The 57671-nt window shown below is 52.7% G+C and carries 49 protein-coding genes and 1 pseudogene (1 of these 50 running past the window's edge); 46 read left to right on the top strand and 4 right to left on the bottom strand.

Annotated features, from left to right (window positions below; translation table 11 throughout):
• The 29 genes and pseudogenes from DNH61_RS16630 to DNH61_RS16495 form a co-directional block, all read left to right on the top strand.
• Positions 1 to 1178, top strand: partial view of a glycoside hydrolase family 3 N-terminal domain-containing protein gene (locus DNH61_RS16630; protein WP_111147815.1) — the 3' portion only. 1090 nt of this gene lie to the left of the window's left edge; 1178 of the gene's 2268 nt are visible here — the last part of the coding sequence; its start codon lies off the left edge, out of view; it ends in the stop codon at positions 1176 to 1178.
• 189 nt (positions 1179 to 1367) lie between these two features.
• Entirely contained in the window at positions 1368 to 1748 is a 381-nt protein-coding gene (locus DNH61_RS16625) for an IDEAL domain-containing protein (RefSeq protein ID WP_181438749.1), read from the top strand.
• Between the two features lie 182 nt (positions 1749 to 1930).
• Positions 1931 to 2863, top strand: coding sequence for a phosphate/phosphite/phosphonate ABC transporter substrate-binding protein (gene phnD / locus DNH61_RS16620; protein ID WP_111147813.1), 933 nt, complete (start codon positions 1931 to 1933; stop codon positions 2861 to 2863).
• Between the two features lie 4 nt (positions 2864 to 2867).
• Positions 2868 to 3614 carry a phosphonate ABC transporter, permease protein PhnE gene (gene phnE / locus DNH61_RS16615; RefSeq protein ID WP_111147812.1) on the top strand — a complete coding sequence of 249 codons (747 nt, stop codon included), beginning with the start codon at positions 2868 to 2870 and terminating at the stop codon, positions 3612 to 3614.
• Positions 3615 to 4355: a phosphonate ABC transporter ATP-binding protein gene (gene phnC / locus DNH61_RS16610; RefSeq protein ID WP_111147811.1), complete on the top strand. Its 741-nt coding sequence runs from the start codon at positions 3615 to 3617 to the stop codon at positions 4353 to 4355. It abuts the gene before it with no gap.
• Between the two features lie 45 nt (positions 4356 to 4400).
• A complete protein-coding gene (gene selD, locus DNH61_RS16605; RefSeq protein ID WP_111147810.1) occupies positions 4401 to 5453 on the top strand; it encodes a selenide, water dikinase SelD in 1053 nt (350 codons plus the stop codon).
• Positions 5454 to 5483: 30 nt separating this feature from the next.
• Positions 5484 to 6539 (top strand): tRNA 2-selenouridine(34) synthase MnmH, encoded by a 1056-nt coding sequence (gene mnmH / locus DNH61_RS16600; protein WP_111147809.1) that lies wholly within the window; start codon positions 5484 to 5486, stop codon positions 6537 to 6539.
• A 296-nt stretch (positions 6540 to 6835) separates the two neighbouring features.
• Entirely contained in the window at positions 6836 to 8818 is a 1983-nt protein-coding gene (locus tag DNH61_RS16595) for a methyl-accepting chemotaxis protein (RefSeq protein WP_111147808.1), read from the top strand.
• Between the two features lie 126 nt (positions 8819 to 8944).
• Positions 8945 to 11035, top strand: coding sequence for a molybdopterin-containing oxidoreductase family protein (locus DNH61_RS16590; RefSeq protein WP_425452265.1), 2091 nt, complete (start codon positions 8945 to 8947; stop codon positions 11033 to 11035).
• Positions 11036 to 11466: 431 nt separating this feature from the next.
• Entirely contained in the window at positions 11467 to 13377 is a 1911-nt protein-coding gene (locus tag DNH61_RS16585) for a serine/threonine-protein kinase (protein WP_111147807.1), read from the top strand.
• A 30-nt stretch (positions 13378 to 13407) separates the two neighbouring features.
• Positions 13408 to 14157 (top strand): NPCBM/NEW2 domain-containing protein, encoded by a 750-nt coding sequence (locus DNH61_RS16580; protein ID WP_111147806.1) that lies wholly within the window; start codon positions 13408 to 13410, stop codon positions 14155 to 14157.
• 54 nt (positions 14158 to 14211) lie between these two features.
• A complete protein-coding gene (gene essC, locus DNH61_RS16575; RefSeq protein WP_111147805.1) occupies positions 14212 to 18834 on the top strand; it encodes a type VII secretion protein EssC in 4623 nt (1540 codons plus the stop codon).
• Positions 18827 to 19078 (top strand): ubiquitin family protein, encoded by a 252-nt coding sequence (locus DNH61_RS16570; protein WP_111147804.1) that lies wholly within the window; start codon positions 18827 to 18829, stop codon positions 19076 to 19078. Before essC ends, DNH61_RS16570 begins: the two co-directional genes overlap by 8 nt.
• Positions 19079 to 19116: 38 nt before the next feature.
• Positions 19117 to 19419 carry a WXG100 family type VII secretion target gene (locus DNH61_RS16565; RefSeq protein WP_111147803.1) on the top strand — a complete coding sequence of 101 codons (303 nt, stop codon included), beginning with the start codon at positions 19117 to 19119 and terminating at the stop codon, positions 19417 to 19419.
• A 40-nt stretch (positions 19420 to 19459) separates the two neighbouring features.
• The gene (locus tag DNH61_RS16560; RefSeq protein ID WP_111147802.1) at positions 19460 to 19759 is read left to right on the top strand and encodes a pore-forming ESAT-6 family protein; all 300 of its coding nucleotides are present in this window, start codon (positions 19460 to 19462) and stop codon (positions 19757 to 19759) included.
• Between the two features lie 286 nt (positions 19760 to 20045).
• Complete coding sequence (locus DNH61_RS16555; protein WP_111147801.1) at positions 20046 to 20732, top strand: hypothetical protein; 687 nt, start codon at positions 20046 to 20048, stop codon at positions 20730 to 20732.
• Positions 20732 to 22204: a DUF6792 domain-containing protein gene (locus DNH61_RS16550; RefSeq protein ID WP_111147800.1), complete on the top strand. Its 1473-nt coding sequence runs from the start codon at positions 20732 to 20734 to the stop codon at positions 22202 to 22204. The genes DNH61_RS16555 and DNH61_RS16550 overlap by 1 nt, the downstream gene beginning before the upstream one ends.
• A gap of 13 nt (positions 22205 to 22217) precedes the next feature.
• On the top strand, positions 22218 to 22457 hold the full coding sequence (locus tag DNH61_RS16545) for a hypothetical protein (protein WP_111147799.1): 240 nt from the start codon (positions 22218 to 22220) through the stop codon (positions 22455 to 22457).
• Between the two features lie 46 nt (positions 22458 to 22503).
• Positions 22504 to 22833, top strand: coding sequence for a WXG100 family type VII secretion target (locus tag DNH61_RS16540; protein ID WP_111147798.1), 330 nt, complete (start codon positions 22504 to 22506; stop codon positions 22831 to 22833).
• 47 nt (positions 22834 to 22880) lie between these two features.
• Complete coding sequence (locus DNH61_RS16535; protein WP_111147797.1) at positions 22881 to 24089, top strand: hypothetical protein; 1209 nt, start codon at positions 22881 to 22883, stop codon at positions 24087 to 24089.
• Positions 24090 to 24097: 8 nt separating this feature from the next.
• The gene (locus DNH61_RS16530; protein WP_111147796.1) at positions 24098 to 24856 is read left to right on the top strand and encodes a hypothetical protein; all 759 of its coding nucleotides are present in this window, start codon (positions 24098 to 24100) and stop codon (positions 24854 to 24856) included.
• Positions 24857 to 24954: 98 nt separating this feature from the next.
• Complete coding sequence (locus DNH61_RS16525) at positions 24955 to 25404, top strand: DUF5085 family protein (RefSeq protein ID WP_111147795.1); 450 nt, start codon at positions 24955 to 24957, stop codon at positions 25402 to 25404.
• A 5-nt stretch (positions 25405 to 25409) separates the two neighbouring features.
• Positions 25410 to 25871: a DUF5085 family protein gene (locus DNH61_RS16520; RefSeq protein ID WP_111147794.1), complete on the top strand. Its 462-nt coding sequence runs from the start codon at positions 25410 to 25412 to the stop codon at positions 25869 to 25871.
• 7 nt (positions 25872 to 25878) lie between these two features.
• A pseudogene (locus DNH61_RS26810) lies at positions 25879 to 26604 on the top strand (serine/threonine protein kinase); the annotation flags it as partial.
• A gap of 222 nt (positions 26605 to 26826) precedes the next feature.
• Positions 26827 to 27519 carry a vWA domain-containing protein gene (locus DNH61_RS26805; RefSeq protein ID WP_425452269.1) on the top strand — a complete coding sequence of 231 codons (693 nt, stop codon included), beginning with the start codon at positions 26827 to 26829 and terminating at the stop codon, positions 27517 to 27519.
• Between the two features lie 17 nt (positions 27520 to 27536).
• Complete coding sequence (locus tag DNH61_RS16510; protein ID WP_111147792.1) at positions 27537 to 28346, top strand: hypothetical protein; 810 nt, start codon at positions 27537 to 27539, stop codon at positions 28344 to 28346.
• A gap of 154 nt (positions 28347 to 28500) precedes the next feature.
• Positions 28501 to 29100: a hypothetical protein gene (locus DNH61_RS16505; protein ID WP_111147791.1), complete on the top strand. Its 600-nt coding sequence runs from the start codon at positions 28501 to 28503 to the stop codon at positions 29098 to 29100.
• Between the two features lie 215 nt (positions 29101 to 29315).
• Complete coding sequence (locus DNH61_RS16500) at positions 29316 to 29750, top strand: MarR family winged helix-turn-helix transcriptional regulator (RefSeq protein WP_181438748.1); 435 nt, start codon at positions 29316 to 29318, stop codon at positions 29748 to 29750.
• 9 nt (positions 29751 to 29759) lie between these two features.
• Entirely contained in the window at positions 29760 to 31397 is a 1638-nt protein-coding gene (locus DNH61_RS16495) for an MDR family MFS transporter (protein ID WP_111147789.1), read from the top strand.
• A gap of 155 nt (positions 31398 to 31552) precedes the next feature.
• On the opposite strand, the gene DNH61_RS16490 is transcribed toward DNH61_RS16495, so the two are convergent.
• On the bottom strand, positions 31553 to 32005 hold the full coding sequence (locus DNH61_RS16490) for a MarR family winged helix-turn-helix transcriptional regulator (RefSeq protein WP_111147788.1): 453 nt from the start codon (positions 32003 to 32005) through the stop codon (positions 31553 to 31555).
• Positions 32006 to 32247: 242 nt separating this feature from the next.
• Between DNH61_RS16490 and DNH61_RS16485 the strand changes: the two genes are divergently transcribed.
• The 13 genes from DNH61_RS16485 (at position 32248) to DNH61_RS16425 (ending at position 48954) form a co-directional block, all read left to right on the top strand.
• Positions 32248 to 33684: an MDR family MFS transporter gene (locus DNH61_RS16485; RefSeq protein WP_111147971.1), complete on the top strand. Its 1437-nt coding sequence runs from the start codon at positions 32248 to 32250 to the stop codon at positions 33682 to 33684.
• A gap of 259 nt (positions 33685 to 33943) precedes the next feature.
• Positions 33944 to 34942: an ABC transporter permease gene (locus tag DNH61_RS16480; protein WP_111147787.1), complete on the top strand. Its 999-nt coding sequence runs from the start codon at positions 33944 to 33946 to the stop codon at positions 34940 to 34942.
• A gap of 37 nt (positions 34943 to 34979) precedes the next feature.
• Positions 34980 to 35876 (top strand): carbohydrate ABC transporter permease, encoded by an 897-nt coding sequence (locus DNH61_RS16475; protein ID WP_111147786.1) that lies wholly within the window; start codon positions 34980 to 34982, stop codon positions 35874 to 35876.
• 91 nt (positions 35877 to 35967) lie between these two features.
• Positions 35968 to 37623, top strand: a complete 1656-nt coding sequence (locus tag DNH61_RS16470) for an extracellular solute-binding protein (RefSeq protein WP_111147785.1) — start codon at positions 35968 to 35970, stop codon at positions 37621 to 37623.
• A gap of 150 nt (positions 37624 to 37773) precedes the next feature.
• Complete coding sequence (locus DNH61_RS16465; RefSeq protein WP_111147784.1) at positions 37774 to 39327, top strand: response regulator; 1554 nt, start codon at positions 37774 to 37776, stop codon at positions 39325 to 39327.
• Between the two features lie 28 nt (positions 39328 to 39355).
• The gene (locus tag DNH61_RS16460) at positions 39356 to 41119 is read left to right on the top strand and encodes a sensor histidine kinase (RefSeq protein ID WP_111147783.1); all 1764 of its coding nucleotides are present in this window, start codon (positions 39356 to 39358) and stop codon (positions 41117 to 41119) included.
• Between the two features lie 72 nt (positions 41120 to 41191).
• Entirely contained in the window at positions 41192 to 41944 is a 753-nt protein-coding gene (locus DNH61_RS16455; protein ID WP_111147782.1) for an ABC transporter ATP-binding protein, read from the top strand.
• Complete coding sequence (locus DNH61_RS16450; protein WP_111147781.1) at positions 41937 to 42683, top strand: ABC transporter permease; 747 nt, start codon at positions 41937 to 41939, stop codon at positions 42681 to 42683. Before DNH61_RS16455 ends, DNH61_RS16450 begins: the two co-directional genes overlap by 8 nt.
• Before the next feature lie 138 nt (positions 42684 to 42821).
• A complete protein-coding gene (locus tag DNH61_RS16445) occupies positions 42822 to 44486 on the top strand; it encodes an ATP-binding SpoIIE family protein phosphatase (RefSeq protein WP_111147780.1) in 1665 nt (554 codons plus the stop codon).
• A gap of 45 nt (positions 44487 to 44531) precedes the next feature.
• Entirely contained in the window at positions 44532 to 46244 is a 1713-nt protein-coding gene (locus DNH61_RS16440; protein WP_425452260.1) for a methyl-accepting chemotaxis protein, read from the top strand.
• Positions 46245 to 46346: 102 nt separating this feature from the next.
• Entirely contained in the window at positions 46347 to 46604 is a 258-nt protein-coding gene (locus tag DNH61_RS16435; RefSeq protein ID WP_111147778.1) for a YqkE family protein, read from the top strand.
• Between the two features lie 14 nt (positions 46605 to 46618).
• Positions 46619 to 47161: a hypothetical protein gene (locus DNH61_RS16430; protein WP_111147777.1), complete on the top strand. Its 543-nt coding sequence runs from the start codon at positions 46619 to 46621 to the stop codon at positions 47159 to 47161.
• Between the two features lie 251 nt (positions 47162 to 47412).
• Complete coding sequence (locus DNH61_RS16425; protein ID WP_245948226.1) at positions 47413 to 48954, top strand: catalase; 1542 nt, start codon at positions 47413 to 47415, stop codon at positions 48952 to 48954.
• Between the two features lie 153 nt (positions 48955 to 49107).
• Here the strand turns inward: DNH61_RS16425 and DNH61_RS16420 are convergent, their stop codons facing one another.
• On the bottom strand, positions 49108 to 49584 hold the full coding sequence (locus DNH61_RS16420) for a glutathione peroxidase (protein WP_111147775.1): 477 nt from the start codon (positions 49582 to 49584) through the stop codon (positions 49108 to 49110).
• A 149-nt stretch (positions 49585 to 49733) separates the two neighbouring features.
• Here DNH61_RS16420 and DNH61_RS16415 point away from each other — a divergent pair, with 149 nt between their 5' ends.
• Positions 49734 to 50180 (top strand): MarR family winged helix-turn-helix transcriptional regulator, encoded by a 447-nt coding sequence (locus DNH61_RS16415; RefSeq protein WP_111147774.1) that lies wholly within the window; start codon positions 49734 to 49736, stop codon positions 50178 to 50180.
• Between the two features lie 32 nt (positions 50181 to 50212).
• Here DNH61_RS16415 and DNH61_RS16410 read toward each other — a convergent pair whose 3' ends face one another.
• On the bottom strand, positions 50213 to 52252 hold the full coding sequence (locus DNH61_RS16410) for a methyl-accepting chemotaxis protein (RefSeq protein ID WP_181438747.1): 2040 nt from the start codon (positions 52250 to 52252) through the stop codon (positions 50213 to 50215).
• Positions 52253 to 52647: 395 nt separating this feature from the next.
• Between DNH61_RS16410 and DNH61_RS16405 the strand changes: the two genes are divergently transcribed.
• From DNH61_RS16405 to DNH61_RS16395, 3 genes are all read left to right on the top strand, one after another.
• Complete coding sequence (locus tag DNH61_RS16405; protein ID WP_111147772.1) at positions 52648 to 53754, top strand: GIY-YIG nuclease family protein; 1107 nt, start codon at positions 52648 to 52650, stop codon at positions 53752 to 53754.
• A gap of 127 nt (positions 53755 to 53881) precedes the next feature.
• Positions 53882 to 54871: a hypothetical protein gene (locus tag DNH61_RS16400; RefSeq protein WP_146241062.1), complete on the top strand. Its 990-nt coding sequence runs from the start codon at positions 53882 to 53884 to the stop codon at positions 54869 to 54871.
• A 130-nt stretch (positions 54872 to 55001) separates the two neighbouring features.
• Entirely contained in the window at positions 55002 to 55973 is a 972-nt protein-coding gene (locus DNH61_RS16395) for an aldolase catalytic domain-containing protein (RefSeq protein WP_111147770.1), read from the top strand.
• A 74-nt stretch (positions 55974 to 56047) separates the two neighbouring features.
• On the opposite strand, the gene DNH61_RS16390 is transcribed toward DNH61_RS16395, so the two are convergent.
• A protein-coding gene (locus tag DNH61_RS16390; RefSeq protein ID WP_111145361.1) for an IS3 family transposase occupies positions 56048 to 57603 on the bottom strand; the annotation gives its coding sequence in 2 pieces (ribosomal slippage) (positions 56048 to 56973 and positions 56973 to 57603; 1557 coding nt in all).
• Between the last annotated feature and the right edge of the window lie 68 nt (positions 57604 to 57671).

The raw sequence follows: 57671 nt of genomic DNA, 5'->3' as shown, positions 1-57671 counted from the left end.
TCGGAATACGCTCGTTCGGCTCGGAGCCCGAGCTGGTCTCGACGCACGGGATTGCATTCATGAATGGCTTGAAGCAGTCGGGGATCATAGCTGCGGTCAAGCATTTTCCCGGACATGGGGATACGTCGGTGGATTCCCATCTTGGCCTGCCTGTTCTGGACCATGACAGAGATCGGCTTGATGCTGTGGAACTTAAGCCATTCAAGGAAGCCATAGCCGCTGGCGCGGATATGATTATGACGGCCCATGTCGCGTTTCCTGCGGTTGAACCATCCTCGGTCCGGTCCAAGAAGGATGGCACCATGGTGCCACTGCCGGCCACGCTTTCCCGCAAGGTATTAACGGACCTGCTGCGCACAGAGCTTGGCTATGAAGGCGTTATTATCTCGGACGCTTTTACAATGAACGCCATCTCCGGACATTTCGGCGAGAAAGAGGCAGTGAGCATGGCTGTGGCTGCTGGAGTTGATATTATTCTGATGCCAAGCAGCAGCAAAGCGGCTCATGAAGCAATCATGGAAGCGGTCCGCAGCGGGGAGATCGGGCTTGAGCGGATTGATGAATCTGTAAGCCGGATCATGCGGCTGAAGGACACCTATGGATTGTTCGCTGAGGGGCCTGCCCTCGAGCTCAAGCAGCAGAGAACTTCGGCCGTGGTAGGATCCCTGGCCCACCGGAAGGTGGAGAAGCGGATTGCCGAAGCAGCGGTGACCAAGCTGGCTGATACAGCGGCCAAGCTGCCTTTTAACCTTAAGCATGGAGACCGGATTGCCGTCATCGCCGGCTCGAGGGAGCATGCGGCCATGGTCAAGGAGCAACTGGAGCTTGCGGGATTGAAACAACGTTTTGCGGTCGAAACCGCCGCCGCCGGGGAGCTGGAGGGACGTGAAGCTGAAGAGCTGATCGCCAGATCCGACTATTTTATACTTGCGTCCTATCAATTCCGCAGTCCCATTGCCGATAATAATTGGAGAGACTATCAGCGGCTTATCGATGAGGCCAATCAGCAGTCCAAGACTTATGTGCTTCTGTCGCTCGGCAATCCTTATGAGCTGCAATACCTGAAGCACGTAAAGTCAGCTGTAGCGGTATATGGTGCGCAGGCACCGAATGTGCTCGCCGGTATCCGCGGCATCTTTGGGCTTATCCCGATGGAGGGCAAGCTTCCGGTCGAGTAAACCGGGCTGCATGATACTTGACATTACAAACTGTATCCTTTAATATTACAGTATAAATGTAATGTCATTGGTTACAGTTAACAATACAGCATAGATGTGGCAGGCTGCTGTGACGCTTTTATTCGATAACTGTTGCGGTTTTCGTAAGAATGCCGGTCTTCGGCAAATTTTATGAGGTGGTGGATAACCATGAACAACGTTCAAACAGCCGATTGGGTACAGGGGTATACACGTAATGGCGAACTGGTCCATGGATTTGTGGAAGCCATTGATATAGAGAATGGAACAATCCAGATTCACGTTGTTGCGTCCGATAATGAGGAAGCGGTAGGAACGGGAGTAGAGCTGAAGCTTCGCCGTGTGAAGGGGCTGCCGGAATCAGAGATTGAGGGACAGGACTCGCTGGCAAGCTTAATCGATTTGGCGCTGGCTACCCGTGATAAGGAATGGTTTGATCAATTAACGGCAAGACTGAATGTAATACGATCCAGAAATTCACAGCGGGGCCAGGCACTGGGCCAGGAGAACGCTGCCGGTCCGAACAAGCCGGGTTTATACGGGCTGAGATAATTAAGCCGGGAAACGGATGATAAGGGTACTGTACCCAAGGAAAAGACTGCTGCAGATTTGGCTCTGCGGCGGTCTTTCTTCATGTTTAAATGCGGCTGTAGGATTGCTCCTTTCGTTTATTCGCAAGATGTGCTAATGTCAATATTTGCAGAAGAAATTTATAGCTTACAGGAGGGGACAAGATGTTCCGGAAACAGAAGACATTTCTGGTATTAACATGCTTGCTCCTTGTTAGTCTTATTGCTGCAGCCTGCGGCAGTGAAAGCGGACAACAAGGCGCTCAAGGGGAGGCCGCTGGCGAACAGCCGAAGGAAGAATTCCTGATCGGTATCATACCGGCGCAGGGAAGCAGCCAGATGAAAGAAGGAGCAGACAAGCTGGCTGAGCTGCTGGAGAAGAAGCTGCAAAGACCAGTACGGGCGGAAATATATCCTGATTACAATGGCGTAGTGGAGGCCATGGGCGCCGGCAAGGCTCATATGGCTTATCTTGGGCCTTTGACCTATGTGGAAGCGCATGAGCGTTATGATGTAGAGGCGATTGTCACCCAACTAATCGATGGCAAGCCTTTCTATTATTCTTATTTAATTGCGCCTGCGGACTCACCTTATCATTCGTTCGAGGATGTAGAAGAGCATGCGGTGGATATCCGGTTTGCATTCGGAGACATCAGCTCGACCTCAGGCAGCCTGATCCCGGGAATCGCCCTGAAGGAGAAGGGGCTCTTTCAATCCCAGCAGGATCATCAATTCAAGAGTGTCGTTTATACAGGAGACCATACGGCGACAGCGCTGGCTATCCAGAATGGGTTGCAGGATGTTGGGGCCATTGACAGTGCCTTCTATAATAACCTTGTGAAGCAGGGCACGGTGGATGGGGACAAGATCAAGACCATATGGCAGTCAGAGGAGCTGTTTCAGTATCCATGGGCTGTCACCAAGGATGTGACGGATGAAGAGATCAAGCTTATCCGGGAAGCAATGCTGGGTACGGAGGATCCGGATATCTTAAGTGCCTTCGGAGGAGCGAGCGGCTTCACAGAAGCAAGCAATGAAGACTACGCAGCTATCCGTCAGGCGGCTATCAAGGATAACCGCCTGAAGCCGAAGCAGTAATACGATGCGGAACCTGCCGGCACTATTTATTGTGATCATTCTGCTGGTGTGGTCCGGATATGGAATCGGTATAGACTGGTCTCTCTTTCATGACCTTGGCAATTCCGTTCGATTTGTCAGCGAGCATTGGTTTCCGCCCGACTTCTCTAACAGCGGAGCTGCATGGAAAGCAATGATCGATACCCTCCAGATGGCAATGTTCAGCACGCTTGCGGCGCTAATCATTGCCTTCCCGCTTAGCTTCCTGGCTGCCCGTAACTGGAGCCCGGGCCTGTGGCTGTACAACGGAAGCCGTACCGTATTCAATTTTATCCGTTCCATTCCGGAGATTGTCCTGGCTCTGATCTTCATTCCGACGCTTGGACTTGGACCGCTGCCAGCTGTCATGGCACTTATCATCCATAATATTGGTGTATTCGGCAAGATGATCTCCGAGATGATTGAAGCTATGGATGACGGTCCCTTGGAGGCTGTTAAGGCAGTAGGGGGCTCAAGGCTGCATGTTGCCATCTATGGAATAATGCCGCAAATGCTGCCGCTAATCTTCTCCCAGTATTTCTACAGGCTGGAAGTGGCGATCCGCACCTGTCTGGTGCTTGGTATTGTCGGAGCAGGAGGGCTCGGCCAAATGCTCTATAATGATTTCAAACAGTTCATGTACCAGAAGGTTACCTTTGAGGTGCTGCTGATCATGGTGCTGGTGACGGCAGTCGATTATACCGGCGCATTCATCCGGAAGAGGGTGAAATAGATGCTGGAAATTACAGGTTTAACGAAACGGTACCCAGGAGAGAAACAGCCCGCTTTGCAGGACATTAACTTGAAGGTCAAGGAAGGAGAGTTCGTGGCCGTGCTCGGCAGGAGCGGCGCCGGTAAATCCACCCTGATCCGCTGTATCAACAGGCTGGTTGAGCCGGACAGCGGCAGCATCGTGTGGAAAGGCCGGCGTATAACGGGCATGAACGCCAGTGAGCTTCGCAGCCTGCGCCGCGAAATCGGTTTTGTGTTTCAGCACTTTAACCTGCTGCCGAGACTCCCCGTCCTGACCAATGTGATCGCCGGGCGGTTCGGCATGATGCCCCGCTGGCGAAGTTTAACAGGGCTGTTCACGGAGGGGGATCGCAAGCTTGCTCTTGCGTCACTGGAGGAGGTAGGGCTTGCAAGCCTTGCTGCCAAGCGGGTGGAAGCGCTAAGCGGCGGGCAGCGGCAGCGTGTAGCGATCGCCCGCGTACTGATGCAGCAGCCATCCCTGCTGCTGGGGGACGAACCGATATCGAGCCTTGATCCTGTGACATCTGAACGGATTATGCGGTATATCGGCGGACTGCATCGGGAGCGGGGGATGACGGTTCTCCTGAACCTTCATGACGTGATCAGCGCCAAGGCGTTCGCTACCCGGATTATCGGATTAAGCGGCGGGCGTATTGTGTTTGACGGGCTGCCTCAGCAGCTTGGCGACCAGGAGCTTATCCGAATCTACCCTCCAGATTAGAACAGAAATTTAGACAATTATTTCCCGGGAAAGGATGATACGAAGATGGAATCTTATGAACCGGTCAAGTTGACCAGTCTTTCGAGCAAAGGAGGCTGCGGATGCAAAATCGGCCCAGGTGAGCTCTCTCAGGTGCTCCGCAGTCTTCCGGCGGCTGTTCCTGATCCCAATCTGCTTGTGGGGCTGGACACCAGTGATGATGCGGGCGTCTATCGCCTGAACGACGAGATGGCCCTTGTCCAGACGCTTGATTTCTTCACGCCGATCGTGGATGACCCGTATGATTTCGGCCAAGTGGCCGCAGCTAATGCTATAAGCGATATATATGCAATGGGCGGCAAGCCTTTGACGGTGCTGAATATTGTCGCCTTCCCGATCACCAAGCTGGACAAGCGGATTCTGGCTGATATTCTGCGTGGCGCCTCCGACAAGGTGAAGGAAGCGGGTGCTGCGCTTGTAGGCGGGCATTCCATCGATGACAATGAGCCCAAGTTCGGCCTTGCTGTCACCGGGCTGGTTCATCCCGGTAAAGTCCGGACGAATAGCGGTGCCAAACCAGGTGATAAGCTGATCCTGACTAAGCCGATCGGTGTCGGAATTCTGTCGTCTTCCATTAAGCGTGACAAGCTTAACGCAGAGGAAATTGCACAGGTTACCAAGGTGATGACGACGCTAAACAAGACGGCAGCTGAGGTTATGGAGCCATTCGAAGTTCATTCTTGTACGGATGTTACGGGCTTCGGACTGCTGGGTCATGCTTCTGAAATGGCGAAGGGAAGTAATGCGGGTCTTCGCATACGCGCGGGAGCAGTTCCCGTTCTCCCGCGCGTTCGCGAGCTGGCTGAAGAGGGCGTAATACCTGGCGGGACGAAAAATAATTTTGCCCATTTGCAAGGAGCAGTAACGTTTCCAGATACGATGGACCAGGTTGGCCAGTACATTCTCTGCGATGCGGTTACTTCCGGCGGCCTGCTGATTGCGGTCTCTGGAGCGGAGGCGGAAGATCTTCACGGACGGCTGCGGCAAGCGGGAGTCGATGCCCATATCATTGGCGAGGTAGTAGAGGAACATCCTGGTCATATTACCGTTACGGATTAAACGCTACATGAGGAGAGGGGAACAGAAGGCATGTTTCAGGATATAACGGTTGATGAGCTGCTGGAGCTGCATCGCAAGGGAAACATCGCGCTTATCGACGTCCGGTCGCCTTCGGAGTTCGGCGATTCAACGATTCCGGGCAGCCTGAATATTCCGATTTTTAATGACGAGGAACGGGCCGAGATTGGCACCCTATACAAGCAGGTAAGCGTAGAGGCAGCGAAGGATAAAGGATTGGAGATCGTGTCGGCCAAGCTGCCGTCCTTCGTGAAAGCTATTGAAGCGGCAGGTCCCGGCCGCAAGGCTGTGTTCTGCTGGCGGGGCGGGATGAGAAGCAGAACGTCAGCAACACTGGCTTCGTTAATGGGATTGAGAATGTACCGCTTGAACGGCGGCTACCGTGCTTACCGCAAGTGGGTCGTCGAAACCATTGAGCGGCTTACGGAGCTTCCGCACTGCTACGTCATTAATGGCTATACGGGAAGCGGGAAGACCGACCTGCTGGACAAGCTTGCAGAGCGGGGATACCCCGTTATCAATCTGGAGCGTATGGCCCAGCACCGGGGCTCCATCTTCGGACAGATCGGACTTGAGCCGAATAACCAGAAAACCTTTGATTCCCTGCTCGTTCAGGAACTGATCCGCTGCTCGGAATCTCCTTATCTGATCCTGGAGGCGGAGAGCCGCAGAATTGGCAAGGTTGTCGTTCCCGAGCCGGTGATCGCAGCCAAGGAGAAGGGAACCTCTTTGTTCATCGAGATGCCGGTACAAGAGCGGGCTCGTAATATTGTCCGTGAATACAAGCCGGAGGAGCACAAGCAGGCTTGCTTGGATTCGTTTGAACGGATTGAGAAACGGATTCATACGCCAGTCGCTGCGGCTATTCGCACGGCCCTGCAGGAAGGCCGCTTCGAGGAGGCGGTGGAACTGATGCTGGTCCATTACTACGATCCCCGTTATCAGTTTGCTTCGGACCGTTATGGACTGGGTCATGTCACTATCCAGCACGATGCGGATCATGACGTGCTGGAGCAGGTTATCGCCCAACTTCCGCCGCCCGTGTTCCCTGCTCAAATAAGTGTATAAGTCCAAATGAATAAGAATACAGCTGCGAAGGGATGTCCCAAGTCTAACGGCTTTGGGATATCCCTTTTTCAATTGGTACAACTAAAGTAACCGTGTCTGTTGCGAACTCACATTGGGCTTCTATAGGCAGAGTACCCAAATTCTTCAAAAGCTGTGGCAAGCCTAACCAAACGCCCGCGATCTGCCGAAATAATGGTATAGGTGTTAATCAGTATCTCATCGAAATACAAGCCGAAGGATACTGACCAGCTGGGCAATACACATAAAAAATACAACTTAGACAAGGTGGGAAAAGGGTGGACAAGAAAAAGAAACGTCTCTTCAGGTGGAATTTACGCAATAAGCTGATTACCTCAATGGGAGCGCTTCTGCTTATACCTGCAATTGTAATTGGCGTCATGGCATATGGAAGCGCAAAGAGTGAAATTGAGTACAATATCGTTCATACAGCCGAGCAGAATGTGAAGCTGCTGGATGCCATGATCAGTGACCTAGTGAAACCGAAGCTGCATGACGCGGATTTCTTCTCGTCGGTGCTGGATCAGTCGCTGGTAGATGGCGCTGACAGCCCGCTGCTCAGGCAGAAGCTGGCACAATATGTGGGGCTGCATCCAGAGACGGTGAGTATCTACGTAGGTACTTCAGACGGATTAATGATTCAGGAGCCACGCATGGAGCTGGCCGCAGATTATGATCCGCGCAAACGGCCATGGTTTGAAGAGGCTGCGGCCAATCCCGGCCGGGCAGTATTGACCAATCCGTATAAGACTGCATCAACAGGAGAGATCGTAGTCACCATCGCGAAGACGCTGGAAGACGGCTCGGGAGTTCTGGGTATTAATCTGAAAATGGATAGTATGATCAGCCGTGCATCCTTGGCGGAGATCGGTGAGAACGGTTATGCTTTTATTATGGATAAGGACCGCAGCTATATTGCGCATCCAACCCGCGAGATCGGTACAGTGGCGGAGGAAGAGTTCATTGGGCAAATCTATGAAAGCCAGCAAGGTGGCTTCGCGTACTCTTTCGAGGGTGATGCGAAGCAGATGGTGTTTGCCACCAACGAGCTGACAGGCTGGAAAATCGCCGGTACGATGTATCAGGATGAGTTCAGCCAAGCAGCCAGGCCAATATATGTGACGACAGCTATTGTAATCATTGCTGCACTTCTTGCCGGAACGGTAGTTACCACGCTGGTGATTATCTCGATTACGCGCCCGCTTAAAGTCATCAGCAGAACAGCGCTTACGATCAGTGAAGGCAACCTGACTGAGCGCATCGATATCCGGTCCAAGGATGAGATCGGGGATTTGGCCGATATATTCAATCAGATGACGGACAACCTGAGACAGCTGATCGGGAACGTCAGCATGAGCTCCATGCAGCTGGCGGCTTCCGCGGAGGAGCTGACAGCTGGAAGTGAGCAGACCTCCAGGGCGACGGAGCAGATTGCCGGCATTATGCAGGAAGTGGCTGAGGGCAGCTCAGCTCAGGTGAAGAGTGTGGCCGAGAGCTCGGTATCGATTCGTGAGATGACGAGCCTGCTTCAACAGGCTTCCGCAGACACGCAGGCCGGTGCGCAAGCCGCACAGAAGACACTGGCGGATGCGGCGGAAGGAACGGCTTCAGTTAATGAGAACATGACGCAGATGGGCGGCATCCACGAGAATGTTCACGGACTGGCGCACACGATTCAAGGTTTGAGCGAGCGGTCACAGGAAATCGGTAAAATTCTGTCCATGATTACGGCTATATCAAGCCAGACGAACCTGCTGGCACTTAATGCTGCGATAGAAGCCGCGCGGGTGGGCGAGCAGGGCAAGGGCTTCGCTGTTGTCGCTTCGGAAATTCGCAAGCTGGCAGAGCAGACCTCCAGCTCGGCACAGCAGATTGCTGACATTATCGGCTGGATTCAGAATGAGACCGCTGAAGCGGACCGTGCAATGACCACTGTAGTTGAGCAGGTTAGCAGCGGAATTATCTCTGTGGAAGATACGGGACGCAAGTTCAAGGCGATCAACCGGTCCATCAAGAATCTCGCCCAGCAGTTTGAGCATACGAACGAGGCGCTTGGGGAAATCGCCGGAAGTGCCGAGCAGCTGAATGAAGCGGTAAAGCTGGTTGAGGAGATCGCCGGAACAACAGCAGACGGCACTCAGAATGTATCCGCGGCGGCCGAAGAACAGCTGGCCTCCATGCAGGAAATATCTTCATCGGCTGAAGCGCTCAGCAAGCTTGCTGAGCAGCTGCAGGAGCAGACAAGCAGGTTTAAGGTATAGCTATAGCACGCAGAATGAAGCAGCCCATGTCTTGAATAGACAGGGCTGTTTTTGTGATGGAGAGGCTTGAGAAAGCACGGGTTCGTGTTGACACCGGAAAATAACCAGCCATACAATGGAGGTTACATGCTTGATATAATCCGAGGTGATAGAAGATTGAATAATTATATAAAGGAAGAGACGGGTGTCTTCAAATCCGTGTGCCCGCTTGATTGTCCCGATCAGTGCGGCCTGCTGCTGCACAAGGAGGACGGCCGCATCGTCCGTGTGGACGGGGACCCGGAGCACCCGGTTACCAGAGGAGCTATCTGCAACAAGGTCCGCAATATGACGGAACGGATTTACGACGCTAAGCGTCTGCGCACACCTCTGAAGCGGGTAGGACCGAAAGGCGCTGGATTGTTTGAGCCGATTGGGTGGGATGAAGCGATTGGCACGATCACGGCTCACTGGAAGGAGCTGATAGCAGATAAAGGGGCAGAGGCTATCCTTCCCTACAGCTTCTACGGCAACATGGGACGCCTTGGCACAGAAGGGATGGACCGGCGGTTCTTCAACAAGCTTGGGTCGAGCAGGCTTCTGTACACGATCTGCCAGATAGCCGGTACGGAAGGATATAAGGCGACGATGGGCGGGAGTGTAGGCATTGATCCGGAAGATACCGTACACTCGCAGCTCATTATCATGTGGGGAATCAATGCGGTCAGCACGAATATGCACCAAATCATGCTTGCTGAGAAAGCACGCAAGAACGGGGCCAAGATTATTGCGATTGATGTGCACCATAACCGGACGGGCAAATGGGCCGATTGGTTTATCCCGCTGAGGCCGGGCACAGACGCGGCGCTGGCGCTGGGTATGATGCATGTGCTGTTCGCAGAAGCCATGGTGGATGAGGCTTTCCTGGAGGCGTACACCATCGGCTCCGAAGAGCTTCGTGAGCATGTGAAAGCCTACGATCCGGTAACCGTCGCGGGTATTACTGGTGTTCCGGCTGATGATATCTGCAAGCTCGCACGGATATATGGGAGCACACCAGCATCCTTCATCCGAATCGGCAACGGATTGCAGCATCACGACAATGGAGGCATGGCGATCCGGACGGTCTCCTGCCTTCCGGCACTAACGGGTGCGTGGCAGCATAAAGGCGGCGGAGCTATTAAGAGCAACAGCGGACATGTCCAGCATAATACGCGTGCACTGCAGCGGCCTGATCTGCGTGAGCGGCCGACCAGGCAGATCAATATGAATCTGCTTGGCAGTGCGCTGCTGGAGCTAGAGCAGCCGATTCATTCGCTGTTTGTTTATAACTGCAACCCGGCTCTGGTTGCACCCAATGCGAACAAGGTTAGAGAAGGGCTGCTGCGCGAGGATCTCTTCACGGTCGTTCATGATTTATTCCTTACGGAGACCGCAATGTATGCAGATATTGTGCTGCCTGCGACGTCTTCTTTTGAGAATACGGATTTATATCTTTCTTACTGGCACCATGTTGTTCAGATCCAGGAGCCGGTTATAGCACCCTACGGCGAGAGCAAATCCAACGTGGAACTGTTCCGGCTGTTGGCTCGCAGCATGGGTTTTGCTGAGGAGGCCTTCCGCGATACGGAGGCTGACATGATCCGGCAGACGCTTGACAATGAGTCTAACCCGAATCTGGAGGGTATTACGTATGAAGTGCTGGCCGATGAGAAATTTCGGAAAGCTTCCGTCAAGCCGCTCTTCCCTGGACGGCTCGCCACACCGAGCGGCCGCATAGAACTGTACTCGTCTTCGTTAAAGACGCGAGGTTTACCACCACTGCCAACCTATATTCCTCTGCCTGATGAGGGAGCCATGTTCCGGTTCATACCGGCACCTAATCATAACTTCCTGAACTCAACCTTCTCCAATAATGATAAGCATGTCCGGATGGAGAAGCAGCCGAAGCTGATTATGAACAAGGAGGATGCAGCCCGGCTTGGCATCACAGATGGTGATTATGTACGGGTTTGGAACAGCCGGGGCGCGTGTGAGCTCGCTGCATCGGTGGGTGCAGATGTGCTGCCGGGTGTTGTGGTGAGTCAGGGATTGTGGGCCGATGATGCGAATGGCGGCAAAGCGCTGGTGAACAGCCTTACCCCTGACCGCGAAGCGGATATGGGGGGCGGTGCCACCTTCTTTTCCGGGCAAGTGAATGTCGAAAGATTGGATAGGCAGCCTGAGCGGACTGCTTAACCTGAGGAATAATTGAAAGATTGTAACAGAGTCATCCTAAGAGCAGAAATCAGCTGCCGCGGGAGGGCTCTGTTTTTTTGTGAGCGATATCCTGGTGGAAGATTATGGTCCTGGACCTTTCGTCTCAGTTGAGAGGATTTTGTGCCGCAGTAATGGTGATAATTGTCGAATAAACAGTAATTAATGAGTCTAACTAACTATTTATCTAGGTTTATTGCCATAATACGATATATAAAGTAGCATTAATGATAAAAAAATGTTGTACAAACGAATATTTTTTGCATTATTCATAATAACCGAGCGTTACTTAAAGATTTATTAAAAACAGTGGCGAAAAAAAACATTTTATATAAAAGCGAGGTATAATCTTAAACCAACAGAGTATTATCGTTTTTTGAGTGCCACCAACTTGAACAAAGGAGTTCAAGCACATGACCTTTAATCCTAAAGCCGGCGATGAAATTATTATTGACGGCAAAATTTATCGAATTGCTCCGCATCCTGCCTTCTATGACATGCCTTATGGGCAGGAAGGCAGACAGGGCACCGTATATAAGCTGATCTCGGTTCAGGATGGACAATCCAAAGCTCTTAAGGTGTTCAGAGCTGCGTTCCGCCACCCGGCCAACGTGTATGTAGCAGATCAGCTGGCGTCGATAGCCAGAGTGGAAGGGCTTCAAGTATGCGAGCGGACGGTGCTTACCCCGCAGAACAATATGGAGCTGCTGGGTACTTATCCGGATCTCTTATACGCTGTACTGATGCCTTGGATCAAGGGGCCGACATGGACGGATATATTGCTGGAGCAGGGGGACTTCGGAGCGGATACATCGCTTCATACAGCCCGTTCGCTTGCCGAGGTGCTCTCTTATATGGAGCAGCGCGGACTGGCGCATTGTGATTTGTCAGGACCCAACGTGATGATACCCGGTCTGCTTCATGACATTACGCCTGCGGTGAAGTCTTGGGTGCAGCTCATTGATATCGAGCAGATCTATGCCAGCCAGCTGGATAAACCCGAGCATCTGTCCAAGGGCTCGCCGGGTTACGCATCTATCCGGCCGGGCCATCAGCCGATGTGGAATAAATATGCGGACCGCTTTGCGGGTGGCGTACTTATCGCAGAGATGCTGGCATGGTTTGATCCGGAGATACGCTCGCATTCGTGGGGAGAGAGCTATTTTGACCCGGAACGGATGCAGGAGGATGAGCAGCGGGCTGAGCTGCTGACAGAGGTGCTAAAGCGTACATATGGGAGCGAGGTTGCCGCGCTGTTCCGCCAGGTTTGGGATAGTGATGATTTGCTAAGGTGTCCGACCTTTGGGGAGTGGTATATTACCCTGTCCCTGATTAAACGCCCCGGAATGCAGCAGCTTACCGGAGTTATGCCGGCTGTCGAGGCGGATGCTGCGCCTCAAGCGCCAGCAAATGGCGAGTCGGCTGAGGCTGAAGCACAGCCGCAAGAAGAAGCGGTCAGTCCCCCGAGTACAGCCGGAAGCTGGCCGGAAACGGAGAATGCCGGTCCCCGTACCGGATTTCTGGGTGACGATAATTCAAGGGTTCTGGAAGAGGCCAGAGAGCTCGAACGGAGGGGGGAGCTGGCCCCCGCTCTTGCAGCCTACAACAGCCTGCTGGACAAAATGCCGGAAGCATCACCTATTCGCTATGAGATTCAGATGGCGGCACGCGGTGTGGCTGAGGAGCTCCAGCGGCTGGAAGCGATCCGGTTAGCGGAAGAAGCTGCCCGGACGGCACCACCGAGGAGCAAGCTGAGATATATCATTGCAGCAGCAGCTGTTGTCATTCTTGGCGGCGGAATAGCAGCCTATGCGATGCTCGGCAAAGAGGACGACAGCAAGCTGGTAGCGGCAGCCGATCCTGTTGAAGCTGTCCATGACACGGAGGAACCAGTGAAGGCAGAGCCGGAACCCGAGCCAGAGCCGGTTCCTGAACCGGAGCCCAAGCCGGAAGTAAAGCCCGACCCCAAGCCGGTAGTAAAGGAAGAGCCCAAGAAGCAGGCTGCCGAGCCTCAGCCGGCACAAGCTGCCGAGCCGGAGAGCAAGCCTCAGCCAGTGAAGGAACCGGTTAAAGTGACGCAGCAGCCGGCCCCTGCAGCGCAGCCGAAGCCAACAAAACAGCCTGCACCGGCCAAGCCTGCGGCGAAGCAGAGTACGGAGAACAGCCAGGCGAAGAAGATCAAGCAGCTGGAGGAGAGCATCCAGTACGCCTTCAATGTTGAGGATGATACCGAGAAGGTCATCCGCTTATCCAAGCAGCTGAAGGCAATCGATCCCAATAATGCAGTCGCCCGGCAGATGCTAAGCGATCTGACAGGCGAATAGACAACAACACGATCAGGAGGTCATTATCAAATGAAAAAGTTTATTGCAGGTGTAGTGGTAGGCGGCATGCTGTTTGGCGGAGTATCCGTGTTTGCGGCCGAGCTCAAGAACGTTATCTTCAATATCGACAGTGTCGTGGTGGATGGCCAGAAGGCGATGATTCAGAGTAAGAACAAGCCTTTTACCTTCCAAAATTATGGTTACTTCCCGAGCTATATGCTGAACGAGCTGGGCTATAAGCCATCCCGTTCATCAGACGGCAGAACCGTATTCCTAGAAACGACCGGCAAAAATTATTATCCGATCTTCACCGACATTGGTGGCATAGCAAAGAACGAACGTATTCCGGCCAAGGAGATTATTAATCATTCCTCTTCGGTCTCCATCTCGCATGAGAACGGGGAAGCGATCCGGTCACCGCTTGGCGGCAGAACGATGAGCTACATCATGACCTCGCTCAACAAGGTGGAGGACGGTGGTGTCCCGAAATCGGAGGTATCTTTCCAATTAGGTGAAAAATACCGCCAGTTCAAAGCAACGGCAGCACTGATCACGCATAAAACGAGCTTCCTCCCGTCCGATCCGGTAACGCTGCGCATCTATGTGACGGATGAATCGGGACAGCAAAGTCTGTATGCTTCTCACATCTTGAACCAGGGGAAGGAAGCGGCAACCGTTACAGTGCCTCTGCGGTACGTAGAGAGTATCATGTTCTCGGTAACAGGCTCCGGCAGCTCAGAAGCAGAGTTTGCTCTGCTTGATCCGGTGTTTGTAAAGTAATCGGCATTACAATGAGATTTTGCCGGATACCTTACCGGCGCTAGGGGTAGTAGAATGCAGCTGTCATTGCTTACAGAGACAAGGATATATTCATCCGTTCTGCCCGCTAAGCAGAAGGGGCAGTATTGGGTAACCCATACGAACAGCAAGGGTGAAGAAGAACGAGTTATCAGCGTGGAGGGGTTGGAAGGCAGCTGGATTCTAAAGTCCAACCGCCACGCCGTCATCCTCGACAGCCAGAACCGCAAAGTGCGGGAAGTGGCTGTCGAGCCGATGAACATCTACAACATCAAGCTGACCAGGACGGAGGAGCATGTCGTCCTGTTTGCCGAGCCGTTATCCGATGATCGCAAGGTGTTCCGCAAGCTTATGCTGCCAGCTGAAGGCCGACTGTCTATTGGCCGTGGCGAGGGCTGCGATCTGCGGTATAACAATCCTTACATGTCTTCCCGGCATGCGGAGCTGATTCTGAAGGATGGCACGCTCTCCGTACGGGATTGCGAGAGTGCGAATGGTACCTTCGTGGATGGCGTCAATGTAACGGATAAGCTGGTGAGTCCCGGCGATACGATTTATATGGTTGGCCTGAAGATTGTTATTGGACGCGGCTATATTGCCGTCAATAACCCGGATGGTCAGCTTACATACAAGGATGGTGTCTTTAAGCCCTTCCTCAAGCAGGAGGCGGTGTCCTCGGATGAGGATGATGATGATTTCGGAGACGAGGATGCATCGAAGCAGCTATTCTACCGCTCGCCAAGGTTTAAGCGCGATATTGAGAAGAAGGAATTCAAGATTGACCCTCCGCCCTCAATGGGCAATATGGAGCAGATGCCTCTCATGCTGATGCTTGGACCGTCGCTGACCATGGGGATGGCAGCGATGTTTACCGGCCTGTTCACCCTGTACAATGTGATGTACAACGGCGGCAATATGATGAATTCCATGCCGATGCTGGTCATGTCCTTCAGTATGCTGATCGGTACGATTCTGTGGCCGATCATGACCAGGCGCTACGAGGGAAAGAAGCGGCGCGAGAAGGAGAAGGAGCGGCAGGACAAATACCGCAAATACCTGGAGCAGCTTCGCCGGGAGTTCACCAATGAGGTGGAGCATCAGCGGGAAATTCTGCACGAGAACCACCTGCCCGTTGCCCACTGCGTAAACCGTATTCGCAACCGGGAGCGCAACCTGTGGGAGCGAACCCACCGGCAGAATGACTTCTTGAAGGTCAGGCTTGGCATTGGACGTCTGCCGCTGAGTGCCGATTTCCGGTTTCCGGAGAAGCGCTTCTCACTGGATGACGATGTTCTGCAGGAGGAGCTGCAGCAGCTGGCCGATGAGCCTAAGGTGTTGGAGCAGGTTCCAATCTCGCTCGCGATGACCGAGGATTGGGTCAGCGGCTTGATCGGCAGCAGGGAGCTCGTTACGGAGGCGGCCAAGGGGCTAATCCTGCAGCTTGCGGCGCTCCACAGCTATGATGAGCTGAAGATGGTATTCCTGTATGATCCCAAGGAGCAGGAGCAGTGGGGGTTTGTCAAATGGCTTCCTCATGTGTGGAACAATGAGCGGGAGCTGCGGTTTGTTGCTAACTCGCCTGCTGAAGTCAAGCAGCTGTCAGCCTTCTTTGAGAAGGAGATTGCTGTCCGCGAGGAGCTGACAGCCGATGAAGACCTTAAGGATATCAGTCCCCACTATGTGATTTTCTGTGCGAGCAAGCAGCTGGCGGACAAGGCGGAGATGGTCAGCCAGATCTTGAAGCTGAAGCAGAATTTTGGTTTCAGTCTTGTCCACCTTTACGACGAGCTGATGAATCTTCCGAAGGAATGCTCTCTAGTGGTGGAATACGACGAAGGCATCTCCAAGATTTACGATAAGGATGACATATCGGGCAGTTATATTGCCTTTCAGCCGGATGAATATGACCGCCGTGATGAGCTTGATCTGGCGATCCGCCTGGCCAACATCCAGTTGAATTCTTCGGCAAGCCTGTACAAGCTTCCCACGATGATGACATTCCTTGAGATGTTCGGGGTCGGCAAGATTGAGCATTTAAATGCGCTCACCAGATGGCGCGACAATGACCCGACGCTGTCGCTGGAAACGCCGATCGGCATTGATACTAACGGTGATATTTTCAAGCTTGACCTGCATGAGAGATTTCATGGCCCGCATGGCCTGATTGCTGGTATGACCGGTTCAGGCAAGAGTGAATTCATTATGACGTTCATCTTGTCGCTCGCAGTGAATTACCATCCGCATGAGGTGGCGTTCATTCTGATTGACTATAAGGGCGGCGGCATGGCGAATGCGTTCTCCACGCTGCCGCATCTGGCCGGTACGATTACGAACCTGGATGGCGCTGCTGTCAAGCGGTCGCTCATTTCCATCCAGAGTGAGCTGAAGCGCAGACAGTCCATCTTTAGTGACACCAGCAAGTCGCTCGGCATGAGCAATATGGATATTTATCAATATCAGAAGCTGTTCCGCGAGGGTAAGGTCAGCGAGCCGCTCCAGCATCTGTTTATTATCTCGGATGAGTTTGCGGAGCTGAAGACGCAGCAGCCTGAATTCATGGAGCAGCTGGTCAGCGCGGCGCGGATCGGGCGAAGCCTGGGGGTCCATCTGATTCTGGCGACACAAAAGCCATCCGGCGTTGTGGATGACCAGATTTGGAGCAACAGCCGCTTCCGGATCTGCTTGAAGGTTCAGGAGAAGGCGGACAGCATGGATGTGATCAAGCGGCCCGACGCTGCTAGTCTGTCGGTAACCGGCCGCTTCTATGTCCAGGTGGGCTTCAATGAACTCTTCGAGCTTGGCCAGTCGGGATGGGGCGGTGCGCCGTATTATCCTACGGACAGGCTGGAGAAGAACGAGGATGACAGTGTAGCGGTGGTCGACAATCTCGGACGTATCGTTAAGCAGGTCAAGCTTGATAAGCGCAAGGCAATGTTCCGTAATCCGCCGAAGCAGCTTGACGAAGTGAACAAGTATCTGGCCTCTATTGCAGACGAAGAGGGAATTACCGTCCGTTCGTTGTGGCTTGATCCGATTCCGGCATTGATATACAGGGATGAACTGAAGCAGAAATATGCTGCATGGCAGGCAGAGCCGTTCGTGCTGAACCCTCTCATAGGGGAGGTAGACGATCCGGTGAACCAGCGGCAGCTGCCTATGACGTTCCCCCTCTCGCAGGAAGGAAATGCGGTTATCTACGGTTCGGCTGGAAGCGGGAAGACGACCTTCCTCACAACGCTTGTAACCGCCATGCTGGAGGAGCATACGCCGGATGAGGTCAACTTCTATATGCTGGATTTCGCTTCGGAGACGCTGCGGGCCTTCGAGAAGGCGCCTCATGTCGGGGATGTGCTTGTCTCTCATGAAACGGAGAAGATCCAGAATCTATTCAAGATGCTGCTGCGTGAGATGGACCAGCGGAAGAAACGGTTTGCCGACTATGGCGGAGATTTCGCCTCATACCGTAAATCCTCGGGAGAAGCGGTTCCGGCCATCGTCCTGATCATCCATAACTTCTCGGCCTTCACCGAGCTCTATGAGGACATGGAGGAGACCATCGCGCTGCTTACACGCGAGGGCCTGAAGTACGGCATTTTCTTCGTGGTCACAGCGCTTAATACAGGGGCCGTGCGTTACCGCATCTTACAGAACTTTAAACAATTGTTCGTTCTGCAGCTGAACGACCAATCCGATTATTCAGGTGTTCTCGGCAATGTGGACGGGGTTTACCCGTCCAAGCTTAAAGGCCGTGGCATATATAAAACCGACCGGGTGTACGAGTTCCAGCTCGCGCATCTGGAGCGGGGCTCCGATCAGCCGTTTGACGCCATCCGGCGTATCAGCGCCAAGCTCGCGGCGGAGTGGGGCAAGCCGGGAGCCGTACGGATTCCGATTCTGCCGGACCGCGTCGATTCAGCCTATCTGGCTGATGAGCTCGGCCGACAGAGCGGTTTCAGGCTTCCGGTCGGAATTGAGAAGAGCAGTCTGAAGGTGGCGTCAGCCGATTTCGATTCCGCCTATATCAGCCTGGTCTTGTCCCAGAATAATGACAGGGCTGATTTTGCCCAGGGTCTGGCAGAGCTGTACGCTCATCGCGGCAGCGGAACCTTACTGGTGCTCGATCCCGAGGAGCAGTTCATCGAAGATGCGGCAGCCGGGTACAGTCTGGTCTCGGGCACAGCAGGTCTGGAAGAGGCGGTTGTCGGGCTGTTCCAGATGCTTGTCACCCGGAACAACACGTATAAGGATGCGCAGGAGGCCGGCGAGCCGGCACCGGTATTCGATAAGCAGACCTGCCTGATCGTCTCCTTGTCCGGACTGCTGATGCGGATCTCCGCCGATGCCCAGGATAAGCTGAAGGTGCTGCTGGAGCGGGGCGAGAGGGCTTATAATGTACAGTTCATTATATGCGACAGCGCTCCCCAAATTTCAGCCGTTGCTTATGAAGCCTGGTACAAGAACAAGGTATCGCTTGACCAGGGCATATGGCTTGGCAACGGTATTACCGATCAGTACCAGTTCAAGCTGGCGAAGATGTCGGGTGATCTATATCAGGATATTGGCGATGACTTCGGCTATGTCATACATAAGGGCAGGCCGACGCTGGTCAAGCTGCTGACATCCATCCACTATAACGCGGAGGTGACGGAGGATGGATAAGATCTTAATTGAGCTATACATTCCGGCCTCCGGCCAGGTCTATGACGTGTTCATACCTGTCCATCTGAAGCTGTTCGAGGTGGAGGCGCTGCTTGTTGGCGCCGTTACGGATCTGACAGGCGGTTATTTTACCGCAGCTAATGACACCGTGCTCTGCGACAGGGCAACCGGTGATGTGCTTGATATTAACTTGTCAGTGCAGGAGCTTGGTCTTCGGAACGGCTCCGCGCTGATGTTAATATAAATCCAATTTTGTTCTAAACATGGAGAGGAGTTTGAAGGATGTCCAGAAAAATTGTTGTTGAACCGTCCAAGCTGGAAGCAGCAGCAGCCAAGATGGAAGCACAGGCTGCTGACTATGAGCGCCAGTACAAGCAGATGTATACGGAAGTTGATGGTATGGGCGCTGCCTGGAAGGGTGCCGATAACCAAGCATATGTAAGCCAGATCAAAGGCTTTACCGAGGACTTCGATAACATGGTGAAGCTGATGAAGGATTATGTTGAATTTCTTCGCCACAGTGCGAAGACTTACCGTGACACGCAAACCGAGACGGTTAATGCCGCAAAACGCTTAACGAACTAATTCGTCATACTTAAATCCGTAAATATGGGAGGAACTAACCATGGCAGATGGAATTAATATTTCGCTAGCGGAAGTAACGAAGACGGCTTCCACGATCAAAACGCTGAACGAGGGCCTTGCAGCCAAGCTGGATGATATCAAGAAGGAAATGAACAATCTGGCCTCCACTTGGCAGAGTGATGCGTCTGAGACAATCCGCGGCCGTTTCAACGCCCTGGCGCCGCGCTTCGAGGAATACAAGAACGTCGTTAATTCCTATTCGGTTTTTCTGGATAACACCGTAACCAACTACAACGCTGCAGAGACGGCGATCAACAGCAACGCTAGCGCTTTCAAGTAATAGCCATAGACCGGAATGGGCAGAGGGAGTTAACCCGATGCCCTTCCTTTATCGTTACGAAGGCCAGCTGTAAGTTAATAGATGGACAGCATGAATCAAGAACAGGATTACCTAACATAACCTTGAATATAATTTTCCTTTTTACATAGAAGCAGTATTGAACAGACGCCGGTTTAATATCTTAAAGCTTGCGCGGGAGGGAGTGGATGTGCGCATGGGAAGAGCAAGGCCGGGATGGATGTTCCTTATATGCCTATTGATAACCTTGCTGGGAGTGACCGGTTGTATGAAGAATGATAAGAAAACGGCAGCTGAGATGCTGGACTATGTGCAGACGAAGTACGGCGGTTCTTTTACAGCTGAGGCTTTTGAAGAGAGCGGGCTGATGCCCGAGCTGTACGGCAGTGACAAAATGATGGTGCACCCTGCAGGGCAGCCTGAGCTGCCTTTCTATGTGTACAAAAAAGGCAAGACAGACAGCTACACGGACAACTATCTCGAAGCTTCCTTAAGTGTCCATTATACGGATAAGCACATAGCAGAAGTGATGCAGCTGGATGAGCGCGATATAGCCGTCAAATTCCGCCTTGGCTTTGCCGGTACTCTGGATGACAAGAGCTTGCTTGATGCAGACCCGGATACAGCGCTCTCCGCCATCTCTCATCCTACCATGCTCTATCTTTATACAGGTGTTAAGGGCAGCAAAGGGGATAACCGTACGGAGTCCGAATTTCTGCATCGTCTTTACCGGTATATGATGGAGCTGACGGACCGCGACTTCACAGTCGTAGTGGCCTATATCGACGAGGAGGATTACGAGAAGGCTGACCGGCTTCTCCGGATTGCCCACACGGTCAACTTCAGCTGGTCCATGCTGGATGATCCTGAAGTTTCTGTGGCCTGGTTTGAGCGCGGGGATGACGTCCAGGATGCTTCCTTCTTCTTACAACGTTTGGGTGGTGAACAGGGATAATGTCCATTCAACTTCAAGATCTGACGGATGAGGAAAAATATTTTCTTGCCGAGTTCTCCTACGTGGATCTGCAGCATTCCGTACCATATTCCCAGGGGAATTCGCACAGCATCCGGGAGGCGCTGGACAGGGCACTGATGTCAAATAATGACCCGGCTCAGACTGAACGTATTCAATCGCTGCAGGTGCAGTATACGAAGCTGACAGAAAAGTTTGACGGCAGGCTGGAGGATGTTCGTATTGTAGGCTACCAGAATACCAATCCGATCGGAAATGCGACCGAATCCTCCAAGACCGGCTTCGTCGGCTATGCGCTTCAGGATGCAGATGGTAATCAGGGCTATCTGTTCAGGGGGAGTGAACCGAACCATCTGGTAGACTGGACGGATAATGCCGCTTCATCGTTTACAGGAAACTCAACCCAGCTCAAGCAGGCGAACGCATTCTTCGAGGAGCACTCGGCCGGCAGGAGCGGGTCGATCTCAATGATCGGGCATTCCAAGGGCAATAACCTGATGACCAGCGTCTACTTAAACAACCTGGATAAGGATGTGTATGCTTACGGCATTAATGGCCAGCCGATCTATTGGTATGATTTGACGAATGAGCAGAAGGCCGCGCTACGGGGTGACCGGTACACGTTCATTATTCACGAATACGACTTCGTCAACGCGCTCGGCTATGTCGATTATGTGGATAAGGTCATTGAATTAAAGGACCCGTCCAAATTTGTTGATCCGAAGAACTTTAAGGCTGATCCCTTCCACCCGCATTCGCCGGGAAGCGTAGCCTTTGATAAGAACGGTGATTTTGCCAGTGAGAAGCCTCATAACCGGCTCGGCCGTCAGGCTATTAATAACGGGATGACCGTTGTCCATTGGGGAGAGCTCCTTACGGTCGAGCGGATCCGCACGCTGTTCAGCGATCCGCTGGGACTTGAAATCGCGGCCCAAATCTCCAGAGAAGCCTTCTATCTGCTTGTTGACACGGTCAAGGTCATTGTCAGCTATGCAGCCGAACAGCTGTACGCGGCGGCCAATTTCGTCAAAGACCAGACGGTGGCGTTCATTGCCCGGGTAGAGAAGCTGGCCAGGGGGATACATGAGAAGCTGAAGAACTGGTTCGATGATGCGACGGCTGTAGTCAAAGGCGTGTTGAAGACGATCAGTGACCTGCTCTCCGGAGCCGGAGGCTCTCCGGCCATAGAACCCTGCTTGTCCGTTAATCCCGCCAGGCTGACCTATTATGCGGGACGGCTGTCCTCGATTCGCAACCAAATCGCTGATATTAATGACAGGATCGACGGCCTATACCGGAGAGTCAGTATTTTTAGCTGGGGTCATCTGTTGAGGGCAGACCTCCTGACAACCAGCAGCCGTTCGCTGCAGCAGAATATCGATTATCTGAACAACAGCGCCCAGCTCGTTAACCGAACGGAATTGCAGATTAACGGGAAAGCCCAAACCTTTTGAGGGAGGATGAGCTATGAACGAGGTAGATAAGCAGAAGGAAAGAGAAGAAGCGGAGCGGCGGGAGAGGTCCCGAACACGCGCGGAAATCAACGATATCATCAGGCAGCTGCACGCGGTCAGCCGTGAGCTTGACCAGCTGGCCGAGAGTGTCGGCTCAGAGTTTAAAGGCATCGGTTCGCCGATGTGTGCGTCGAGCCTTAAGAGCAATGCGGACAAGTACCGCCAGGTTGCAGGTCAATTAAGCCGTATTTAGAGGCGGAGCAATAGGGTTCATAACACGTCATAAGAGGGTGCGTTAGATGGGGATTAATGTGGGTCTTGCCAGCTCGCAGGCCGGTCAGCTCAGACAGCAGGCATCGGAGCTGAGCGCCAGCTTGAATAACCTTGCCCAGTTTAAAGCCCAGCTGGGCCAAGGATGGAAGGCGGAAGAGGTGGCCTATATCAATCAGGCCATCGACTCCATTCACAGGGAAATTACGCAGCTGGCTGCTGCCTTAAACAGTCTGGGGGGCGATATTGTTCAGACTGCACAAGAGATCCGGGAAGAAGAACTGCGGCGGGAGGCGGAGGCGCGGGCGGCTGCCGAAGCTGCGGCCAAATCCGCCGCAAAAGCCCGTGCCGCGAAATAGGTCATCGTACCGGGCCGGAATTTTGCAAATCAGGAGGTGCCTGAGATATGTCACGGATTTCAATTCAACCGGGTACTGTGCTTGACAGCACGGCAGCGCTAAACCGTGTTTCATCAATAATGTCGAATGCCGCTGGTGTTATTTCCGCTGTTAAATCGGGGGTAGACGGGCAAATACAGGCGCGCAGAGGGATCGGCGGGCGGCTGGTGCAGGCCAGCAGAACGGCCTCCGATCTGAATAAGATGCTGAGTGAGCTGTCTGATTTTGTGAATCAGTCCGTGAGCCGGTATGTAAAGGCCGACCAATCCATCAGCCGCAAGGCACAGTATGTCGGATTGCTCAGCGGGAGCAGCGTGTGGGATGTGAGCATTCATGCATACTCCCTGCTCCTCGGTGACAGAAGGCCGTTTATCGCAGCCCGCAATGCCCTTCTTCTGTATGCTTCGAATGCGCTTAATTCGGGCAAGCGGCTCAGGCTTGCCAAGGACCTCGGCTTGAAGTTTGTCCGCAACGCGGACGGAAGCATTTCGGTCCGCATGACCAAGGCCAAGATTACGAGTAACCAGGATTACTTCAAGTACCGGAAAATGATGAGCGAGGCGCTGGGCGGAACTGCCAAGTGGAACCGGGAGTTCCTAACGCGGCTTGCGAAAGAGGGTGTGCCGATCTATGATCCGAAGAGAGGCTACTACCGGAGCAATGCGAATAAGCTGTCCAATACACGCCTAGGCGATCTCGGCCGCTACGTGGAGGCTGTTAAAAATTCCCGGGGTCAGGCGATGAGAAGCGCCACCAAGGCGGCATTCATTGATAATTTGAAGGTGTGGGAAAGCTTCACCGGCTGGAAGGACGCATCGGCCATGACCAGAGTGGGCAAGGGAGTGGGCGTTGCCGGAATAGGGTTGACCGTCTTCGATAATGTGGTGGATAATTTCTATGTCCAGCAAACCGGCGAGTGGCGGGCTGAGCCGGGCAAGGTGAAAGAGTTTGTTGTGGATACGGCAGTGGATGTCGGCACAGCGGCCGGATCTGCGGCGGCCGGTGCCGTGATCGGCTCGTTCTTTCTGCCGCCGGCAGGTACAGTGGTAGGAGCAGCGGCCGGCGCAGGTATCAACTTTGTTCTTAATACCAAGATGATTGGTGACCCGCCGCAAAGCGTAGTCGACGTCACCAAGAATGCGGCTAACGCGGCTGTCGACAAGATTGGCGACGCTGCCGGCAGCATCACGAAGAAGCTGGACAAAATCTTTTGGTAGGAGGCGCTATGCTGAACCATCTGAAGGAAGAGGATGTTGTCAAGCTGAAGGTGGCGGCCTGGGACCGTCTGCATCCCGAGCGAATCGCTTTCTTCTTCTGGGGGGTCTTCATACTGGGGGCGGTGGCAACAGGTGTTGCGGCATTGGCTGTATACAACAGCCCCGTGCCTGTTGGCGGCGGACTGATGCTGACCGTGCAAGCTGCTGTGGGCTTACTGGTCATCCAGTTCATTGTATCGCTGTTTTTCAGTATTGGGGATACGGTGTATAAGCATCAGAAGCTGCAGGCGGTCCTGTTGAATGTTATGGCCTTCAAGGCATCTATGGACATGTATATCGTATTTTTTGCCTTGTGTGGCGTTCGCGATGTGCCGGGCTATGTGTCTGATATGGGAGCAGTCTTGCTCGCCGGCGGCATACTGTATTTCGTTCTCTCATTGCTCCGGGGGATTAGGAGAGCGGGGAGCGGGTCGTTTCGCGAGGGCGGGCAAGGCCTGTATAATTTCAGGCAATCGCTCGTTTATGTCAGTATACCGGTAATATTTGCTGTCTCCGTATTCGGGGCGCTGATTGCAAGGTCTTCCTCTGACCTGAGCCTGCTTACGGGCCAGCCTGTTGATGCCTATATGCTGCTGCTGCTGGCAGCTGTTCTGCAGTACAGTATTGCGGTTGCGTGGCCGGAGTTTGTCCTGTTTGCATATTGCAAAAGCAGATTTCCGTCGTTCATGATGAAGAAGGAGCAGCCGGCAAGGAGAACGCTCCGATAGGGCATCTTCAACAGGTGCCCGCAACTTGCAGGACGGGCAGTGCGTCTAATATAGCAGATTCGTTCAGCGAGATGATGACTGAGGGTAGGGGCTTAGAGATGAAAATTAAACGCAAACCGCTTGTGTTCCATAATGTGATCAGTACGGCGGCCGCTTGCAGGGAGAATGAATGGCACCAGGTCGCTCAGGAGCTTCGTAATGCCGTACTGCAGAACGGGCTGTATGGGACCGGGCCGGTCTTGTATCAAATAGGCAATATAAATCCGCTCAGCGGGGAGGCGGAGTACAGCTTTCATATCCCGGTGAATTCACCGGTGAGTATGCCGCCGAATAACAAGTACAGATTCACCGAGCTGCTGCATATTCCGGATGGCCTAGTATACCGGCATGCCGATCTGGAAGAGGAGCTGGATCCTTCTTATGAGCTGCTGCGGCAGAGTGCGGGAATGAACGGATTAACGCTGCAGGAGCCATACTACCATATTTATCTTGATGTATATGGCAGCGGGCTGATTGATATCTATGCACCAATTGCCGGGGAGGCGTGACCGCTATGTCCGTATTAACGGGAGACTCCATTCGGCATACCAATGTTTTATCGCAGGTGCACAGGTTCCATTATTCGGAAATGGACGCTTATATCCGCCGGTTTTTGCGCGATGTGATGTGGACGCAGGCAACGATTAGGGGGCCTTTCTTCTACTCCCTGCTTAATGTTCCGATGGATGAAGTGTTGAGTGTGGAGTTCTTCATGCCTGTAGAACAGAGTGATGTAGCGGTGCCGGAGGGAATGCAGTTTCATAGTTATTTTGCAGTTGAGGACATGATGACTTACTGCGTACATACTAATTTTGAAACCAGCACAGAAGCGGCTTATAAAATACTGCTGGATGAAGCTGAACATAGACAGCTCCATCAAGTGACGCCATTCTTTCATGTATTCTCGGGTGACCGGTCGCTACCTTATCTGATGATTAAGATTGGCGTTGCAGAAGGCAGCGGGCAGGCAGGGTGATGACAACATGCTGAAGAACGGACATCTGTTGGGCGGACGCTATGTCGTTGAAGCAACAATTGCGAGGGGCGGTATGGGGGCCGTGTACCTTGTGCGCGACCGCAGGCTGGGGGACAAGGCCTGGGCAGCCAAGGAAGTGGCGCATTATGAGGCTGATGAGCAGAATTTCATTGAAGAAGCACGCATTTTAACCGAGCTGTCTCATCCTTATATTCCGAAGGTAGTGGATTACTTCGAGCCGGATGCGCGGGGAAACTGCTACCTGATCATGGAGCATGTGCAGGGGCGTAACCTGCACGAAATGCTAGGCAGCAGCGACACGCTGCTCACGCTTGCCAAAGCGGTTCATTATATGGTTGAGCTTTGTGACGTGCTGGCTTATCTGCATGAACGGAAGAGGCCGGTCATCTTCCGTGATTTGAAGCCATCCAATGTGATGGTGGATGAGCACGGGCATATTAAACTGATTGACTTTGGCATTGCCCGAAGCTTCAAGAAGGGCCAGATGACAGATACAGTAGCACTTGGCACGGTCGCATTTGCGTCGCCGGAGCAGCTTGAGAACAAGCAGACTGACGGACGCAGCGATCTGTATTCTCTTGGTGCCACCTTCTACTATGTTCTTACTGGAGGCAGGCACTACTATCAATCGGAAGCATCGTTCTCCCTGCTGCCGGAAGGCTTGCCAGGCGAGCTGAAGGAGCTTCTGGCCAAGCTTCTGGCGCATCAGCCCGAGGACCGTTACAAGTCGGCAAGGGATGTCAAGGCGGCGCTTCAGGCAATAACAGTTCCGGATAGCTTTGTACTGGCGAAGCCCGATGAGTCACCAGTGCCAAGAACGATTCAGCAGGCAGATCCGACTGTAGCGCTGAATCCATATATAGCCCGGCGGGAGCGGCAGTATACTGTGCTCGCGACACAGTCAACACCCGCACTGATTATATATCTGATTGATATCAGCGGGTCCATGGGCATGGAGATGGAAGGCGAGCGGCGTATTGATGTCGTCCGGACAGCTTTGCTGACTGCAATTAAGCAGATGGTATTCCGCTCCACGAAGGGGAGCCGTATTGCCGGCCGGTACCGACTCGCTATACTGGCTTACAGTGACGAAGTGTATGATATGCTGGGCGGAGTGAAGTCGATCGATGAAGTGGCGAGGACTGGCGCACTGCCCGAGCTGGTTCCCCTCAAGTTCACGGATACAGCCAAGGCGTTCGCAAGGGCTGAACAGATATTGCTTGAGGAGCTTCCTGGAATGGATAAATGTCCGGCACCGCTGATCTGTCATATGACCGATGGCGCCCATACCGGCGAAGATCCCGAACCGATTGCAAGGCGGATCATGGAGATGGCCGTTCCGGATGGCAATGTCCTGATCGAGAATATATTCATTACGGATACGGTAGCTGACGAAACCTTGAAGGATGCGAAGAGATGGAAAGGCTATATGCCGAATACGCCCCTTCAGGATGAGTTCCTGCGCAAGCTTCGCAATATGTCATCGATTCTGCCGGAGAGCTATCGAGATATGGTGCTGGAATCATCCTATTCCTTGGAGAGAGGCACTGTTATGCTGCTGCCGGGAACAAGTACGGAGCTGGTTGGTCTTGGTCTCCAGATGTCGGCGGCCACGCCGATCCGATAAGCGGGAGGATGCGTTTCATGGAAAAGTTTCATACCAGCCAGCATACTGAAATACCGGTAACCAGCCGGGAACTCGGCCCTCTGCGCCTGCGGTATGCTTATGCGCGTTCGAGGGAAACCCAGCTTGATGGGGAGGCCGGCCAGGATTACTTGTCCTACCTTTTCAAGGATGGCCAATTGTCCTTCTCCATATGCGACGGGGTAAGCATGTCGTTCTGCGGGCAGCTCGCGTCTAAATATCTGGGCGAGGAGCTTGTTTCCTTCATGGAGAAGGCAGACTGCAGCGGCACGGAAGGCGCTGGTATGCAGCGCGAGCTGCAGCAGGTCATGAAGGAAATTACTGCACCTGCAACCGAGATGATCAACCGATACGAGCTTCCTGCGAGCATCGGCGGCCTGTTCCGTGAAGTGCTGGAGGAGAAGCGGCGGATTGGCAGTGAAACGACCTTCGTCTGCGGCAGGGTACGGACAGCCTCCAATCAGGAGGATGGCGGCCTGGAGCTTGTTCTAGCCTGGATGGGAGATACGAAGATCCGTCTGTGGCAGGATGCGGTGGAGAGATCTGACCGGCTGAGTGGCGATTTCTCCAAATGGAACCGGTGGTCCACCCTGAAAGGCAGCATGGGTGAAGGTCCCTTCGTCTATAAGACAACCCTGAGGCCTCGGGGAGCGGCGTCCATTAATCGTATACAAATCTATACGGACGGCCTGCATGCTTACGATGAGTGGACGCGTCCGCCGGGCGACGAGGAATTGATGCAGCTTGTAAGAGAAGCTTATGCCAGCCCGGACAGTGATGACCTGACGTTCCTGGAATTGTCCTGGTAGAACGGATACGGATCAGCGACAAGATATGGTTAGTGACCGCAATGCCTGCAAGCGATTAGCTTGGAGGCTGTTTGCTGTTCCCGTTTATGCATTCCAATATGCAACAATTGGAAGTTGCATCTCGTCTTGATAATGAAAGGCGGTGAACCGGGCCGTGAAGAATAAATTCATGCTGTGCTTGGGATGTGCACTGCTGCTGCTTAGTATCACACTTATTGCCGACAACCGGAAGGCACAGGCTTGTTCATGCCCTGCTCCAAGGTCCATGGACGAGATTATGCAGAGTGAAGACGAAGTATTCGCAGGTACGGTAGTGGAAATTACGAAGCCAAGAGGGAAGTTTCAGTCAAGCGCGGACCCGCTGACGATCAGGATGAATGTTACCAGGGTATGGAAGGGAATCGTGCCGGCTGAGGCGGTCATCGAGACGGCTCAAAGCTCGGCAAGCTGTGGTTATGATGGCTTTAAGGAAGGCGGAGCTTATCTGGTTGTTGCAGAGGAGACACCGAACGGATTACATACCGGGCTCTGCTTCGGCAATAAACCAATGGGATCCGTCGGTCAAGAGCTTGCCTATCTGGGAGACGGATATGCCCCTTCTCTTGCAGAGGCAGACCCCGCTGTAACGAAGAAGAGTACGCAGAACTTGAGTAATGAGAACAGCGGGTACAGCCTATTCGCTATGCTGGCAGCTGCTGTCGTGCTGGCAGCTGTGTGCTGGGCGGCCGTAATTATGAGAAGAAGGAAGTATTAGAGTAGTCAAAGATATGTCAGCTCATTATTTTTTCGAGTCCACAGCCGTATCGGCTGCGGGCTTCTTTGTCGTGTATACACAGGGAGACTGGCAGGGGATGTTACAGTTGATGAGGTATTGACAATAATAAATGATCGGCGTATATTATATTTCATTGATAAAATGTTTACTGCTAAAGTAAATAGACATGCAGCATGAGAAAGAAGGGATTTATAGTGGCCGACAGAGACCAGCTGCTGGAGCTTACCGCTCTATTCAAGACCGTAATCAAGCGTTTCCGGTCAGAATGGGCAAAGGGTATTGAGGATGACATGACGGTTACCCAATTCCGGCTGCTCCAGATGCTGAAGACCGAGGGACAGAAGAAGACGATGGATATCGCTGAGGCATTAATGGTAACACCGGGTGCTGTTACCGGCATGGCTGATAAGCTGATTGCAAGCGGTCTTGTTGTCAGGAAGAAGAGTGAGCTGGACCGGCGTGTAGCGTATCTGGCAATTACGGAGAAAGGCAAGGAGCGGGCCGAAGAGCTGCTGGATAAGCAGATTCAGACGGTGGGGAGTCTGTTCCGGGATTTTCCCGATGAGGATATTGAGCATTTGAAACGGATTTATAACAATTTATTAAGAAACTTGGGAGAGAAGGAGTAGAGAACGGCTATGGAGCATTTATCAGAGAAACGCAAGCTGACCATCATGATGGCCATTATAGCCGCGATGTTCTTCTCGGCGATTAACCAGACGATTGTCAGTACCGCTATGCCGCGGATTATTTCGGCATTGAACGGAATGGATTATTACACTTGGGTTATCACGATTTATATGCTGACCTCTACAATTGCAACTGTACTGGTTGGCAAGCTGTCTGACATATATGGGCGTAAGCCTTTCATACTGGGCGGTATCGTGCTGTTCGTGATCGGGGCGCTCATGACCGGCTTCTCGGAGGATATTTTCGAGCTGATTACGTACCGCGGCGTACAGGGTGTCGGCGCTGGTATCATTATGTCCTCGGCGTTTACCGCGGTGGGCGATCTGTATTCGCCTCGTGAGCGAGGCAAATGGACCGGTATTATGATGGCGGTATTCGGCTTCTCCAGCATCATCGGCCCTACACTCGGCGGCTGGATCGTCGACCACATGGACTGGGAATGGGTATTCTGGATCTTCCTGCCGCTTGGTGTTGTGGCCTTCATTATGATCTTGGCATTGTTCCCGAAAGTGCCGCGCAAGCAGTCGGAGTCGATTGACTACCTGGGATCGCTGTTTATTACGCTGGCGATTGTCCCGCTGCTGCTCGCCTTCTCCTGGGCAGGCAAGGATTACGAGTGGGGCTCACCGGAAATTCTGCTGCTGTTCGCAGCATCGGTTATCAGTGCCGTAATCTTCCTGGTTGTTGAGACGAAGGTTAAGAGTCCGATCTTGCCGCTGCCGATTCTGCGCAACCGGATTGTGACGCTCTCCAATCTGATCGGCTTCCTGATGAACGCCGGTATGATGGGGGCGCTGATTTATCTGCCTTTCTTCATTCAAGGGGTGAAAGGCATTGCGCCTACTTATTCCGGTTATGTCACCATGCCGATGTCCATTAGTATGGTTGTTATCAGTGCCGTCACAGGCCGCCTGATTACGAAGACCGGCAAGTACAAGCGCTTTGCGCTGCTGGGAACCCTTCTGATGATTGCCGGCATGCTGATTATGGCCTATATGACGACCATTTGGGTTGCGGTCATTGCCATGGTAGTCTTTGGTCTCGGCCTCGGTCTTGGCATGCCGGTATTCAGTCTCACCGTACAAAACGCAGTCAAGCCGACAGAGCTTGGTGTGGCTACGGCTTCGTCCCAGCTGTTCCGTAACCTTGGCGGTACAATTGGCATCTCGGTTATGGGTACCATTATGTCAACGAGCCTGGCAAGCAACATGAAGGAAAAGATGGCGGGTGCCGAAGCATCTGCTGACTTATCAAAGCTTGACCCTGAGGTGGCGAAGCAGCTGTCGTTGCTTCAGGATCCCACTGTGCTGCTGGATCAGCCGAAGCTTGAGCTGCTGCACCAGTCGCTTCCTGAGCAGATTCAGCCAATCTTTACGGGAATTCTTGAGACGCTGCGCAGCGCGCTCAGCGCTTCACTGACTACTGTATTTCTGGCTGGAACAGCGCTGCTGGTCGTCGCGGTCATACTGGTTGTCTTCCTCGAGGAGATACCTCTGCGGACCTCCAACAAGATGCCGGAGACGACAGCCGGAGCTCCAAAGGATAAGGAAGAGCATGACCCGGCAGGGAAGCCGGCTTTAGGATAAATATGTATTCATACGCTGAACAGGTTGAATTAAGTTAAGTTTATATGAATGCAAAAAATCGCCCCACGGCGTACGATGGAAGTAACCATCCCGCCTGTGGGGCGATTTTGTATAGTTGTCAGCCAATCGCGGCTATGATACATCGTAAGAATGACTCAAGTTCCAGTCTTGAGAAGGATTTCCTTCATCCGGTTCATGTGTACAATCATATCATTAAGGTCTTCCTCTTCAAGACCGTTAAGCATGTCCTTAACTCTTCCGGCAATTACGCGGTGGAAGATGCTGCAAATCTGGTCTCCCTTGGGGGTGATTTCAATATAGGTTACCCGGCGGTCCTGGGTGCACGGCTTGCGGCAGGCGAGGTCTTCCTGCACCAGCTTGTCTATCAGCGGGGTCATGTTCGGCCGGGAAATGGAGATTCGCTGGGACAGATCAGATACAGTAGCTCTGCGCATCTCGCTAAGAATAATAAGCAGGCGGCCGTTGGCCGGCGTGAGATGGAGGGCAGGGAGGTCTTCTTCAGGTATCCGGTCGAATATCTTCTTCTGTAGAAGGGGCATCAGCACCATAAATTGTTGGGACAGTTCTTCAATGAGCTCATCTCGCAATGGTTACACCATCCTTATGCATTCACGTAACTCCAGTGTAGCATAAACAATAAGCAAATTGTGTATTGATTCATAATAGTTATTAAATTATAATCATATAGGCGAACGCAAGGAGAGTGCGGGCGCTGTAATTCACGGAGTCTAGAAAGATACATATTAAGGAGGAACCACACTTGAATACTGCAAGTACTGGCCTTAACCCGCAGAAGCTGGATTTGGCTAATGTTAAGAGGCTGCCCATTATGATCTCATTGATCATTGGCGCATTCTTCTCCATTCTGAACGAGACGCTGTTGAATATTGCTTTTCCAGATCTGGCCAGGGAACTTAATGTTCCTTATACGACGATTCAGTGGCTGTCAACCGGTTACATGCTGGTGGTCGGGGTACTGATCCCGGTAACGGCACTGCTTGTTCAATGGTTCTCGACCCGGCAGATGTTTCTCGGTGCCATGTTCCTGTTCTCACTCGGCACTCTGGTATGCGCAATTGCACCGGGTTTCGAAGTACTGCTTGTCGGGCGGCTGCTGCAGGCGTGCGCAACTGGTCTTATGCTGCCTGTGATGATGAATACCATACTGGTACTGTACCCGCCTGAGAAGCGGGGGGCCGCGATGGGAACGATGGGGCTTGTCATCATGTTCGCTCCAGCGATTGGACCTACATTATCCGGACTTATCCTGGACACGTTGAATTGGCGCTGGCTGTTCTATCTGGTACTGCCGTTTGCCATCTTTGCCTTTATCTTTGCCTATATCTATTTGAAAAATGTCAGTGTGCTGACTCGTCCAAAGGTTGATATTCTCTCTATTATTTTATCGACACTCGGCTTTGGCGGAATTGTGTTCGGGTTCAGCAGCGCGGGAGAAGGGCACGGAGGCTGGAGCAGTCCTGAGGTCTATATCTCGCTGATTGTCGGCGGAATCTCGCTGGTACTGTTCGTTATCCGGCAGCTTGCTTCCAAGAATCCGATGCTGGATCTGCGGGCGTTTAAGTCGCCGATGTTCTCGCTGGCAACGGTGCTGATCATGATCGTCATGATGACCTTGTTCTCCACGATGCTTCTGCTGCCTATGCTGTTCCAGCAAGGGCTGATGCTCACGGCCTTTACTTCCGGCCTGCTGATGCTTCCAGGCGGTATTCTGAACGGATTCCTGTCTCCTGTAACAGGCAAGCTGTTTGACAAGTTTGGCCCGCGGGCGCTCGTTGTGCCTGGTGCGGCTATTCTGGCGGGCGTGATGTGGATGTTCACACAGGTATCCATGACGACGTCGAAGGGAACGTTCATTGCGCTTCACTGCGTCATGATGGTGGCGCTCTCGATGATCATGATGCCGACGCAGACCAACGGTCTGAATCAGCTCCCGCGCAGGTATTATCCGCACGGCACGGCGATCATGAACACGCTGCAGCAGGTAGCTGGTGCAATCGGGGTTGCCTTCTTCATCAGCCTGATGCAGTCGGGAATGAATGATTATCTGGCGACCGAGAGCGTTAATCCACTGGCACCGACCCCTCCGGAAATGGCAGCTGCGCTGAATGAGGGGGTCACAGGCTCGTTCCAGGTCGGCTTCTACTTTGCAATCGGTGCACTTGTCCTTTCCTTTTTCGTCAGACGTGCGGCAGCACCGCAGGAGGAGCAAGGGGAAGTAACGGCTCCAAGTCCCGCGATGCATTAAGCTGAGTATGCTTAAACTTGAATAAGACAACGGCCGGCCGGGAACCTGTTCCTGACCGGCCGTGTTTTTTTGAGGTAAATCATATGTACGAATGCGTAAGAATAGCATTCAAGCTGCTTAACGCATGCTGATTTGTGAATGCGCTTTCAAACTTCGTTGATTAGTATCATTTTTCGTTGCTCAGGCAGATATCCGCGCTGTCGTCCCTCCCGTACAATTAGAACATAAGAACGAAGCAAGCTGCAAAGGAGAAACGCCTATGGCACAACTACCGCTTGGGAAGGGAAGCAACAAGCAGCAGCCGGTAAAGCCCGGCAAGCACCCGGATAGGTCGGGCAGGAACGGTCTGGTCCGGTTTGTGAAGCAGCTCGACATTCAACTCATGGTTCTGCCGGCGATGCTGCTTATTCTGGTGTTCAGCTACATTCCGATGTACGGTTTGATCATGGGTTTTCAGGACTACAATATCTTCCTTGGAGGCTTCCGCGGCTTCTTTGAGAGCCCATGGGTAGGACTCAAGCATTTCGAGATGTTCTTCGATTCACCGGAGTTCGTCCGCGTAATGCGCAATACGATTGTAATCAGCTTACTGAAGCTGTTCATCGGCTTCCCGGCGCCGATCCTGCTGGCGCTGATGCTGAATGAAGTCCGGAACATGGTGTTCAAGCGGTTTGTCCAGACGATCAGCTATCTGCCTCACTTTCTCTCGTGGGTAATCGTAGCGGGCTTCGTCATGTCCATGCTTTCGACCGATAATGGAAGCGTTAACATCATGATACAGAAGCTGAATTTAATTGAAGAACCCATTAATTTTCTCTCGATACCGGAATACTTCTGGGGCATTCTGGTGACGACCGGCGTCTGGAAGGAAATCGGCTTCGGTTCGATTGTGTACCTGGCGGCGATCGCCAATATTGATCCTCATCTGTATGAGGCTGCCTCGATGGATGGCGCCAGCAAATTCAAGCAAATGTTCCTGATTACGCTGCCGTCGATTATGCCGGTTGTTATCATCTTCATGATTCTGGCGATCGGCAATCTGCTCAGCGCAGGGTTCGAGGATATCCTCCTGCTTGGTGTCAATCCAGTGCTGCGGGATGTCTCGGATGTCATAGACACGTATGTTTACAGGGTCGGTATTCAGAACTCCCGGTACTCCTACGCCACCGCAGTCGGCTTGTTTAAAGCCGTGATCAGTGTAGGCCTGCTTACAATGGCGAACTATATCGCACGCCGGTCCGGCAACAGTCTGTGGTAGAGTTCATTATACTTCACTTAAGGGAGGCGATCGGGTCGTGCTAAAATTAAGCTTCGGCGATCGTGTGATGCACGTAACGATTTATATTCTGCTTGCTCTCCTGGCGTTCACAACGTTCTACCCGTTCTGGAATGCCGTTGTCATTTCACTTAACAGCGGCATGGACACCGCCCAGGGCGGCATCACGTTCTGGCCCAGATCATTCACCTTCGAGAATTACGCTGTCGTCCTTAACGATTCGCGCCTTGTGAACAGCTTCTTCATCTCGGTATTGAGAACGGTCGTTGGAACGTTCGCGTCCATCATGGTTACGGCGATCTTCGCATACGGGATTTCGAAGAAGGAGCTGATGGGACGCAAGTTCTACATGGTGCTCTGCATCATCACGATGTACTTCAGCGGCGGACTGATTCCATCCTACCTGCTGATTCGTGAGCTGGGTCTCATGAACTCCTTCTGGGTGTTCGTCATTCCGTCGCTCGTAAGCGTATGGAATATGATTATCTTCCGCACCTTCTTCCTCGGCCTGCCTGCAGGTCTGGAGGAATCCGCGAAGATGGACGGCTGCGGCAGCTGGGGGATTTTCTTCCGGATCGTCCTGCCCCTGTCGGGGCCGGTCGTGGCAACCTTGGCGCTGTTCACCGCCGTGTACCACTGGAATGACTGGTTCCTGCCGAGCATCTACATCACCAATGAGCAGCTGCTGCCGATTCAGACGATGCTTAAGCAGATATTGAACTCGAACATTATGTCGGAGCAGATGTCCCAGCTTGATTCAGCCGCTCAGGGCCAGATGGCCAAGATGCGCAGCGTCACGACGAAGTCTTTGTCCATGGCGACCATGGTCGTCGCTACACTGCCTATCATTATGGTGTATCCGTTCGTTCAGAAATACTTCGTAAAAGGTGTGCTTGTCGGCTCCTTGAAGGAATAGTACCGGGTTCTAAGCGCAAGCTTTGACCATAGATGCAGGTCTGCTTCATCCCAACATTTTCGATTCAACGATAAGAGAGGGGTATTACGGTATGAAGATGAGAAAGAAGTTTATCACGCCCATCGTGTCCGCAGTTATGGCGGTATCGCTGCTCGCCGGCTGTTCCGGCGGCAATAACAATGCACCTCAGAATACCGGAAGCACGAACAGCGGCAGTGAGACTGTCAGCCAGAAGTTTGAGCTTGGAGCACAGCCGCTTGATTTTAGCTTCTATGGCCACTATGACTGGTACACGATGCCTCCTTGGGGCGAAGATGCATCATCGAAGTGGATCAAGGAGAACAAGCAGGTTAATATCAAAGCGATTCATTCGGGCGGCAGCGCTGCACAGAAGCTGAACACGATGATCGCAACGAACGACCTTCCGGATGTCATCTGGATGGAGCGCGGCTCGGATGTAGAGAAACTGCGCCAGGCAGGCATGCTGGTGTCCTATGATGAATACCTGGATAAATACCCGAATTTGAAAAAGTGGCTAGGAGATGCAGGTATTAACATGCTGCGCTCAGAGGACGGCAAGCTGTACCAGTTCCCTAACTGGTATACGAGCCAGCCGAACGGAAACGCCGGCTATGTCGTCAACAAGAAGATCTATGAAGAGCTGGGCTCTCCGAAGCTCGAAACTACAGATGATCTGTACGAATACCTGAAGCAGGTAAAGGCCAAGTATCCTAATGTCACGCCGTTTGAGCCGCATCTGGCCAAGGATGGACAGGGACTGGATGTTCTGTACTCTGCCTTCAAGGAAGACAACCAGAAGTTCCCGCCAATGCGTGCGGTGCCTAACGGCAGTGAGCTGACCTCCATCTTCACGGATTCGGCTTTCCGCGAATCGATGCAGTATACGGCCAAGCTGTTCCGCGAGCGTCTGATTACACAGGATGCCATGACCCAGACCCTTGACCAGGTAACGGAGAAGGTAATGACGGGCAACGTAGCCGTGTTCGCAGCGGCAAGCCCGACTGATATGGCGATGCAGGCCCACGCGGAGCTGACAGCGAAGGATAAGGACGCCGGGTACTTTATGATATGGCCGGTCCACAAGGAAGGTCTGGATAAGAACAAGATCTTCCCTGGCACCTATACGCAGCTTGGCTGGAACGTGATGGTCATTACGAAGAAAGCCAAAGATCCGGAAGCGATCTTCGCCTTTATGGATTGGTACACCAGTCCGGAAGGCCAGAGCGTCCTGATGTGGGGACCACCGGGACTGTACTGGGATGGTGTTGAAGAAGACGGCTTTACGCCGAAGTTCACCGAGAAGTATGTAACGGAAGCGGATGAGCTGGCGAAGCTGCAGGGTACAACGATTAACATGAACTGGCTGGGCAATACTGTATTCGTAGATGGCACGAAAGCAAAATATGAAAGCACGCTGCCTGAGGAACAGCGCAACTGGTCTACTCGCTGGCAGAATGAAATTACTTGGAAGACCCAGTCCGATGCTACCGAATTTATCAACCTGGACCCGATGCCTGAGAGCGAGGAAGGCATAATTCGCCAGCGCATCGAAGATATCTTCCTGGAAGCCCGTGCGAAAGCATTGTTCGCGAAGAGCGACGAAGAGGTTCTGTCGATTCTTGACCAGGCTCAGAAGGATGCCGAGTCTGCAGGCTATGACAAGCTTCTGAAGTTCAAGACCGAGAAGTGGCAGGGGAATTTGAGCAAGATGGCAGGCAATTCATAGATCGTCCTGAGCGGCATCGAGCAGCAATTCATCTACATGCAGCAGGAATGAGAGGGTATACTTTCAAAGTATACCCTCTTTGCGCAGTATGCTTACACTGCGAATTGCTAAACTGATATGGACTCATCGGATAGGAAGGGAGTGCGGCCGATGTACAAGGTGCTTCTTGCAGATGACGAACGGCTGGATCTGGAGGGAATGAAAACCTTTATTCCCTGGGGGGAACTGGGTATGGAGGTTGTGGAGGGGGTTACCAATGGATTTGCTGCCTGTAAGGTACTGGAGGAGCAGGCCGTAGATATTCTTGTCACCGATATCCGGATGCCGAATATGAGCGGTCTGGAGCTGGCGAAGCGGGCAGCGGAAATTCGCAAGGATATTAAAGTGGTTTTCGTCAGCGGGTATCAGGATTTCCAGTATGCGAAGCAGGCACTGAAGCTGAATGCGTGGAACTATGTCCTAAAGCCGATGGATGACCAGGAGCTGATCGATTCGCTTAGCCAGATTCGGAAACATCTGGATGAAGAACGCAGCAGGGAAGCCGCATATTCACAGATGGAGCCGCTTATGAGGAACGAATACCTGGAGCAGTTGTTGGAAGGCATTTATAGTGATACCGTGCGTATTAAGCTTGAACAGGATTACGGGCTGGGCTCATTCGCATGGCCGGCTTGCGCAGCGGTACTGGAGATGGATGACCTGGCCTGGAAGCTTATCCCGGCAAGCGATAGCGGGGACAGGGCAGTTACCGACTGGATGCAGCAGGTCACATCCCTTTGCAGGAAGCATGGAATCGACTATGTCTGCAGGCTGAGCCGCAAGCGTGCTGCACTGCTGCTGCAGGAGCAGACCGCTGTGCCGGTCATCGAAGAACTGCTCGCTTCTATCAGGGCGACCTTCCCCTTCACCATGACAGCGGGCCTTGGCGCTCCCTGTGTCAGGCTGGTAGAGGTTCAGGGCTCATACAGGCAGGCGGTGGAAGCGCTCGATTATAAGATGTTTCATGGCAAAGGGAAGCTGATCCAAATCGGAGATGTGCGGCGGACCGAGAAGGAAGATATCAGGCATCTGGATGAACGTCTGGAAGCGCTCTTCTCCGCTATGACGAGATATGAGCTGGTAGCGGTTCATGATGAGATTGAAGCCTTGTTTCAGGCTGCCCGCAGCCTGAAGACGGGATTTACGATCCGCAGCTTCACTCTGAACATCCTGATGAAGCTGGATCAGTATCTGCATACGATGAATGAAGATCTGTTTCAGCTTCTCGGTATTGAGTTCAACAAGCTGGACATTATTATGCAATTCGAAACCATCCAGGATATCCAGTCCTGGCTGAGACGTCAGGTTTACGAGCTGTCGGAGCTGCTCCATAAGAAGAAGCAGAAGAAGAACTGGAAGCTGGTACAGGATGTGCAGCGGTATGTAGGGGAACGGCTTGCGGATAACATCACGCTGAAGGATGCGGCGGAGCATTTCTCGTTCTCTCCCAACTATCTGGGACAGCTGTTCAAGGAGGAGACGGGACAGAATTTCAGCGAATATCTGATTGCTCTCCGAATGGAGAGGGCAGGTGAGCTCCTTCGCCAGACGAATCTCAAAATCTATGAAATTGCTGAGCAGGTCGGGTATCGTTATTTGCCCTACTTCAGCAGGCAGTTCAAGGAAACCTATGGCATGACACCGATGGAATACCGCCGCTCCTAACGTTCTGAACGATATGAGGGGGACAGCTATGAAACCGAAGAGCAAACGTGATTATGTCCCTTTTGGCCATAAGCTCATGATTACCTATTGTGTGTTTATTATTATTCCCGTGCTGCTGGCAGCTTATATGGCGAACATGATTTTCGTGGAGTCCGCACAGGAGAACGCCCGGGAGAACTACCGGAGCATGCTGAGCCAGGTGAAGGACAATATTAATTACCGGATGGACGATGTAGCGAATGTCTCAAGCATGCTTTACTTTGACACGAGGCTGGCCCTGCATCTGCGGCAGAGCAAAGGCGGTTATGAGAGCTACGCTTCCATGACAGAGTATGTGCTGCCGAGAATCCAGAGCACACTGGATGCGGCCCATAACAAGATGCATTTGACTGTCTTCATGCACAATGAGACACTTCCGGAGATCTACCACGCCTACCCGGGCGGCAATGCGCTTAGCGGAATGGGCTCGGTTTATGACTTTTACCATATCGATAGACTCCATGGGAAACCCTGGTACGAGACTTTTCCGGCTGAGCAGTATGGGGCCACAATGGAATGGAGACAGGTGGAACGAGATGCCGCGCTCGGTCAAATTTCCCTGCTCCGCCGGCTCATTGAGCCGAATGATCCGTTTGAGCTCAAGGAAATTGGTTTTCTCCGTATTACGACCCGGATCAGCGACTTGTTCGAAAGTCTGGAGGCCGGCCGGCTTGCGGAGGGGTCGAGCATGATGATTGTGGACGAGCAGGGAGTCATTGTGACCTCTTCGGGCGGAACGGTTCTTCAGCCGGGTCAGCCGCTGGACCAGCGGAGCCTGGACGATTACATGGTTGTAGAAGAAAATCTGAACCGGCTGAACTGGAAGCTGATAGGACTCTTGCCAGGCGACATTACGGAGGCAGCTACTAGGCAGGTTACAGGCTGGACGATTCTGATCGGCCTGCTCTGTTATCTTATATTCGCGATGGCCGGACTCTACATATCCCGCTCCTTCGCCCGCAAGGTGTCTAAGATTGTCGCTGTGCTGGATGCATTCCGGGAGGGGGATTTTCACAAGCGGATTCAGTTTAAGGGCCGGGATGAATTTACGCGCATCTCACTGGCCTTGAATGATATGGGCCATAACATACAAGAGCTGATTGAGGAAGTCTATTTGTCGAATATCCGGAAGAAGGAAGCGGAGCTTGAGTCGCTGCAGGCGCAGATTAATCCGCATTTTCTGTACAATACGCTGTCCTCCATCAGCCGTCTTGCCAAGTTTGGGGAGGTGGACAGACTGCACCGGATGGTGCTCGATCTGGCGAAATTTTACCGGCTGTCTCTGAACGAGGGCAGGACGGTGATTCCCATCAAGCATGAACTCGAACAGATTGAAGCGTATATGAGCATACAGAAGACCAAGTTTGGCGACGGCATGACCGTCTGGTATGAGATTGATCCGGACATTATGGGCTATGAGACCATCAAGCTTATCCTGCAGCCGTTTGTGGAAAATGTTCTGGAGCACGCATGGTATGGTGACCGGATCAATATCCGGATAACAGGTGCCGCCATGGAGGAACGGATCGTCTTCCAGGTGATCGACGACGGGCTTGGCATGCATCCGGATACGCTGCGGCAGCTGCTGGGCCCGCCGGGGAACGTATCGATCGGCTACGGGATTGGCAATGTCGATCAGCGGATCAAGCTGCATTACGGCCAGCAGTACGGCGTGCACATCACCAGCCGGCTCGGTGCAGGAACAACTGTGGAGATTACAATCCCGAAGCGGGTATCTGCGGGACAGCCGTAAACTTGCACCAGCTGCGGCCGTTCCTGTTTAATAAGAGATGATGGTTTACGCTGCAGGAAAGGATTTGATCAGATGACTCCGCTACTTGAACTGCACCAGCTTGCCAAGCTGCAGTTTGACAACAGGGAAGAATATCTGTTCCGCCCTATAACCTCCAAGGTAGCGCAAGGAGACAGAATCGCGGTTATTGGAGCCTCGGGACAGGGGAAGAGCACGCTGCTGCGCATTCTGGCCAGACTGGAGCGCCCGGACGAAGGGTATATGTCTCTGGATGGTGTGAGTGATAAGGATTGGAAGCCGGCGCAATGGCGGAAGAAGGTCTGCTACACGGCCCAGCATCCTGTCATGCTTCCGGGAACAGTGGAGGATAACTTGCAGACGGTCAGCAGGCTTCACAGCCTCCCGTTCGATGCACCGGCAGCCAAGGGATATATGGGCCAGCTTGGCCTTGGGGATCTGGATTGGAAGAAGGAAGCTTCCAGTCTGTCGGGAGGCGAGAAGCAGCGGGTAGCGCTGGTGCGTTCACTCCTGCTGCAGCCGGATGTCTTGCTGCTGGACGAATTCACTGCTTCGCTTGATCCTGGCAGCAGAGAGGGAGCGGAACTGTGCGTCCGCCAGTGGGCGGACACGAGCAAGGCGGCTGTGGTGCTCATCAGCCATGACATGGAACAGGCCGAGCGGATGTGCAGCGTGGTATGGTTCATGGCAGGCGGCGAGCTGCTTGAAGCCGCGGATGCCGGCCGCTTCTTTGCGGCACCGGAGACGGAAGCCGCCAGGCAGTTCCTGAAGCGGCACGCAGGGGAAGGAGAGACGAAGAATGTCTGATTACGCACTGGCTCTGACTCTTGTGTTCGTCGGCATTACGATGCTGCTCTCCATCCGGCAGAAGCTTGGACTGGAGAAGGAAATTGTGGTGGGAACTGTCCGGTCTGCGCTGCAGCTGCTTCTGGTTGGCTACATACTTCATATCGTGTTTGGAAGCAGGCATCCGCTGCTCATTATGCTGATCATCACGGTTATGATCGCGGTGGCGGCCTGGAACGCCGGCGGCAGGGCCAAGCGTGTTCCCCGGATACGTCTTGCTGTGGCGCTGGCACTGCTTTGTACGGAAAGTGTGACAATGGCTGTCCTGCTGGGACTTGGGATTATTGAAGCGACCCCCAGGTTTATTATCCCCGTCAGCGGCATGACCATTGGCAGCTCCATGGTTGTGTCAGGGCTGTTTCTCAATCAGATGAAACGCGAGACCGAATCTTCGAGGGGAGAGATGGAAGCCTATCTCGCTCTTGGAGCGACGGTCCGGCAGGCTCTGGCCCCTTCGGTGAAGCGGGCGGTCCGCAGCAGCATGATTCCAACCTTCGACAGCATGAAGACGATCGGGCTTGTGCAGCTGCCGGGCATGATGACGGGCATGATTGTGGCTGGAGCTGAACCGATTGAAGCGGTCCGTTATCAGATCCTGATCGTATTTGTGCTGGCTTCGGCAGCAGCGATTACGGCTATGCTGATGGGGTATATGAGCTACCGCTTGTGGCTGGACAAAGAAGGAAGGCCTTATATTTGACGGCATGGCTGCTTAGCCCGAGACCAAGGGCGAGGCAGCTTTTTTGGCTAAATATTGATAGACATAAAACGACAAATCCATTACTATTGATACACTATTCGTTATTTATAATAGGTCTGATTTACCTGTGGGGGGCGCATGGAGGAGAAAATTACACCGCTTGGCAAGCTTGTTTTTGCCAGCAAAGAGGAAGAGAGCAACCGGCTGCATGCGCTGCATAAACTGCATCTTCTGGATTCTGAGGATGAAGAGTCGTTTGACAGAATTACATCCAGTGTAGCGCAAACGTTTCGGGTCCCTATCTGCCTCGTATCGCTAATTGACAAGGACCGCCAGTGGTTTAAATCCTGTGTAGGCCTGCCGTTTCGGGAGACTGAGCGGGAGGCTGCCTTCTGCCAATATGCGGTTGCTTCCAGGCAGACGGTTGTGGTCGAAGATGCACGTGATGATGGACGCTTCGCCCATAACCGGCTGGTGACAGTCCAGGGAGGCATCCGCTTCTACGCCGGGGCGCCTCTGATAACGGGTGAAGGGCATATTCTGGGTACGATTTGTATTATAGACGAGCAGCCCCGCGCGTTTTCTATCGAAGAACAGAAGCTGCTTGAGCAGCTGGCAACCTGGGTCGTTTCAGAGATCCAGCTGCGGGAAGCACTTGCTGTGCAGCGGCGAATGAAGCAGGAGCTGGAGGAGGAGCTGGCGCTCGCTGGCAGGCTGCAAAGGCAGCTGTGTCCGAAGCCCTTCCTGGACGGACGAGTCACGATTAAGGGGAAATCAGTAGCGGCAGCAGTTGTGAGCGGGGACTTGTTTGACTTCTTCTGGGTAAATGAAGAGCGTATCTTCGGTTATGTGGCTGATGTAATGGGACACGGCGTGGCGACGGCCCTTCAGGCTTCCGCTGTGAAGGTGCTAATGGGCCAAGCTTCCGGCATGACGGGCGGATTGGACGAGAAGGTCGGATGGGTTAACAAGGCTGCGAAGGATTATATGCCCGAAGATTATTACTTCACCGCTCTCGTGTTTGAGCTGGATCTGCCGGCCGGAGAGCTGTCTATGGTCCATGCAGGAAATCATATTTTCTGGCACGATACGCCGGATTCCGGATGGAAGCAGCTCCGTTCACCGGGCATGATGCTGGGCTTGTTTGAAGACGTGCCGTTCGAGACCGTGACACGCCGGCTTGCTGCCGGGGACCGGTACATGCTGGGCACCGATGGCCTCTGGGAGTTTATGCTGGAGTCGGGAGAGACTGATGTTGAGCGGCTGTATGAAGACCTGGAGAACGGCAGCAGGTTTCGTGATGACCGTACGGCTGTCTATATCGAACTGCCTCTCGTTGAAGGGGAGATAGGACAGGATACTGTCCGATCAGCCAAGGGGCGGAAAAAGAGAAAAGTGCATCTGCAGCAGGTTCTGAACCGGGAAGCGCTTGACTCGGAGCTCCCCGGCCTGCGTATGTCGATACAGGCAGCGCTGCTTGATGCATCGGTTGAAGGGATCGCCATGGAAGTAGCAGTGAATGAGGCACTAAACAATGCTGTGGACCACGGTCAACCGGATGGCAATATCTCGGTAACGGTCACCTCTTCCGAGGCACTGGTCGTATGCCGGATTCGCAGTGAGCGCTGCGGAGTACAGGCAGTCTCAGCAAGAGCCGGCATTCCTGCCGCGGGCAGTGGTTTGCCGGGTCGTGAAGAAGAGAGGGGCAGAGGCATTTATCTAATGCGTTCCCTGACGGACCGGGTCAAGTTCAGCCGGGATGGCTGTGAAGTGCTGCTGGCCGTTCGGCGTAACAAAGCGTAACGAATAATAGAAGTCTTGGTAGAGACATGAAGGTGAGTGGACTTGTTGAAGCATCTTAGTTTAAGCATCAAATGGAAATTGATTGGTTTCATTATGCTGATTGTGCTGCTGGGCAGCAGTGCAATCGGCTATTACGCCGTTACCCATGCCAAGGAAGAGCTGCTTGGTGCGGCTCATCAGAAGCTGCAGTCCGATCTTAATACAGGCAAGCTGATGCTGGACACGCTATACCCGGGAAGCTGGAGTGTACGGGATGGGATGCTGTACAAGGGCGATGTGCAGCTGAATGATAATTTTGATTTTGTTGACAGGTTCGGAGAAGAGACGGGTGACACCGTGACGATCTTCCTTCACGATACCCGGATCGCGACAAACGTGAAGAAGGAAGACGGTTCCCGGGCCGTCGGGACTCAGGTGTCTGAGACAGTTGCTGACGTCACCCTGGCCAAGGGAGAACGGTATATCGGAGAAGCGAATGTGGTCGGTCAGATCAATCAGGCGGCATATGAGCCGATCCTCAGCGAGCAGGGGGAGATTCTGGGGATATTCTACGTTGGTGTTCCGAACAAGCCTTACGATCAGTCCATTGATGCGTTTAGAAACCGGATTATCATTTTCATACTCATCCAGCTTGCAGCTGCTGTTGTGATCGTATGGGTTGCTGTAGCCCGCCGCGTTAAACCGCTGGTGAAGAGCACGTATATAGCAGAGCAAGTATCGAAGGGGAATTTGCGGGTTGAGCTGCAGGAATTCAAATCTTCCGATGAAATTGGCCGGCTGTCTTCAGCGATAGGGACCATGACCATGAATCTGCGCCAATTGATGCAGGACATCAATGGACAAGTGGCTTCTTCTGCTGACCAGGTGGCCGCCTCGGCTGAGGGAATGTCGTTGTCGCTTGAAGAGCTGACCCAGTCCTATAACGAGGTGGCGGGCAGCACCAGGCTGGTGGCTGGCCAGGCCGAATCGGGCAATCAGGCCGTTCAGGAATCGTCGCAGGTGCTGCTGGAGCTGTCCTCGCTTATCCAGATCGCGAATAATAAAGCGTTAGCGGCGCATGCGGACTCTGAACGTACGCTGGAGTCAGCCCGTCACGGAGCTGTTACAGTCAAGTCCACGATTCAGCGCATGAACGCTATTCAAAGCCAGACATCTGACACCGAGGAGCATGTACGTACGCTGGCCGACTATTCAAACCAGATCGCCGCGATTGCTTCCACCATTACGGATATCGCAGGCTCGACCAATCTGCTTGCGCTGAATGCTTCTATTGAAGCTGCAAGAGCGGGAGAAGCCGGCAGAGGATTTGCCGTTGTGGCGGGTGAGGTACGCAAGCTGGCGGAGCAGTCCAATAAGGAAGCGGCTGAAGTGAATGCCCTGACCGGCAAAATAACGGCATCCATTCAGGCAGCGGTTCAGTCCATTATGGAAAGCCGTAAGGAAGTCGAGCAGGGCAGCGGTTCGGCCGCGGCTGCCGGTGAAGCGCTCGAGAGCATCCTTCGTGCGGTTGAAGGAACGGTTGCCAACATTTCCGACATTATGAATGTGACGAATGAGGAAGTGGCTAGCTCCGAGAAGATCATTAAATTGATCAACGATGTAGCGACAACATTGGAGTTGACTCTCGAGCGTTCCCGGGAAGTGATGAACGTGACGGAGGTTATATCCGGTGAAGTGGAGAATCTCGCAGCAGGCTCCGAAGAGCTGACTGCCATGTCTGGCGAGCTGAAGGCGAGCCTCGCTAAGATTAGCGTGTAGCTCATAAGCCGCTTAAGGCTGGCGAGTAATGCTGGGTTAATCTCACCGTTTAAAATCCAGCTGCCTTACTGGTATAATGAACGGAACGGGGAGGATGAGCATATGGCTAAGAAAAAGCACGGCGCCGACTCTCAGCGCCCGAGCGGAGACAAGCCGGCAACACTTAAGGATCTGCTGAGTGCGGATACGATAAATCAGTTAAAAGCACAGGCTGACAGGCTGCAGGCGCAGGCCGATCAGCAGAAGCAGGAAGCTCTGAAAGCCGCAGAGGAAGCTAAGAAAGCCGAGCAGAAGCGGCTTGAAAACGATTTTGAGTATCTGCTGAATAACAGCAAGCTGGATTGGAAATCGCACAAGTAACGGAGGTGCACTGCGTGGAGAATGGAATGCAGAGCTGGCCAGATTCGGAAACGGAAGCCCGCGCATTGTTTGAGGCGAACCCGGATTATGTATTTGAACCGCGTCTTACGCTGCACATTGAGCCGGAGGCAGCCGGATTCTGGATCAGCTTCAGCTCAGAATGGGGCGGAGCGCTCTATCTCATGGATGAGACGAATCGCAAGCGCTACGAGAACGGGATGATCGGCGAGCAGCACTATGAATATGCCAAGCGCTCCTACCGGCTGGGCTTGATTAGGCTTACTGAGCTTCATGATAGTCTGGCGGCTTGGCAGTCCGAAAGCGGGCAGGGGTCTTATTCGTTTCGTATGCATACGCTTGACTGCTTCTTTATACCGGCTTACCTGCAGGATTATGCCAAGATGCATCCGGGCAGGAAGGAGCAGTGCGGACAGATTGTTCAGCTGATCAGGGACAAGCTGTCAGAGGATGGAACGCTGGAGGAGAAGGCCCGGTCTATCGAGGTACTGGCTGCAACTTACATCAGGCACTTACAAGATTTGGCGAACCAATCGTAATCCATAAAGCTGACGGCTGGGAAACCGCCTGTCTGAAGAGCTAGGCAGCTGCATGCTGCATGGCTCGCAGACAGGCATTTTTTTGTTGGGAACTGACAAGCTTTTTGGGAGCCCTCTGCATAAAAACGTTCCTCAGGGAAAAAATGGTACTGGCTGACAAGTCAAACCGTTTAGATGGAGGTCATAGCATGGATTACGATAAGGTAAAAGGCAATCCAGTGGCGGGCACCGGCGGACCTGGTGACGGGCGCATGGGCACGGGAGAAGGGGAATTGACACTTACGAACCGCCAGGGTCATCCAATCAAGGACAACCAGAATGTCAGAACGGTAGGCAGCCGTGGTCCGACCACACTGGAGAATTACCATCTGCTTGAGAAAATTTCACACTTCGACCGGGAGCGGATACCCGAGCGGGTGGTACACGCACGAGGTGCAGGCGCGCATGGTTACTTCGAGTCCTACGGCAAGGTTGGCGATGAGCCGGTGTCGAAATATACACGTGCCAAGCTGTTCCAGGAGCCGGGCAAAAGAACGCCTGTGTTCGTCCGGTTCTCAACAGTTGTCCACGGCGGTCATTCGCCTGAGACACTCCGCGATCCAAGAGGATTCGCTGTTAAATTTTATACCGAAGATGGCAATTGGGATCTTGTGGGGAACAATTTGAAGATATTTTTCATCCGCGACCCGCTGAAGTTCCCGGACATGGTCCACTCGTTCCGGCCTGACCCGGTGAACCAGCTGCAAACTCCTGAGCGGATGTTCGACTTCTTGTCCAATACGCCGGAAGCCACCCACATGGTGACCTTTTTGTTCTCTCCTTGGGGCATCCCTGCGAATTACAGGCAGATGCAGGGCTCGGGGGTTAATACATACAAGTGGGTGAACCAGCAAGGCGAGGCCGTTCTCGTGAAATATCACTGGGAGCCCCTCAAGCAGGGTATCAAGAACCTGACCCAGAAGGAAGCGGATGCCATTCAGAGCACCGATTTCAATCATGCCAGCCAGGATCTCTATGACGCTATCGAGAATGGGGATTACCCGGAATGGGAGCTGTGTGTGCAGATTCTGCCTGACGGGCCGAATGAAGAACTGGATTTTGACCCGCTTGATCCGACCAAGCTGTGGGATCACGAGAAGTTTCCGTTTCTGAAGGTCGGGAAGATGGTGCTTAACAAAAATCCGGAAAACTATTTTGCCGAGGTTGAGCAGGCGGCGTTTGGTACAGGGGTTCTTGTAGACGGATTGGACTTCTCGGACGACAAGCTGCTGCAGGGACGGACCTTCTCTTATTCGGATACCCAGCGGTATCGTGTGGGAACGAATTATCTGCAGCTGCCGGTCAATGCGCCGAAGAAGCGGGTGGCAACCAATCAGCGTGACGGTCAGATGACCTATTTTGTGGATAAGGCACCGGGGCAGGACCCTCATGTCAACTACGAGCCTTCCACGATCAACGGACTGAAGGAAGCAGACCGCAGCGGGGCAGAGCATGAGCCGCATTATGATGCCAAGATGGTGAGACAGAAGATCGACCGCACGAATGATTTTGCCCAGGCAGGGGAGACGTACCGCCGGTTTGAAGAGTGGGAACGCGAGGAGCTGGTATCGAACCTGGGCGGTGTGTTAAGCGTATGCCGTCCGGCTATCCGCGACAAGATGATTGAATACTTCACGAACGCGGACGCCGACTATGGAAGGCGGGTATCAGATGCGCTTGCGAAGGCGCTGGCTGAAGCCGGACAAGGCGGGCATGCGGCGGATGGCAAGGGCACACGCACCGACGGTTACTAAAGACAGGCTGATGTGAATAGACACAAGAAGGGGCTGTCTCCCGGGTTATCCCTGGTGAGGCAGCCTTTGCTTCAGGCAGATGAACCAGCAACAAGCCGCAGGCTTTTTTCCTGAAGGAACAATGCCTGCGGCAGATTCAATGGAAACTTGCTGCTACAGAAGGGCCTTGATATCGTCCTTAAGCGATTCAGGAGCGTCTCCGGGAGCGAAACGTTTAACAGCCTTGCCTTCACGGTTTACGAGGAACTTGGTAAAGTTCCATTTGACAGCCTTGGAGCCAAGGATTCCAGGAGCTTCTGCGGTCAGGTGCTTGTATAGAGGATGCTGATCGGAGCCGTTGACATCCACCTTGGCAAACATAGGGAACGTGACACCATGGTTAACCTTGCAGTACTCTGCGATTTCTTCTTCGCTGCCAGGTTCCTGGTTCATGAATTGATTGCAGGGAAAACCGAGGATCTCCAAGCCTTGTTCATGATAGGCTTCATACAGCTCCTGAAGTCCTTCATACTGCGGCGTATACCCGCATTTGCTTGCGGTGTTGACGATCAGCAGCACCTTTCCTTTGTAGTCGGCCATAGACTGCTGTTCACCATTAATGCGTGTTACCTCGATATCATAGAATGACATAGCTAATCCTCCCTCGTCTCGTTCATTTCTTCAAATAAAATTGTATACAATTAAAATACGGCTGTCAAATCCTATCAGGGTGCACAGCTCAACATAATTTGATACAATTAATTCAATCAGCCATGCTTGACCACATAATGGAGGTTCTTATGAACATAGATGAAATACTGAAGCTTGAGAACCAGGTTTGTTTTGCCGTATACGCTTGTTCCAGAGAGATCACGAAGCTTTACAGGCCTATTCTGGAGGAATATGGCCTGACATACACGCAGTACGTCACGATGCTGGTCTTATGGGAGCGCGATGGTATTACCGTTAAGGAGCTCGGAAGAAGGCTGCATCTGGATTCCGGCACGCTAACACCGCTGCTGAAGAAGCTGGAAGCGGCGGGCTTGGTGACGCGAACAAGGGACAAGGCTGATGAGCGGAATGTCGTGATTGACCTGACAGAGAAGGGGCACGGCATGAAGAAGAGCGCGGCTGCCGTACCTGGGCGTCTGTTCAATGAGACAGTGGTAGACGAAGCCGATATCGTGGCGCTTCGCAACCTGATAACAAGAATGCTGGCCCGGATCAGTCCGCAGGATGCGGATTAATCGGGCCAGCTGTAAGATAAGCTTGGATGAAATTATAGTTTGAACTTCTCTACAATACCGGCCAGCTCTTCTGCTGTTTCGGAGAGATAAGCGGCAGAAGCGGATATCTCCTGCATGGAGGCGATCTGCTCCTCTACCGACGCGGAGACGGCTTCTGTACCGCCTGCGTTAGTTCCGGCGATCTGGATCACATTGTTAATCGACTGGGCCATAACACCGGCAAGGGCAGAAATTTCCGCTGTGATGCTGCTTAGCGTGCCGCTCATGTCGTTCAGAGGAGCAACAGCCTGTTCAATGCCTTTGAAGTGACGGTCGGTTTCCTCGACGATCCGGATTCCTTTGCCAACCTCTCCAACAGTTTGTTCCATAGATGATACGGCTTCAGCCGTTCCGCTCTGGATTTCCGTTATCAGCTGTTTAATAGAGCCGGTCGAATTGGAAGTCTGCTCAGCGAGCTTGCGGATCTCGGCAGCTACAACCGCAAATCCCCGTCCGTGCGCACCCGCGCGGGCGGCTTCAATGCTGGCATTAAGTGCCAGCAGGTTAGTCTGGCCCGCGATTTCCTGAATAACCTTAACGATGGCTTCAATCTGCCGGGACTGCTCGAAGAGGCGGCTGATTGTGGAGGACTGCTGCTCGGCAAAGCTGTTGATAACATCCATCTGCCGGACGACCTCCTGAACGCTGCCTGTACCTTCAGTCGATCTGCTTCTGGCCTGCTCGGTCAAGCTGGCAAGCTGTTTCACACAGCCTTCTATCTCGCTCATCCGCCCGGTTATAACGGCAATCTGCTCATGGTTATAGCTGAGCATTTCTTCCTGCGTGGTGGCGCCTTCATGGATGCCTTGAGCAGAATCCGCGATATGCTCGGTCGCCTTGGTTGCCTGTTCAGCGCTTGCACTAAGCTGCTGGGAGGAGGCGGCGAGCTGGATTGCTGTCTCATTAATCCGTCCCATGCTGCCGTGAATGCTGTCAGCCATGCTGTTGAAGCTTCGGCCAAGCTTGCCAAGCTCATCATTGCTGTTTACCGGTATACGTGCAGACAGGTCTCCCTGGCTGATCGTCTCTGCCGTGTGGATCATGATGCGCAGTGTCTTGAACAGGCCGTACAGAATAAATACGATCAGGAGCACAGCGACGATGATGGCTGCCGTTACAATAATAACCGTCTGGTTAAGAATCGGGCTCGCCTGCTCGGCATACTCGTCAGTTAACATGGTGCCGCTTATTTTCCAGCCGGTAAGCGGGTTGGTCACATAAGCCAGTGCCTTCGGAGCACCTTCGCTTTCGTAATTGAACTCACCTTCATCTCCGCTGAACAGCGTTTCAATATAGGACTCATCGACAACCTCTCCCTCGGTAAGAGAAGGATGGTATACCGTCTTGCGCTCGCTGTCGAAGATCATGGCATAACCCTCGTTGCCGATGCTTATGGAATGGGTAAGCCCTGTCAGCTCTTCAATCTTGACCTCGCTGCGGATGACACCTCTTCCATCGGCTACAGCCTTCGTGATACCGATTACAAAATCACCGGTAATCAACGAAACATACGGCTGCGACACCAGCGGTGTGTTGTTTTCCATGGATGCCTTGAACCAGGCCTGCTCACGAGGGTCTCCCTCGCCAGCCCATTCCTTGCCCTGAACATTCCGGTAGTAGCTGTTCGTTCCGACAAATTCAAGACTGGAGATCATCGGATGCGTTCTCCAGAACGGTTCGAGAATATTACGCTGGAGAGTTGCGCCTGCCCCGGTGTACGTCTCTTGTGTAATAAGAGAGGCGATGTAGTCGACGTTGGCCATTTCGGCGCTTGTGAACTGTGTGATGGTGGCATTCAGCAGCCGTACATTCTCATAGGCGCCATTAGCCATCTGCTCGCCAATCCCACTCTTGGCTGTCTGGTAGGATAACGTACTGATGGTTAATACCGGGACCAGCAGAATGACCGCGAAGGTAACGCTGAGTTTCGTGCGCAGCGACCAATTGCGGAACGGTACACGCTTAATTGTAAAACCGCTTACATCTTTAGGGTTGTTTTTCGGGCCTTGCTGTTTTGTCTCCAGTTTCTTCAACTTTTTCATAAGGCTGCTTGTCTTGTTTGTTAATGTTTTTGTTAATTTGGTGAAAGGATTCTGTTTGTTTTTCAAGCCGGTTCCCCCCCGTGAGCTGTACGTCTAAAAAAATACTATATCCTTGTTATCGGCAGCAGGAAGGGATCTTTGAATAGAAGGAGGGAAAATTAAACCTGTTTTTTTATGAACAAAGGTATTGACATATACCCACACCAATTAATGAATTCCCTAATTATCAAGTCCCGCAATATATGCTATAGGTCCGATAGCCGCAGCATGGTTCATTTGGTACAATGGTATACGAACGTATATTCCTTGTTTGTGAAGTTCTTGTATGACCGACCGTTAACAGAACGAACTTGCACGTGCAGCATGATTGGGAGGGAATCAGCTTTATGCAGCCGTTTCATTTTGAGCCGTCCCGGTATCCTGAGCAGCCCGGCTGCTATATCATGCGTGATGGGGATGGGCGGATATTATATGTAGGCAAATCGAAGAAGCTCCGGAGCCGTCTTCGTTCTTATTTTTACCAGAAGCATGACAGGAAGCGCATCCGGCAACTTGTCGGCGAGATTGCGTCAATTGATATTATACTTGTCCATAATGAAGCGGAGAGCCTTATGCTGGAGAACAATCTGATCAAGCTCCATAAGCCGCCCTACAACCGGGCGCTGAAGCGGGATAACAGCGGATACGCCTATCTCCGGATGACAGGCGGTCCTTATTCCAGGCTGGATGTTTATTACAGGGACCGCCGTGCTGTGAAGGAGGCGCCGGAGCTGGAACAAGGTGAGGAAGAGGCGGGGGAGATGCGTTTTGGTCCTTTTGCAAGCGCCAGGTTCCGGAATGAGGTTCTCGCTTTTATTAATGACCATTATCGCCTTCGGACCTGTACCACGATGCCGAAGCGTGTTTGTCTGCTCTATCATATCGGGCGATGCAGCGGCATATGTGAGGGCATGATCAGTAAAGAAGCTTACCAGGAAGCGGTGCGCTCGGCAGCTTCTCTCCTGTCTGGCGGCGGTGCAGGCCTGATCAGAGCGATGGAGAAGCAGATGCATGAGTATGCGGAGCGGATGGAGTTTGAGCGGGCGGCGGACATGCTGCGGCATATTCGGATATTGCAGAAGAACCCGGACAAGCAGATCGTGGACCGTGAATCCGGCAATAACCAGGATATCATCCATTTCGGCCATGGAAACGCACTTGTCGGACAAGTCCGGAAGGGGATGCTGGTCGGGTTTGGACAGACCGCAGCTGTTCCGGAGCGTCCGGGGGAGTATGACCGGTTCGTGCTTAAGCATGCGCTGGAGAATCCCTGCGATGAGATTATCGTGAACAGTCTGGATGATGTTAAGAATGTAAGGAGCGCGCTGCGCAGAGCTGGCATAAGGCCTCCTGTGATCACGCTGCCGAAGAGGGGGCTGAAATATGACCTCCTGCAGCTGTGTAAGGAGAATCTGGAATACCAGCTGGCATGTGCAGCCGCGAAAGGACTTTAGCAGTTAAGGGAATTTCCGCTTGCCGCCCGGGCAGCAGTGTCCGTAGGCAAGCGGAACATTTTCCGCCAGGGATACGTATATAACCAGAGGCTGTTGAATGAAGGGCTCGAAGGAAGGAGAAGGATCTATGGTGAAGGTCAAAATGCGCCAGGCAGTTATCCTGAGTATACTTGCAGCAGCAGTCCTGCTGGGCGGCTGCAGCAATAATACGGCAGATAAGCAGGTGAACAAGGAGGTAACGGAGCCGGCGGAAACCATCAATGATGCGGTAGAAGCCGAGATGTCCTCAGAGGAGCTTCTCCGTGAATTCGACAAGGTTGTCAGCGAAGCGGAGACAGCCCTGCAGGTCAGACAGTTTATTGATGAGCATATCGCACAGGCAGCTGTGGAGGATGCGGATATCATGGTGCGGGGGCTGTTGGATTACTATGAGAAAAATCTGTCCGCGGCTGAAGCGTCTGTAAGTGAATCATCGCTGCAGATGGCCCTGCTTCAGGCGGATTGGCCAGTTGAGGGGGACAGTCTGGAGCAGCTTGAACCCCCTCACAGAAAGCTTGTTCAAGCCCTGCAGGACGGCGGTTATAAGCTGGAAACCCAGGAAGGCTATATCTACCCGGTGGTGGATTATGGCTCGCTGCAGGAGTACAAGCCTTACATAACGGAAGAATTAAGCGGCTATATTGAGGTAAAGGCGCTCGAATCAGACCAGCGGACCGCAAGCGATGCGGCTATTGTCATCTCATGGGATGAGCTGGCCGGCCGTGCCCTTGCGGCAGAGGAATTCGTAAGGAAGTATCCCGATTCTCCGGAATACGAAGAAGTGCTTACCCTGTTGGAGCGCTATATGGCGGTCTACCTGCAGGGCCTTGATAATACGCCAATCTATGATTATCAGACGCTTGGTCTTGAAGAAGATGTGAGGGCCAGCTATACCAAAGCCGCGACCGAGAAGCCTGAAACAACGGTAGGCACCATTGTGAAGGGGTATCTGGACGTGCTGAAGGCGGCTGACTACCAGGTTATGACCGGCAGCGGGGTTGATCAGCAGCTGGTACCTGAGGTGAAGGCTTATCAGGAACGCTTGAAGCAGATGATATGGGACCATCTTCCGTCGTAACATATGCGGGTAAGAAGGGGAGGCGCCCCCCTCGGGAAGATTTGGGCAGACTGGCAAAATTGCTTTGCGTTCAAGGCTTGTTTCAAGTATGATGGATAACAAATAATTGATCCTAAAGGAGTTATTCCGTATGCACGCAAAGACAAGCCATTGCAAGATAGTCGATTGCACGATCCGCGACGGCGGACTCGTGAATAATTGGGATTTTAGCGTGGAGTTCGTTCAGCATCTCTATAAGACGCTGAACGAAGCCGGCGTTGACTATATGGAAATCGGGTACAAGAACTCGCCGAAGCTTCTGAAGGGTGCCGACTCGGCAGGGCCATGGCGGTTCCTGGATGACGAGTTCCTGCGTACGGTTATTCCGGAGAAGAAGAACACCAAGCTGTCTGCTCTGGTTGATATCGGCCGGGTGGATGAGAATGATATCCTGCCTCGTGAGCAGAGTCTGCTGGATCTGATCCGGGTAGCCTGCTATATTCAGGATGTCGATAAGGCACTAGAGCTGGTGAGGCTGTTCCATGAGCGCGGCTACGAGACTACGATCAATATCATGGCGCTGTCCAATGTGATGGAGAACCAGCTGGTCGAAGCATTCGAGCTGATTGAGAAGAGTGTCGTGGATGTGGTCTATATCGTGGATTCCTACGGCAGCCTGACTCCGAACGACTTCAGCTACCTAGTGGACAAGTTCAAGCAGCATGTGCCAAGCAAGAGGCTTGGTGTGCATACCCATAACAATATGCAGCTTGCGTTTGCGAACACGCTGATTGCAGCTGAGAAGGGTGTGGAGCTGCTGGATGCTTCCGTCTACGGTATGGGACGTGCGGCAGGCAACTGTCCGACCGAGCTGCTTGTGGCCAATCTGAAGAATCCTAAGTATGATCTGCGCCCTGTGCTTGATATGATCGAGAAGTACATGATTCCGCTTCGCGAGAAGGAAGAGTGGGGTTATATTATCCCTTATATGATTACCGGCATGCTTGATGAGCATCCGCGTTCCGCGATGGCGCTGCGTGCCTCCGATAACAAGGATAAGTCGGTCGACTTCTATGATACATTAACCACCCCGGAAGTTTCACAGGGCAAGAGCAAGGAATAATGAGGCTAACAATAATGGCGCCACAGGGATGAACTGCACCCCGTCAAGTAGACAGTACAAAAAATAAAAGTTAGTTAAACGGCCTTCGTCCTGAATTCTATGGGGCTGAGGCCGTTTAGTTTTGCCTGTAACCGTTCATTATTGTAAAAGTGAATGTAGTCATCGATATCCTTCTTTAGTTCCTCATATGTGCGGTAGGTATGCAAATAATACTTCTCACATTTTAGGGTTCCCCAGAAAGACTCCATCGGACCGTTATCAATGCAACGGCCCACTCGGGACATACTCTGCGTCATATTAGCCTTGTCCAGCATTTCTTTGAACCTCAGTGACGTGTACTGGTAGCCACGGTCGCTATGAATTAAAGGCTTGCTATTAGGGGCTGCCTGTAAAGCCAAATCCAACGTTTGAAAGACGAGAGGATTATTATTCGAGTGACCAAGTACATAAGAAACAATCGATTTATCATGAAGATCGAGGATGGCACTTAAATAAGCCTTCTGGCTATTGCCATACTTAAACTCCGTGACATCTGTAACCCACTTTTCATTCGGCGCTTCCGCTTGGAACTTGCGGTTAAGCACGTTCTCAGCTACCTGCTGCGGCGTAGAACGCTCATACTTCTTTTTCTTTCTGCGGATGACGGACTGGATTCTCTTAATCCTCATCAGTCTTTGCACTCGCTTATGATTAATCGGATGTTGCCATTCTCGGCGCATATGTAACGTTAATTGCCGGTAACCAAAGGTGCCCTCAACTTTCTCGTACATGGACATCATCATCTCTGTCAGCTTTCTATTCTCCAGCTCACGTGAGCTAGGTGTTCGATTAAGCCACTTGTAATAGCTCGACCTCGGAATCCCAGCAACGCCGCATAAAAGCTGTATGGTCATTGACTCTGTGCGCTGGACAGCTTGAATGGCAAGGTAGATGTTCTCTTGCCGATGTTGGCTTAGGGACACCTCCTTTCGAACTCCTGTAACTTTTTTAAGAAAGCATTCTCCGCCCGGAGTCGCTCGATTTCGTACTCCAGTTTCTTCATCGCGTACTTTTGTTCATCGACTTCCGTTAACTCTTCAGGCGCCTTGGCACGCCCTCTACCATCCTGTAAAGCATCCTGTCCGCCTTCTGCATACTTTCTCACCCATCCGTATACTTGCTGGTAAGAAACCTGGAATTGCATTGCTGTCTTCGTGTAGTCTTGTCCATTCGCAAGGCAATATAGGACGATGTCGATCCTCTCTTGCCATGTTGTCTTACGTCCCTTGGTCATAGCTGTTGTTCCCCCTGTACAGGCTTTTAAGCTGCTATGACCAGTATACTTCTTAATCCAATTGAAGAGCAGCGCTCGACAAGCGATCCCGTACTTATCGATGACTTGGTTCTGTGACAATTTCCCCTCCAAGTAATCCTTAACCGCTTGATGCTTCAGCTCTTCGGAATAACTACGGTTGTGTTTACGGACCTCTAGTCCCTCAGTACCATACAACCGATAACGACGTTGCCAATTCGCAAGCGTAGACATGGCAATGCCATACTTCTTAACAGTTGCCCTCACTCCAATATGACCAGCTTCGATCTCTTGAAGGATTGCCAATTTTTCTAAAGCGTTCAGTTTATTTCTAGGCATGAAAAATGCTCCCTATACAGTAAACAGGTTTTTATTTTTCACCTGTCTACCGTATGGGGAGCATATCA

It is taken from the genome of Paenibacillus sambharensis (assembly GCF_003233845.1).
Lineage (GTDB): Bacteria > Bacillota > Bacilli > Paenibacillales > Paenibacillaceae > Paenibacillus_I > Paenibacillus_I sambharensis.
Note: the sequence above shows the minus strand (reverse complement) of the source record. Positions and strands in the feature narration are given on the sequence as shown.

Coding starts and splice junctions, on each gene's coding strand:
- DNH61_RS16625 (WP_181438749.1), top strand. CDS start 1,368: ATGAACAACGTTCAAACAGCCGATTGGGTACAGGGGTATACACGTAAT.
- phnD (WP_111147813.1), top strand. CDS start 1,931: ATGTTCCGGAAACAGAAGACATTTCTGGTATTAACATGCTTGCTCCTT.
- phnE (WP_111147812.1), top strand. CDS start 2,868: ATGCGGAACCTGCCGGCACTATTTATTGTGATCATTCTGCTGGTGTGG.
- phnC (WP_111147811.1), top strand. CDS start 3,615: ATGCTGGAAATTACAGGTTTAACGAAACGGTACCCAGGAGAGAAACAG.
- selD (WP_111147810.1), top strand. CDS start 4,401: ATGGAATCTTATGAACCGGTCAAGTTGACCAGTCTTTCGAGCAAAGGA.
- mnmH (WP_111147809.1), top strand. CDS start 5,484: ATGTTTCAGGATATAACGGTTGATGAGCTGCTGGAGCTGCATCGCAAG.
- DNH61_RS16590 (WP_425452265.1), top strand. CDS start 8,945: ATGCTTGATATAATCCGAGGTGATAGAAGATTGAATAATTATATAAAG.
- DNH61_RS16585 (WP_111147807.1), top strand. CDS start 11,467: ATGACCTTTAATCCTAAAGCCGGCGATGAAATTATTATTGACGGCAAA.
- DNH61_RS16580 (WP_111147806.1), top strand. CDS start 13,408: ATGAAAAAGTTTATTGCAGGTGTAGTGGTAGGCGGCATGCTGTTTGGC.
- essC (WP_111147805.1), top strand. CDS start 14,212: ATGCAGCTGTCATTGCTTACAGAGACAAGGATATATTCATCCGTTCTG.
- DNH61_RS16570 (WP_111147804.1), top strand. CDS start 18,827: ATGGATAAGATCTTAATTGAGCTATACATTCCGGCCTCCGGCCAGGTC.
- DNH61_RS16565 (WP_111147803.1), top strand. CDS start 19,117: ATGTCCAGAAAAATTGTTGTTGAACCGTCCAAGCTGGAAGCAGCAGCA.
- DNH61_RS16560 (WP_111147802.1), top strand. CDS start 19,460: ATGGCAGATGGAATTAATATTTCGCTAGCGGAAGTAACGAAGACGGCT.
- DNH61_RS16555 (WP_111147801.1), top strand. CDS start 20,046: ATGAAGAATGATAAGAAAACGGCAGCTGAGATGCTGGACTATGTGCAG.
- DNH61_RS16550 (WP_111147800.1), top strand. CDS start 20,732: ATGTCCATTCAACTTCAAGATCTGACGGATGAGGAAAAATATTTTCTT.
- DNH61_RS16545 (WP_111147799.1), top strand. CDS start 22,218: ATGAACGAGGTAGATAAGCAGAAGGAAAGAGAAGAAGCGGAGCGGCGG.
- DNH61_RS16540 (WP_111147798.1), top strand. CDS start 22,504: ATGGGGATTAATGTGGGTCTTGCCAGCTCGCAGGCCGGTCAGCTCAGA.
- DNH61_RS16535 (WP_111147797.1), top strand. CDS start 22,881: ATGTCACGGATTTCAATTCAACCGGGTACTGTGCTTGACAGCACGGCA.
- DNH61_RS16530 (WP_111147796.1), top strand. CDS start 24,098: ATGCTGAACCATCTGAAGGAAGAGGATGTTGTCAAGCTGAAGGTGGCG.
- DNH61_RS16525 (WP_111147795.1), top strand. CDS start 24,955: ATGAAAATTAAACGCAAACCGCTTGTGTTCCATAATGTGATCAGTACG.
- DNH61_RS16520 (WP_111147794.1), top strand. CDS start 25,410: ATGTCCGTATTAACGGGAGACTCCATTCGGCATACCAATGTTTTATCG.
- DNH61_RS16510 (WP_111147792.1), top strand. CDS start 27,537: ATGGAAAAGTTTCATACCAGCCAGCATACTGAAATACCGGTAACCAGC.
- DNH61_RS16495 (WP_111147789.1), top strand. CDS start 29,760: ATGGAGCATTTATCAGAGAAACGCAAGCTGACCATCATGATGGCCATT.
- DNH61_RS16485 (WP_111147971.1), top strand. CDS start 32,248: ATGATCTCATTGATCATTGGCGCATTCTTCTCCATTCTGAACGAGACG.
- DNH61_RS16480 (WP_111147787.1), top strand. CDS start 33,944: ATGGCACAACTACCGCTTGGGAAGGGAAGCAACAAGCAGCAGCCGGTA.
- DNH61_RS16470 (WP_111147785.1), top strand. CDS start 35,968: ATGAAGATGAGAAAGAAGTTTATCACGCCCATCGTGTCCGCAGTTATG.
- DNH61_RS16465 (WP_111147784.1), top strand. CDS start 37,774: ATGTACAAGGTGCTTCTTGCAGATGACGAACGGCTGGATCTGGAGGGA.
- DNH61_RS16460 (WP_111147783.1), top strand. CDS start 39,356: ATGAAACCGAAGAGCAAACGTGATTATGTCCCTTTTGGCCATAAGCTC.
- DNH61_RS16455 (WP_111147782.1), top strand. CDS start 41,192: ATGACTCCGCTACTTGAACTGCACCAGCTTGCCAAGCTGCAGTTTGAC.
- DNH61_RS16450 (WP_111147781.1), top strand. CDS start 41,937: ATGTCTGATTACGCACTGGCTCTGACTCTTGTGTTCGTCGGCATTACG.
- DNH61_RS16445 (WP_111147780.1), top strand. CDS start 42,822: ATGGAGGAGAAAATTACACCGCTTGGCAAGCTTGTTTTTGCCAGCAAA.
- DNH61_RS16435 (WP_111147778.1), top strand. CDS start 46,347: ATGGCTAAGAAAAAGCACGGCGCCGACTCTCAGCGCCCGAGCGGAGAC.
- DNH61_RS16425 (WP_245948226.1), top strand. CDS start 47,413: ATGGGCACGGGAGAAGGGGAATTGACACTTACGAACCGCCAGGGTCAT.
- DNH61_RS16420 (WP_111147775.1), bottom strand. CDS start 49,584: ATGTCATTCTATGATATCGAGGTAACACGCATTAATGGTGAACAGCAG.
- DNH61_RS16415 (WP_111147774.1), top strand. CDS start 49,734: ATGAACATAGATGAAATACTGAAGCTTGAGAACCAGGTTTGTTTTGCC.
- DNH61_RS16405 (WP_111147772.1), top strand. CDS start 52,648: ATGCAGCCGTTTCATTTTGAGCCGTCCCGGTATCCTGAGCAGCCCGGC.
- DNH61_RS16400 (WP_146241062.1), top strand. CDS start 53,882: ATGGTGAAGGTCAAAATGCGCCAGGCAGTTATCCTGAGTATACTTGCA.
- DNH61_RS16395 (WP_111147770.1), top strand. CDS start 55,002: ATGCACGCAAAGACAAGCCATTGCAAGATAGTCGATTGCACGATCCGC.